This window comes from Isoptericola sp. GX10416 (genome assembly GCF_056590155.1).
Map to the genome: position 1 here is coordinate 214,108 of NZ_JBWPVO010000004.1, position 57,671 is coordinate 271,778.

The 57,671-nt window shown below is 70.0% G+C and carries 49 protein-coding genes and 2 pseudogenes (1 of these 51 running past the window's edge); 28 read left to right on the forward strand and 23 right to left on the reverse strand.

Features of this window, described 5'->3' with window-relative positions:
- Both ACWAT2_RS08750 and ACWAT2_RS08755 read left to right on the forward strand, forming a co-directional pair.
- Window positions 1–760 (forward strand): ParA family protein (locus ACWAT2_RS08750; protein ID WP_480048806.1); only part of this gene is annotated, 760 nt, incomplete at its 5' end.
- A 109-nt stretch (window positions 761–869) separates the two neighbouring features.
- Window positions 870–2,222 (forward strand): ParB/RepB/Spo0J family partition protein, encoded by a 1,353-nt coding sequence (locus ACWAT2_RS08755; RefSeq protein WP_402374907.1) that lies wholly within the window; start codon window positions 870–872, stop codon window positions 2,220–2,222.
- A gap of 295 nt (window positions 2,223–2,517) precedes the next feature.
- On the opposite strand, the gene trxA is transcribed toward ACWAT2_RS08755, so the two are convergent.
- From trxA to ACWAT2_RS08785, 6 genes are all read right to left on the reverse strand, one after another.
- Window positions 2,518–2,841, reverse strand: coding sequence for a thioredoxin (trxA, locus tag ACWAT2_RS08760; protein ID WP_402374909.1), 324 nt, complete (start codon window positions 2,839–2,841; stop codon window positions 2,518–2,520).
- Between the two features lie 29 nt (window positions 2,842–2,870).
- The gene (gene trxB, locus ACWAT2_RS08765; protein WP_402374911.1) at window positions 2,871–3,890 is read right to left on the reverse strand and encodes a thioredoxin-disulfide reductase; all 1,020 of its coding nucleotides are present in this window, start codon (window positions 3,888–3,890) and stop codon (window positions 2,871–2,873) included.
- 82 nt (window positions 3,891–3,972) lie between these two features.
- Window positions 3,973–5,886 (reverse strand): protein kinase family protein, encoded by a 1,914-nt coding sequence (locus ACWAT2_RS08770; RefSeq protein WP_402374913.1) that lies wholly within the window; start codon window positions 5,884–5,886, stop codon window positions 3,973–3,975.
- Window positions 5,887–5,992: 106 nt separating this feature from the next.
- Window positions 5,993–7,720 carry a murein biosynthesis integral membrane protein MurJ gene (gene murJ / locus ACWAT2_RS08775; protein ID WP_402374915.1) on the reverse strand — a complete coding sequence of 576 codons (1,728 nt, stop codon included), beginning with the start codon at window positions 7,718–7,720 and terminating at the stop codon, window positions 5,993–5,995.
- On the reverse strand, window positions 7,717–9,840 hold the full coding sequence (locus tag ACWAT2_RS08780) for a DUF6049 family protein (RefSeq protein WP_402374917.1): 2,124 nt from the start codon (window positions 9,838–9,840) through the stop codon (window positions 7,717–7,719). Before ACWAT2_RS08780 ends, murJ begins: the two co-directional genes overlap by 4 nt.
- A 10-nt stretch (window positions 9,841–9,850) precedes the next feature.
- Window positions 9,851–10,468, reverse strand: coding sequence for an NUDIX hydrolase (locus ACWAT2_RS08785; RefSeq protein ID WP_402374919.1), 618 nt, complete (start codon window positions 10,466–10,468; stop codon window positions 9,851–9,853).
- Between the two features lie 156 nt (window positions 10,469–10,624).
- Here ACWAT2_RS08785 and ACWAT2_RS08790 point away from each other — a divergent pair, with 156 nt between their 5' ends.
- On the forward strand, window positions 10,625–12,112 hold the full coding sequence (locus ACWAT2_RS08790) for a CCA tRNA nucleotidyltransferase (RefSeq protein WP_402374921.1): 1,488 nt from the start codon (window positions 10,625–10,627) through the stop codon (window positions 12,110–12,112).
- A gap of 69 nt (window positions 12,113–12,181) precedes the next feature.
- On the forward strand, window positions 12,182–13,387 hold the full coding sequence (locus ACWAT2_RS08795; protein WP_402374923.1) for an MFS transporter: 1,206 nt from the start codon (window positions 12,182–12,184) through the stop codon (window positions 13,385–13,387).
- A gap of 25 nt (window positions 13,388–13,412) precedes the next feature.
- Here the strand turns inward: ACWAT2_RS08795 and ACWAT2_RS08800 are convergent, their stop codons facing one another.
- The 5 genes from ACWAT2_RS08800 to ACWAT2_RS08820 all read right to left on the reverse strand — a co-directional run bounded on the left by ACWAT2_RS08800 (window position 13,413) and on the right by ACWAT2_RS08820 (window position 20,869).
- Window positions 13,413–14,897 carry a DHA2 family efflux MFS transporter permease subunit gene (locus ACWAT2_RS08800; protein WP_402374925.1) on the reverse strand — a complete coding sequence of 495 codons (1,485 nt, stop codon included), beginning with the start codon at window positions 14,895–14,897 and terminating at the stop codon, window positions 13,413–13,415.
- A gap of 163 nt (window positions 14,898–15,060) precedes the next feature.
- Window positions 15,061–17,184, reverse strand: a complete 2,124-nt coding sequence (locus tag ACWAT2_RS08805; protein ID WP_402374927.1) for a SpoIIE family protein phosphatase — start codon at window positions 17,182–17,184, stop codon at window positions 15,061–15,063.
- A gap of 119 nt (window positions 17,185–17,303) precedes the next feature.
- Window positions 17,304–18,638 (reverse strand): MFS transporter, encoded by a 1,335-nt coding sequence (locus tag ACWAT2_RS08810; RefSeq protein WP_402374929.1) that lies wholly within the window; start codon window positions 18,636–18,638, stop codon window positions 17,304–17,306.
- A gap of 465 nt (window positions 18,639–19,103) precedes the next feature.
- On the reverse strand, window positions 19,104–20,195 hold the full coding sequence (locus ACWAT2_RS08815; RefSeq protein ID WP_402374931.1) for an inositol-3-phosphate synthase: 1,092 nt from the start codon (window positions 20,193–20,195) through the stop codon (window positions 19,104–19,106).
- Window positions 20,192–20,869 (reverse strand): PadR family transcriptional regulator, encoded by a 678-nt coding sequence (locus ACWAT2_RS08820; RefSeq protein ID WP_402374933.1) that lies wholly within the window; start codon window positions 20,867–20,869, stop codon window positions 20,192–20,194. Before ACWAT2_RS08820 ends, ACWAT2_RS08815 begins: the two co-directional genes overlap by 4 nt.
- 315 nt (window positions 20,870–21,184) lie before the next feature.
- On the opposite strand from ACWAT2_RS08820, the gene ACWAT2_RS08825 reads away from it, so the two are divergent.
- The 6 genes from ACWAT2_RS08825 (at window position 21,185) to ACWAT2_RS08850 (ending at window position 26,787) form a co-directional block, all read left to right on the forward strand.
- The gene (locus ACWAT2_RS08825) at window positions 21,185–23,731 is read left to right on the forward strand and encodes a transglycosylase domain-containing protein (RefSeq protein ID WP_402374935.1); all 2,547 of its coding nucleotides are present in this window, start codon (window positions 21,185–21,187) and stop codon (window positions 23,729–23,731) included.
- 160 nt (window positions 23,732–23,891) lie between these two features.
- Window positions 23,892–24,182: a 30S ribosomal protein S6 gene (gene rpsF / locus ACWAT2_RS08830; protein ID WP_402374937.1), complete on the forward strand. Its 291-nt coding sequence runs from the start codon at window positions 23,892–23,894 to the stop codon at window positions 24,180–24,182.
- 116 nt (window positions 24,183–24,298) lie between these two features.
- Window positions 24,299–24,853, forward strand: a complete 555-nt coding sequence (locus ACWAT2_RS08835) for a single-stranded DNA-binding protein (protein WP_402374939.1) — start codon at window positions 24,299–24,301, stop codon at window positions 24,851–24,853.
- Between the two features lie 79 nt (window positions 24,854–24,932).
- A complete protein-coding gene (rpsR, locus tag ACWAT2_RS08840; protein WP_106265817.1) occupies window positions 24,933–25,169 on the forward strand; it encodes a 30S ribosomal protein S18 in 237 nt (78 codons plus the stop codon).
- 18 nt (window positions 25,170–25,187) lie between these two features.
- Window positions 25,188–25,637 (forward strand): 50S ribosomal protein L9, encoded by a 450-nt coding sequence (rplI, locus tag ACWAT2_RS08845; RefSeq protein ID WP_106265818.1) that lies wholly within the window; start codon window positions 25,188–25,190, stop codon window positions 25,635–25,637.
- A gap of 202 nt (window positions 25,638–25,839) precedes the next feature.
- Window positions 25,840–26,787: a hypothetical protein gene (locus ACWAT2_RS08850; protein ID WP_402374942.1), complete on the forward strand. Its 948-nt coding sequence runs from the start codon at window positions 25,840–25,842 to the stop codon at window positions 26,785–26,787.
- A 93-nt stretch (window positions 26,788–26,880) separates the two neighbouring features.
- Here ACWAT2_RS08850 and ACWAT2_RS08855 read toward each other — a convergent pair whose 3' ends face one another.
- Window positions 26,881–28,194, reverse strand: coding sequence for an MATE family efflux transporter (locus ACWAT2_RS08855; protein WP_402374944.1), 1,314 nt, complete (start codon window positions 28,192–28,194; stop codon window positions 26,881–26,883).
- A 306-nt stretch (window positions 28,195–28,500) separates the two neighbouring features.
- Between ACWAT2_RS08855 and dnaB the strand changes: the two genes are divergently transcribed.
- The 13 genes from dnaB (at window position 28,501) to ACWAT2_RS08920 (ending at window position 43,676) form a co-directional block, all read left to right on the forward strand.
- Complete coding sequence (gene dnaB / locus ACWAT2_RS08860; protein WP_402374946.1) at window positions 28,501–30,288, forward strand: replicative DNA helicase; 1,788 nt, start codon at window positions 28,501–28,503, stop codon at window positions 30,286–30,288.
- Window positions 30,289–30,764: 476 nt separating this feature from the next.
- Window positions 30,765–31,001 carry a sigma factor-like helix-turn-helix DNA-binding protein gene (locus ACWAT2_RS08865; RefSeq protein ID WP_402375116.1) on the forward strand — a complete coding sequence of 79 codons (237 nt, stop codon included), beginning with the start codon at window positions 30,765–30,767 and terminating at the stop codon, window positions 30,999–31,001.
- Window positions 30,998–31,975, forward strand: coding sequence for a CU044_5270 family protein (locus tag ACWAT2_RS08870; RefSeq protein WP_402374948.1), 978 nt, complete (start codon window positions 30,998–31,000; stop codon window positions 31,973–31,975). Before ACWAT2_RS08865 ends, ACWAT2_RS08870 begins: the two co-directional genes overlap by 4 nt.
- 732 nt (window positions 31,976–32,707) lie before the next feature.
- Window positions 32,708–33,448, forward strand: coding sequence for a TnsA-like heteromeric transposase endonuclease subunit (locus tag ACWAT2_RS08875; protein ID WP_402374950.1), 741 nt, complete (start codon window positions 32,708–32,710; stop codon window positions 33,446–33,448).
- Entirely contained in the window at window positions 33,441–35,666 is a 2,226-nt protein-coding gene (locus ACWAT2_RS08880) for a hypothetical protein (RefSeq protein ID WP_402374952.1), read from the forward strand. The genes ACWAT2_RS08875 and ACWAT2_RS08880 overlap by 8 nt, the downstream gene beginning before the upstream one ends.
- Window positions 35,663–36,757, forward strand: a complete 1,095-nt coding sequence (locus tag ACWAT2_RS08885) for a TniB family NTP-binding protein (RefSeq protein ID WP_402374954.1) — start codon at window positions 35,663–35,665, stop codon at window positions 36,755–36,757. Before ACWAT2_RS08880 ends, ACWAT2_RS08885 begins: the two co-directional genes overlap by 4 nt.
- Window positions 36,754–38,241, forward strand: coding sequence for a TniQ family protein (locus ACWAT2_RS08890; protein WP_402374956.1), 1,488 nt, complete (start codon window positions 36,754–36,756; stop codon window positions 38,239–38,241). The genes ACWAT2_RS08885 and ACWAT2_RS08890 overlap by 4 nt, the downstream gene beginning before the upstream one ends.
- Window positions 38,238–39,860, forward strand: coding sequence for a TniQ family protein (locus tag ACWAT2_RS08895; RefSeq protein WP_402374958.1), 1,623 nt, complete (start codon window positions 38,238–38,240; stop codon window positions 39,858–39,860). The genes ACWAT2_RS08890 and ACWAT2_RS08895 overlap by 4 nt, the downstream gene beginning before the upstream one ends.
- Window positions 39,857–40,234: a hypothetical protein gene (locus tag ACWAT2_RS08900; RefSeq protein ID WP_402374960.1), complete on the forward strand. Its 378-nt coding sequence runs from the start codon at window positions 39,857–39,859 to the stop codon at window positions 40,232–40,234. The genes ACWAT2_RS08895 and ACWAT2_RS08900 overlap by 4 nt, the downstream gene beginning before the upstream one ends.
- Window positions 40,231–40,740, forward strand: a complete 510-nt coding sequence (locus tag ACWAT2_RS08905) for an HAD domain-containing protein (RefSeq protein WP_402374962.1) — start codon at window positions 40,231–40,233, stop codon at window positions 40,738–40,740. Before ACWAT2_RS08900 ends, ACWAT2_RS08905 begins: the two co-directional genes overlap by 4 nt.
- Window positions 40,737–41,279, forward strand: coding sequence for a WhiB family transcriptional regulator (locus ACWAT2_RS08910; protein ID WP_402374964.1), 543 nt, complete (start codon window positions 40,737–40,739; stop codon window positions 41,277–41,279). The genes ACWAT2_RS08905 and ACWAT2_RS08910 overlap by 4 nt, the downstream gene beginning before the upstream one ends.
- A gap of 663 nt (window positions 41,280–41,942) precedes the next feature.
- On the forward strand, window positions 41,943–42,311 hold the full coding sequence (locus tag ACWAT2_RS08915) for a hypothetical protein (protein ID WP_402374966.1): 369 nt from the start codon (window positions 41,943–41,945) through the stop codon (window positions 42,309–42,311).
- 57 nt (window positions 42,312–42,368) lie between these two features.
- A complete protein-coding gene (locus ACWAT2_RS08920; protein WP_402374968.1) occupies window positions 42,369–43,676 on the forward strand; it encodes an ApeA N-terminal domain 1-containing protein in 1,308 nt (435 codons plus the stop codon).
- Between the two features lie 28 nt (window positions 43,677–43,704).
- On the opposite strand, the gene ACWAT2_RS08925 is transcribed toward ACWAT2_RS08920, so the two are convergent.
- Together ACWAT2_RS08925 and ACWAT2_RS08930 are read right to left on the reverse strand one after the other, a co-directional pair.
- A complete protein-coding gene (locus tag ACWAT2_RS08925) occupies window positions 43,705–44,220 on the reverse strand; it encodes an HNH endonuclease (protein WP_402374970.1) in 516 nt (171 codons plus the stop codon).
- 92 nt (window positions 44,221–44,312) lie between these two features.
- Complete coding sequence (locus tag ACWAT2_RS08930) at window positions 44,313–44,960, reverse strand: DUF6308 family protein (RefSeq protein WP_402374972.1); 648 nt, start codon at window positions 44,958–44,960, stop codon at window positions 44,313–44,315.
- A gap of 356 nt (window positions 44,961–45,316) precedes the next feature.
- On the opposite strand from ACWAT2_RS08930, the gene ACWAT2_RS08935 reads away from it, so the two are divergent.
- A complete protein-coding gene (locus ACWAT2_RS08935; RefSeq protein ID WP_402374974.1) occupies window positions 45,317–45,697 on the forward strand; it encodes a hypothetical protein in 381 nt (126 codons plus the stop codon).
- Between the two features lie 553 nt (window positions 45,698–46,250).
- Here the strand turns inward: ACWAT2_RS08935 and ACWAT2_RS08940 are convergent.
- Together ACWAT2_RS08940 and ACWAT2_RS08945 are read right to left on the reverse strand one after the other, a co-directional pair.
- Window positions 46,251–47,042: a hypothetical protein gene (locus ACWAT2_RS08940; RefSeq protein WP_402374976.1), complete on the reverse strand. Its 792-nt coding sequence runs from the start codon at window positions 47,040–47,042 to the stop codon at window positions 46,251–46,253.
- A 152-nt stretch (window positions 47,043–47,194) separates the two neighbouring features.
- Window positions 47,195–47,629 (reverse strand): hypothetical protein, encoded by a 435-nt coding sequence (locus ACWAT2_RS08945; protein ID WP_402374978.1) that lies wholly within the window; start codon window positions 47,627–47,629, stop codon window positions 47,195–47,197.
- 479 nt (window positions 47,630–48,108) lie between these two features.
- Between ACWAT2_RS08945 and ACWAT2_RS08950 the strand changes: the two are divergent.
- A pseudogene (locus tag ACWAT2_RS08950) lies at window positions 48,109–48,248 on the forward strand (IS3 family transposase); the annotation flags it as partial.
- Window positions 48,249–48,327: 79 nt separating this feature from the next.
- On the opposite strand, the gene ACWAT2_RS08955 reads toward ACWAT2_RS08950, so the two are convergent.
- Complete coding sequence (locus ACWAT2_RS08955) at window positions 48,328–49,263, reverse strand: hypothetical protein (RefSeq protein ID WP_402374980.1); 936 nt, start codon at window positions 49,261–49,263, stop codon at window positions 48,328–48,330.
- 2 nt (window positions 49,264–49,265) lie between these two features.
- Here ACWAT2_RS08955 and ACWAT2_RS08960 point away from each other — a divergent pair, with 2 nt between their 5' ends.
- A complete protein-coding gene (locus tag ACWAT2_RS08960) occupies window positions 49,266–49,550 on the forward strand; it encodes a hypothetical protein (protein ID WP_480048820.1) in 285 nt (94 codons plus the stop codon).
- Window positions 49,551–49,559: 9 nt separating this feature from the next.
- Window positions 49,560–50,024, forward strand: coding sequence for a cytidine deaminase family protein (locus tag ACWAT2_RS08965; protein WP_402374983.1), 465 nt, complete (start codon window positions 49,560–49,562; stop codon window positions 50,022–50,024).
- Between the two features lie 215 nt (window positions 50,025–50,239).
- On the opposite strand, the gene ACWAT2_RS08970 is transcribed toward ACWAT2_RS08965, so the two are convergent.
- The 3 genes and pseudogenes from ACWAT2_RS08970 to ACWAT2_RS08980 form a co-directional block, all read right to left on the reverse strand.
- Window positions 50,240–50,560: a cupin domain-containing protein gene (locus ACWAT2_RS08970; RefSeq protein WP_402374985.1), complete on the reverse strand. Its 321-nt coding sequence runs from the start codon at window positions 50,558–50,560 to the stop codon at window positions 50,240–50,242.
- Window positions 50,561–50,570: 10 nt separating this feature from the next.
- Window positions 50,571–51,008 (reverse strand): annotated as a pseudogene (locus ACWAT2_RS08975) (nuclear transport factor 2 family protein).
- A 292-nt stretch (window positions 51,009–51,300) separates the two neighbouring features.
- The gene (locus ACWAT2_RS08980; protein ID WP_402374987.1) at window positions 51,301–51,804 is read right to left on the reverse strand and encodes a GNAT family N-acetyltransferase; all 504 of its coding nucleotides are present in this window, start codon (window positions 51,802–51,804) and stop codon (window positions 51,301–51,303) included.
- A gap of 428 nt (window positions 51,805–52,232) precedes the next feature.
- Between ACWAT2_RS08980 and ACWAT2_RS08985 the strand changes: the two genes are divergently transcribed.
- Window positions 52,233–52,868: a hypothetical protein gene (locus tag ACWAT2_RS08985; RefSeq protein WP_402374989.1), complete on the forward strand. Its 636-nt coding sequence runs from the start codon at window positions 52,233–52,235 to the stop codon at window positions 52,866–52,868.
- Window positions 52,869–52,900: 32 nt separating this feature from the next.
- On the opposite strand, the gene ACWAT2_RS08990 is transcribed toward ACWAT2_RS08985, so the two are convergent.
- The 3 genes in view from ACWAT2_RS08990 to ACWAT2_RS09000 are tightly spaced (at most 15 nt apart) and all read right to left on the reverse strand, a layout consistent with a single transcriptional unit that may run on beyond the window.
- Window positions 52,901–54,301 carry an NADH-quinone oxidoreductase subunit N gene (locus ACWAT2_RS08990; protein ID WP_402374991.1) on the reverse strand — a complete coding sequence of 467 codons (1,401 nt, stop codon included), beginning with the start codon at window positions 54,299–54,301 and terminating at the stop codon, window positions 52,901–52,903.
- A 15-nt stretch (window positions 54,302–54,316) separates the two neighbouring features.
- Window positions 54,317–55,834, reverse strand: coding sequence for a complex I subunit 4 family protein (locus tag ACWAT2_RS08995; protein WP_402374993.1), 1,518 nt, complete (start codon window positions 55,832–55,834; stop codon window positions 54,317–54,319).
- Between the two features lie 4 nt (window positions 55,835–55,838).
- Window positions 55,839–57,671, reverse strand: the 3' portion of a protein-coding gene (locus ACWAT2_RS09000) for a proton-conducting transporter transmembrane domain-containing protein (RefSeq protein ID WP_402374995.1). Its footprint extends 114 nt past the window's final position; only the last 1,833 of its 1,947 coding nucleotides appear in the window; the start codon falls outside the window, past its right edge; its stop codon occupies window positions 55,839–55,841.

The window sequence follows — 57,671 nt, forward strand, 5'->3', positions numbered from 1 at the left end:
GACGACCACGGTGAACCTCGCCGCCGGCCTGGCTCGGGCTGGGCTGAAGGTCCTCGTGATCGACAACGATCCTCAGGGCAACGCCTCCACAGCGCTGGGCATCGAGCACCGTGCTGGGACGCCGTCCATCTACGAGGTCCTCGTCGAGGACGAGCCCATCGAGACGGCGGTCCAGGCATGCCCGGACGTCGAAGGGCTGTGGGGCGTGCCGGCCACCATCGACCTCTCAGGTGCCGAGATCGAGTTGGTGTCGCTGGTCTCCCGCGAGACGAGGCTGCGCAAGGCTCTCGACCGGTATCTCGACGAGCGCACGGCGCGCGGTGAGGAGCCGATCGACTACGTCTTCGTCGACTGCCCGCCGAGTCTGGGCCTGCTCACGGTGAACGCGTTCGTCACGGGCCGCGAGGTCCTCATCCCGATCCAGTGCGAGTACTACGCCCTGGAAGGCCTGAGCCAGCTCCTCAAGACGATCGAGCTCATCAAGGCGCACCTGAACCCCGAGCTCGTGGTGTCGACGATCCTCCTGACGATGTACGACGGACGCACCAACCTTGCGCAGCAGGTGGCCGCCGAGGTCCGGCAGCACTTCCCGGACCAGACCCTGCGGACTACGGTCCCACGCTCGGTGCGCATCTCCGAAGCGCCCTCCTACGGCCAGACGGTCATGACCTATGACCCGGGATCGACCGGCGCCCTGGCCTACCTGGAGGCGGCGCGCGAGATGTCAGAGCACTCAGTTCAACGCGCTGACCTGCGATGACGCGCGTAACATCGAAGCAGTACGGTGAGTCGCGATCGGTCACGGCCGCAGCACCGAGACTCGACGAAGACGGTCCGACACCCGGACGGAACCAGGAGGCTGGTGGATCATGAGCCAGAAGAAGCGAGGGCTCGGCCGTGGGCTGGGGGCTCTGATTCCTCAGGGGCCACCGCAGGACAAGCCGGTGGATGTCTTCTTCCCACAACGTGACGAGGCACAGGACGCACTCGGAACGGTCATGACCGCCTCGGACGACGACCATGGTGGTGACGAGCCCGAGCGTGCTGCCGAGACCTCAGCAGCGGCTGGCGAACGCACCGGACGGCGATCGGCGTCCTGGGACTCGGCGATCGCGGGCGGTCGGCTGAGCATCAACGGCAGTGGCCGGACGGACGACCCGATCGACCCGGTGTCGGCGCTGGCGGGCCTCGCCGACCGGCTGGAGTCGGAGTCCAGCGCGGCTGACGACGGCGGGTACGGATCGCTGGGGACGATCGAGATCACCGAGCACGACGCCCCGGAGGACCTTGCCTCGGCGACCGAGCCGGCAGACTCGGCGCCCGGCACCCCTGCCGGCAGTGCGGCGTCGGCGGCGGGCGATTCGGGAGAGGGCGAGGACGCCCTGGTCCCGGTACCCGGCGCTCGCTTCGCCGAGGTGCCGGTCGATCAGATCCGGCCGAACTCGCGTCAGCCGCGAACCGTCTTCGACGAGGGGGAGCTCGACGAGCTGATCGAGTCGATCAGCGAGATCGGTGTGCTGCAACCCATCGTCGTCCGGCCGGACCCTGACGCCTCGGCAGGATTCGAGCTGATCATGGGGGAGCGGCGGTGGCGTGCAGCGCAAGAAGCGCGGCTCGAGACCATCCCGGCGATCATCCGCTCCACGGACGACTCGGACATGCTCCGTGACGCACTGCTGGAGAACCTGCACCGCGCTGCGTTGAACCCGTTGGAGGAGGCGGCGGCGTACCGCCAGTTGCTCGACGACTTCGGGTGCACCCACGAGGAGCTGGCCACGCGGATCGCCCGCTCGCGGCCGCAGATCTCGAACACCCTCCGGCTGCTGAAGCTGCCTCCGTTGGTTCAGCGGCGGGTGGCGGCGGGCGTGCTCTCTGCAGGCCACGCCCGTGCCCTGCTCGGGCTCACGGACGGCGCGGAGATCGAGCGGCTCGCGCAGCGGATCGTCTCGGAAGGACTTTCGGTGCGGGCGACGGAAGAGGTGGTCACGCTGATCGCGGAGGGCAGCGAGGACAAGCCCGCTGCACGGGCTCCGCGAGCTGGTCAACGCAGCGAGGCGATGGACGAGCTCGCGACCCGGCTCTCCGACCGGTTCGAGACGCGCGTGAAGGTCAACCTGGGCAAGACCAAGGGAAAGGTCACCGTCGAGTTTGCGTCCGTCGAGGACTTGAACAGGATCCTGACGGTCATGGCTCCGGAGGACCCCGGCTTCGCACCGTCCTAACCCCGGGGGCACAGAACCGGGCCCGGTCATGTTTCACGTGAAACAGGACCGGGCCCGTTGCTGTGGGTCCGGGTTTCGTGCCTTGGGCCCCTTGGGTGATGCGCGACGCCGCGATGCGGGGCACGTGCTGTTTCACGTGAAACGAAGCGGCGGTTCGATGTTTCACGTGAAACAGCACCGGTTCACCGTGGTCGGTGCCGGCCCGCCGACCATGCGGGACCAGGCCGGTACGACGAAGAAGCGGCCGCCCCTGGTTCCGATGAACCAGAGGCGGCCGCCAGCGAACCATGAATCCTCAGACGAGAATGCCGTCGATCTCCTCGGCGAGCGCGCGCTTGGGGCGGGCACCGATGATCGACTTGACCACCTCACCGCCGGAGTAGACGTTCAGCGTCGGGATCGAGGTGATGCCGTAGGCCATCGTGGTGGCCTGGTTGGCGTCCGTGTCGAGCTTGACGATCTTGACCTTGCCCTCGTACTCCTCCGACAGTTCCTCGAGGATCGGGGCGACCATGCGGCACGGGCCGCACCAGGTAGCCCAGAAGTCCACCAGGACGGGGATGTCGGACTCGAGGACCTCGGACTGGAAGGTGTCGTCGGTGACTGCGACGGTAGGCATGCGGACTCCTTCGATGTGCGTGATGGGGGTCAGACGGCGTCGAGCGCGGCCGGGAGCTGCTCCGGGTCGGGCTCAGAGGCGAGGTCTGCCAGGTCGGAGAGGTAGGACTGTGCGTCCAGGGCGGCGGAGCAACCCGACCCTGCGGCGGTGATCGCCTGACGGTAGGTGTGGTCGACGAGGTCGCCGCAGGCGAACACCCCGGGGAGGTTCGTGCGGGTGGAGCGACCCTCCGCGATGACGTAGCCCTCGTCGTCCAGGTCGACCTGCCCGGCGAGCAGCTCGCTGCGAGGGTCGTGGCCGATGGCGACGAAGAGCCCGGTCACGTCGAGGTCGCGCTCAGTGCCCGTGACCGTGTCTCGCAGGCGCACCCCGGAGACCTTGTCCTCGCCATGGATGGCTGCCACCTCGCTGTTCCACGCGAAGTCGATCTTGGGATCGGCGAGGGCACGGTCGGCCATGATCTTGGAGGCGCGGAGAGCGTCGCGGCGGTGGATGATCGTGACCTTTGACGCAAAGCGGGTCAAGAAGGTCGCCTCTTCCATCGCGGAGTCACCCCCACCGACGACGGCGATGTGCTGGTCACGGAAGAAGAACCCGTCACACGTGGCACACCACGAGAGGCCGCGCCCCGACAGCTTCTTCTCCTCGGGAAGGCCGAGCTCGCGGTAGGCCGAGCCGGTGGCGAGGATGACCGTCCGCGATCGGAACGTCTCGCCGCCGCCCGTGACGACGGTCTTCACGTCGCCGGTCAGGTCGAGCGTCTCGGCGTCGTCCCAGAGCACCATCGCACCGAACTTCTCGGCCTGCTCGCGCATGGCGTCCATGAGGTCCGGTCCCTGGATCCCCGGGGGGAAGCCGGGGAAGTTCTCCACCTCGGTGGTGTTCATGAGAGCACCGCCGGCCGTGACGGACCCGGCCACGACGATCGGCGCCAGGCCTGCTCGTGCGGCGTAGATCGCGGCGGTGTACCCGGCAGGGCCGGAACCGACGATGACGATGTCGTGCAGCGCGGCGTCCGTGCTGGCCGGGGGGGTCGGCTGGTCGGTCACATCTACTCCTGCGGTTCGGTTCGGTACCGGCGCGGACCGGCACCAGGGGTCAACACACGGGGCATCGGCGATGTTCCGGGCGTCAGGACAGCGTGATCTCGTTGAGCTCGAGCCGGTAGCGGTCGGCCTCGTCCGTCCCCGGGAGCTCGGTGATCCACAGGACGAGGGAGTCGACGATGACGGCCTCGTCGAGCTCGATCGTCGTGTCTTCAGAGAACGATCCTTCCGCCAGCAGGTCGCCGCCCGTCGGGTCGTCGAGGCTGGTCGAACGGAGCTGCCACGCCCCGCCGCTGCCGTTGGTGTTGAGGTCGACCTGGGACACGGGGGCCGGCTCACGCAGCTCGACGCCGAAGCCGGCGCCCTCCTTGAAACCGCCCCAGGCAGGGTTGTTGTGGTAAGTCAGCGTGAACCAGAACGTCGAGGGGTCCGCGTCATAGGCGAGCTCCACGGCCTCCGGGTGCTCACCGTCGCCCGCCGGGTCGAGCTGCTCACCACTGTCGATGATCGGCCGGACCTCGGGCTCCTCGGTCTCGGTGGGCTCCTCCTCCGCAGCGTCGTCGGCTCCCTCGGTGGGCTCACCCTCGGTGGTGGCCTCCTGCGAGGTCTGCGCCTCGGGCGGTGGTTCGGAGCTGAACGGCGTGAAGGCCTGGGTCATCGCCCAGACGGCGGCGAGCACGACGCCGACGAGCAGGACGCCGAGCACGATCGGCGTCGGGTTGACACCACGCTTCTTCGGGGCGGCGGTCGAGGCGAAGCCGCCGGTCGTGGGGCCGGCCGCCGACGGAGGGGCGCCCTGGGCCGCTGCGGGCTGCCCGGGCGCTGCCTGGGCATAGCCGGCCGGTGCAGGTTGGCCCGGGGCCGCAGCGGGGGACCGCCCGGCAGCAGGCGCCTGGCCGTAGGCAGGTCCTTGCCCGTAGGCGGGAGCCTGGCCATAGGCCGCCGTCTGGCCGTAGGCCCCCTGGCCGGGAGGCGGAGGAACGGCGCCCTGCGCGGGAGGCTGCCCGTAGGGGGCACCGGCCGCGACGCCCGCCCCGGCGCCGACGACACCTGCCCGGGCGATCCTCCCGGTGGACGGACGGCGCACGGGGGGCGCGGGCGGGGGTGTGCCCGGGCGCGACGCGGAACCCGCCGGGCTGCCGGCTCCCAGCACGGACGAGCGCACGGGACGCTCGGGGGGCTGGACGAACCGGGGGAGGGCCGCCACGACGGACACCTGCCCCCACGGCTCGAGCGCGGCGACGATGTCGGCCGGCGTGGCCGGGGCACCGGCGTCGTCCCCGGTGAAGGTGCGGCGGACCAGGACGTCGATCTCGTCGTCGACGTGCGGCACCAGCTCGGAGACCGGGACGACGCCGTCGGGCCCGGTCTGAGCGGGCAGCGGCCGGACGGCGTCGGGAGCGATCCAGGGGACCTCGAGGCTGTCCGCGGCCCAGCGTGCGGTGAGCGCGTAGTAGCCCAGCGCGACCAGCCCGCGGGCGTCCATCGCGGCGGCCTCGGTGTCCGAAGGTTCGATCCCGGCGAGACCGGCATCGATGCCGAGGCCGGTGACGACCACGCGGTGTCCGTCGACGCGCACGGCCTCGGGGCGCAGGGCGCAGTGATGCACCCCGCGCCGGCGCGCGGCCTCGAGGGCGGTCGCGGCCTCGCCCATGAGCGCGCGGGCCTGCTGGGCGTCCACGAGACCACGCGAGACGATCTGCGTGAGCGACTCGCCGGCGAAGGGCTCGGTGATGACGTAGGAACGCTCGCCCGCGCCCAGGTCGGTGGTGCCGACGTCGAGCACCCTGCACAGGCGCGAGTCGGCGACCAGCGCCGCGCGGCGTGCGGCGTCGAGGGCTGCCGCGGACTGGGGGCCGTCCACGAACGTGACGCGCACCGGACGGTCGAGGATCTGATCGTGGGCCTCCCACGCCTCCGCCGTCGCCAGGTCCGTGCTCGCGGGCTGGGTCAGCCGATAACGATCGACCATGACGGTCCCGGGCTGGACGGTGCTCACCTGGACGCCTCCGTAGGGGTGTGGTGGGAGAGTGGGCTCCGGCCGGATGAGCCGGTGGTCCGTTCCATCGGACCATGGTAGAGCGAAGTGCTGGTCAGAGGTCTCGTCATCGCGGGCTCCGGCGTACGCGTCGCAGAATCGGTGCGAGGGCGTCGTCGAGCTCGCGGACGCGGAGCAGCTTGAGCATGCCGAGGTAGGCGCCGACCATCACGAGGCCGCCCACTGCCGTCACGAGCACGGCGTGCGGCCATGACGAGCCCGCGCCACCGTCCATCAGCTGGATGACGCCCCAGCCGAGGACTCCCGCGACGGCGGCTGCGACGGCGGCGCGGACATAGAGGCGCAGCACGCGCCCGCCGTCCATGCCGTGCAGCTTGCGGTTCATGCCACGCAGCCGCAGCAGCAGCGAGACCCAGGTGGACAGCGCGAAGGCGCCGCCCGCGGCGACCGCCCACCACGTCTCGGGCAGGGTGGCGACGGCGCCGGCCAGCGCGCCCACCAGGGTGACGGTGGCGGCGATCTGGATGAGGAACAGCCCGAGACCGTCCTCGAAGGCGAAGTACATGCGGCGGACGAGCACGGTGGCGCCGAGCGCGACGAGGCCGATCGACATGGCACGCAGGATGGGGGCGATCGCGTCGACCTCGGCGGCACCGAGCGACGGCAGGAGCGCCCCGGTGAGCGGCTTGGCGAGCACGAAGAGGACCGCGGCGGAGATGACGGAGAAGATGCCTGCCGACCGCAGGCCGAGGGACATGTCCGCACGGACCGCGGGGAGGTTCCCGGCCTGCACCGCCGCCGTCATGCGCGGGAAGAGGACGGTCACGATCGACACGATGACCAGGGAGTGGGGCAGCAGGTAGATGGTCATGGCCTGCGTGTAGGCCATGTTCCCGGCGGCGACCGCGCCGGTCGCCTCGACGGCTCGCGCCCCGCGACCCAGGACGTTCGTGAGGAACAGGACGCCGAGCTGTTCGAGGACGACGGCGCCGAGCGTCCAGCCGACGACGTTGCCCGCCGAGCGCAGCCCGATGCCGCGGAGCCCGAGGCGGAACCGCCAGGAGAAGCCGGAGCGGCGCAGCGCGACGACCAGCACCAGCGCCTGCGCGGCGATGCCGAGCGTCGCGGTACCGGCGAGCAGCGTCGTCATCGGCGTCGTCCACGCCGACAGGTCCGTGATGCCACGGTCCGGCGAGGTGCCCCACACCAGCAGGAAGGCACCGAACCCGAGCACCGAGACGACGTTGTTCGCGACCGGGGCCACGCCGTAGGCGCCGAACCGGCCGCGCGCGTTGAGCACCTGGCCGAGCAGCATGTACAGCCCGTAGAAGAAGACCTGGGGGATGCACCAGTAGGCGAAGACGGTCGCGAGGTGGCGCGCGTCGGTCGACCACGCGTCGCTGGTGGTGTAAGCCCACACGATGAGCGGGGCGGCGACGACGAGGACTGCGGTGAGCAGCAGGAGGCCGAGGCCGGAGAGGCTGAGGAGCTTGTCGAGCCTCTCCCGCGCGTTCTCCGCGTTCATCGCGCGCAGGATCTGCGGGATGAGGACGGCCTGCAGCACTCCCGCCGAGATCAGCGCGAACAGGACGTTGGGGAGCTTGTTGCCGATGTCGAACGCGTCCGCGACGGTACCGACCGCACCCACGCACGCGACGAGCAGCATGGACCGCACCAGGCCGGAGGCGCGTGACGCCGCCGTGCCGAGGGACATGGCGATCGATCCTCGGCCCAGGCTGGCCTTGCGCGCCCCGGAGTCCGACGGTTCGCCCGCGGGTCGGGCGTCGTCGGGGAGCGGGCCCGGCGCAGCCGGCTCGGGGTTGTCGGCGGTCATGCCTGGGTGTCCTCCGGTGAGTGCGTCGGCGGCTGGTGCGTCGGTGCGTCCTGAGGAACCACCGTCTCGGCGACGTCGGCGGTGGTACGGCGGTCCGACCGGCCGCGTCGCACGGTACGCCAGATTCCTGCGAGGAACAGCAGTCCCACTCCGGCGGCCATCACCGACGTGCCGACGGTCTCCCATCCGGCGCGGACCTGGACCGCGAACTCGGCCGGGGCGGTGACGGCGGCACCGCTCGGAGCGAGGACGTTCACCTCGAGGTTGGCGTCGCCGGAGGCGATGGCCCGCACGCGGACCTGGGCGTCGCGGGACTCGCCGGCGGGGATGACGACGGTGGGGGACGTCTCGACGATGAGCCGGGGGTCGTCCGGTTGCAACGTCACCGTGACGGTGGCGTCGACCGGCAGGTCGTTGCGGACCCGGACGGGCAGGTTGCCGGTGTCGCTGATCAGGAGCACGTCGGCCCGTCCGATGACCCGGATCCCGGACTGGACCTGTTCGGCGCGGATCCCGGCGAGCTGGACCGCGGCGTCCCGTGCGTCCTGGTCTCCGCGGTAGGCGATGGAGAGCGGTGCGACGAGATCGCGGTCCACGCTGGCCATGAGGGTGGCGGGGTCCGCGGCGACGGAGGCGAAGGACACGAGGCCGTCGAGCTCGTCGACGAGGGTGCGCACGGCCCGGGGCCCTAGCTCGGCGGCGTCGACGACGCGCTTCTCGAGGGCGGTGCGCGAGGCCCTGACGGGGGCCTCGGCGAGGACCTCGGTGAGCGGGACGACGTCCACCCAGGACCGGCCGACGAGTGCGGAGGTGACGGCGGTGTAGGCCTCGACGTCCGGTGACCAGCCCCGCGGCATCGCGGCGACGACGGAGACGGGGCGGCCGGAGTCGGCGGCGGCCATGGCGAGCACCGCGGTGTCGGCGAGCAGGCGCTGGGTGGCGGCCGGTGCCGAGCCCGCGGTGCTCGCGGTGCTCGCGGCGAGGGCGCCGCCGAGGGCACGGTCGGCGACGACGACGGGGACGTCGCCCGCGGCGGTGGGCACGGTGTCGGTGGCGGAGGCTGTGACGCCGACGGTCGGCTCGAGGCCGTCGGCGACGAGGACGTGCTGCATCCCGGCGGACCGGGCCGCGCCGAGGGTGTCGAGGTCGGCGGTCCCCTCCGGCCAGGCGACCCGGGTGCTCCAGGCGTCGGGGGTCGACCAGCCGCTCGGCAGGCGCCCGGCCGGCGCGGTGACGGTGCGCAGGTCGCTCGGCTGGACGTCCGCGTGCGCCAGGGCCGCGAGGTCGACGTCGTACGGCGGGAGGGTGACGACGTCGGCCGCGCCGGGACGCTGCAGCCGGCTGGCCCACGCGCTCAGCTCTTCCGTGGAGGAGGTGGCGGCCGTGGCGACGACGGCGGGGTCGACGGCGAGCGAGAGGGGCGCGTCGGCCACCCCGGCGGCCGCGAGCAGCGCGTCGTAGGCTCCGCCCGGCGATGTACGTTCGGTGATCGTCGAGATGTACGCCTCTGGTGCGGCCGGGTCCAGAGGGGGGCCGGTCAGCGGCGCCACCAGCGTGAGGTCGACCGGTGCGGGTGCGGTCCGGCCGGCACGTCCGGTCCCGCCGTCCGGGTCGTACAACATGAACGAGTGCAGCACGTCGATCAGGCCGGCGTCGTCCCGCACGTCGACGGAGAGCTGGCGTGGGCCCCACTCGGCGTCGGCGCCGAGCTGGAGCGTGGAGACGCGCAGCTCGAACGTCACCTCCGCCGACTCGCCCGCCGGCAGGTCGTCCATCGGCAGGCTGAGCTGGCGGGCAGCGGTCCGGGTCGAGTCGTCGTCGGCCCACGTCGCCACGGTGGACCGGGCGGACACCTCGCGCCAGCCGACGCCCAGGTTCGCCTCCAACCCGGTCAGGGCGGTCTCCGAGTCGTTGGTCACGCGGACGGTGACGTCCTGGGTCTGGTCCGGGCCCACCACCGTGGGCGACATGTCGACGATCTCGACGGTGACGCCGCCACCCGCGGCGGCCGACGGCGCGGGGGCGAGCGGAACGGCGACCATCGCACCGGCCAGCACGAGGGCGGCCACGACGACGGCGAGAGCGCGGGGGAGCACCACCGCGGCACGGGAGTCGATCACGCGGTGGGCCTCACTCGACGAGCTCCGGGCTGTCCGACAGCGCCTGCAGGGCCGTGGCGGCCAGACGCTGCTCGTTCGGGTACGCGAGGCGGTCGGGAAGCTCGTCGAGCGGCACCCAGCAGGCGTCCTCGGCCTCGCCGTCCGGGTCGCCGGCGGCGGTGATGGTCCCGCCCTCGGACCGCAGCAGGAAGTGGTGCACCACCTTGTGGACGCGCCGGTCCTCACCGCTGAACCAGTAGTCGATCACGCCCAGGGTGGTGCGGACGGTCCCGACGATGCCCGTCTCCTCGCGGATCTCCCGGACCGCGGCTTCCTCCGGCGTCTCCCGCCCCTCGAGGTGGCCCTTCGGCAGGCACATCTCCAGCCGGCCGGCGCGGTTGCGCCGCAGGATCACCGCGGCCCGGTGGCCGGAGACGTGGCGCTCGACGACGAGACCGCCGGCCGAGGTCTCGTCCACGACGGGCAGGTGCCCGGAGGGAAGGTTGGTGGCCGGCGCGGCCGCGGGGACGGGCGTGCCGCTCTGCCGACGGGCAGGATCGACCCGTAGGGGGTGTCCGCCGGGCGGGACGGGCACCGGCACGGGCGGGCGCCCGTCGGAAGCGCCTGGCGCCGGTGCCGCAGAAGACATGCGCACACCCTACCGAGTTCGTCGGGGCATCCGGACGACGCGCGGCCCAGAGATCGCCCAGCGCTCGCTCCGGCACAAACTGGGACAAAATCCGCAACGGTAACTCTGGTGCGACGCCGACGCGCGAGCGGCCGCGATCTGGGAGGATGGGACGTCGTGTCGACCCCAGCGAACCCTGCCCCCGCCCGGCTCCTCCACCAGGCCCTGAGCGTGCTGACCCAGATGGCCCCCGCCGCCGTCGAGCTCGGCGAGACCTTCGCCGCGGCCGGGCACGAGCTGGCCCTCGTGGGCGGTCCGGTCCGCGACGCGTTCCTCGGCCGCGCGAGCGCCGACCTCGACTTCGCGACCTCGGCCTCTCCTGATGAGACGCAGCGGCTGCTGGCACGCTGGGGCGACGCCCACTGGGACATCGGCAAGGAGTTCGGCACCATCGGCGCCCGGCGGTTCGGCCGGGGCGCCGCCGACACGGGCACCGCAGACGACATCGTCGTCGAGGTGACCACGTACCGCACCGACGAGTACGACGCCGCCTCCCGCAAGCCGGTCGTGGCGTTCGGCGACTCGCTCGACGGCGACCTCTCCCGGCGCGACCTCACTGTCAACGCCATGGCTGTGCGCCTGCCGGACCTGACGTTCGTCGACCCGTTCGGAGGGCTCGCCGACCTGGCGGCGAAGGTGCTGCGCACCCCGATCGCCCCGGAGCGCTCGTTCGACGACGACCCGCTGCGCATGCTCCGCGTGGCGCGGTTCGCCGCGCAGCTCGGGTTCGACGTCGAGCCGGCGACCCGCGCGGCGATCGTGGACATGGCTCCGCGGCTCGACATCGTCTCGGCGGAGCGGGTGCAGGCCGAGCTGACGAAGCTGGTGTGCGCGCCGTCGCCGCGGGCCGGGCTGCAGGTGCTCGTGGAGACCGGCCTCGCCGACCGGGTGCTGCCCGAGCTGCCCGCGCTGCGCCTGGAGATCGACGAGCACCACCGGCACAAGGACGTCTACGAGCACTCCCTCATCGTGCTCGACCAGGCCGTCGCGCAGGAGACGGGACCGGAGGGCCCCGTACCGGCGCCGGACCTGGTGCTGCGGCTCGCCGCGCTGCTGCACGACATCGGCAAGCCCCCGACGCGCCGGTTCGAGTCCGGCGGAGGTGTCAGCTTCCACCACCACGAGGTGGTCGGGGCGAAGATGGTGGCCAAGCGGCTGCGGGCCCTGAAGTTCGAGAAGCAGGTGGTCAAGGACGTCGCGCGGCTCGTCGAGCTGCACCTGAGGTTCCACGGCTACGGCGACGGCGCCTGGAGCGACTCCGCGGTGCGCCGGTACGTCACCGACGCCGGGCCGCTGCTCGAGCGGCTGCACCGGCTCACCCGGGCGGACTGCACCACCCGGAACCGGCGCAAGGCGAAGCGGCTCGCGGACGCCTACACGGACCTGGAGAACCGCATCGCGGCGCTGCGTGAGCAGGAGGAGATCGACTCGATCCGACCCGACCTGGACGGGACGCAGATCATGGAGCTCCTCGGCATCGGCCCGGGCCCGGCGGTGGGCGCGGCGTACAAGCACTTGCTCGCGCTGCGCATGGAGCACGGCCCGCTCGGTACGGAGCGCGCGACGGCGGAGCTGACGGCCTGGTGGGAATCTCGCCAGGAGTGAGGTCCCGCCCCTAGGGTGGGGCGCGCGAGGTCGCCGCGTCCTGCGGGACCTGTCGAGCGGAGGCGGACCATGGGGACCGATCGCAGGGCACGTGCGGGAGCGACCGCCTTCTACGCCGTCCAGGGACTGTGCTTCGCCGGGCTGCTGGCCCAGGTGCCCACCCTGCAGGACGGCCTGGGGATCTCGGACGCCGAGCTGACGCTGGTGCTGCTCGTGGTACCGGTGGTGGCGGGCCTCGGCAGCGTCCTCGCGGGACACCTGGCACCGCGCACGGGGAGCGCGGTGCTGCTGCGCGTCGCGGGCCCGCTCGTCGCGCTGGCCGTCCTCGCGACCGGCCTCGCGCCGTCGACGGCGGTCCTTTACCCCGTGGTGGCGCTGGTGGGGCTCCTGCTCGGCATGGTCGACGCCACGATGAACATGCAGGGCGTCGCGGTGGAGCGTCGGTACGGGCGCAGCCTGCTCAACTCGTTCCACGGCGCCTGGAGCGTCGGCGGAGTCCTCGGCTCGCTGGCGGCTGTGCTCGCCCACTCCCTCGACTGGGGGCTCGTGGCAGGGCTCGGACTGGTCGCGGCGGTGGCGGTCGTGGTGGACCTGGTGGCCGCGCCGCTGCTGCTGGACCATCGGGCAGACGTGCCGCCGTCGGCCACGGGCGCGAGCACCGATGCCGCTCCGGCCCGGGTGCCGTGGCGGCCGGTCCTGCTGGTCGGCACCGCCGTCGCCATCGTCTACCTGGCGGACTCCGCCGTCTCGAACTGGTCGACCAAGTACATCGCCGACGCGCTGGACAGTACGGCCGAGGTGGCGCCGCTGGGGCTGGCCGCGTACCTCGGTTGCCAGCTCGTCGGCCGGCTCGCGGCGGACGCCCAGGTGAACCGGTTCGGCCCGGTGCTGCCGGTGGCGGTCGGCGGGCTGATCGGCGCGACCGGCCTCGGCCTCGTGGCCCTCGCCCCGGTGCCGTGGGTCGCCGTCCTGGGCTTCGCCGCGACCGGCCTGGGGCTCAGCGTCGTCGTGCCGCTGTCGTTCTCCGTGGCCGGGGCGCTCGACACGACCGGTGTGGCGGTCGCGCGCGTGAACCTCTTCAACTACGTCGGTTTCGTGCTGGGTGCGGGTCTGATCGGCGGGGTAGCGGAGCTCGCGAGCCTGCGTTGGGCGTTCACCGTGCCGGCGGTGATCGCCCTGGGCGTCGTCGCACTCGCCCCGGCGTACCGGGTGGCGGCCCGCACCACGAAGCACGGGCCGCCACCCGCCGAGGTAGTGCGGGACGCCGCGCGGTAGTACCGCGCCGGGCGTCGTCCCACCCTCAGTGCGAGGACACGCCCTCGGGAGCCTCCGACTTGCGCAGGCGCGTGGCCAGCACGAGCGCACCGACGACGACGGCGGCCGCCACGGTGAAGGCGAGCTGTGCGCCCCCGGTCGTGGCCTGCGCCTCGGTGGCACCGCCGTCGACCAGCGACACCTTGCGCAGCGTGAGCAGCGCGACGAAGAGCGCCGTGCCGGCGGCACCCGCGAGCTGCTGGACCGTCGTGATCGCGGCGGAGCCGTGCGAGTAGAGCCCCGGACGGAGGCCCCCGAGCGCCGACGTGAAGGTCGGCGTGAAGATGAACGCCAGGCCCAGGCTCAGGACGAGGTGGCCCACCACCACCGCCCAGAGCGGCGACGTCGGCGACAGGGACGCGAACAGGAGCATCGCGACACCGACGGCGGCGACCCCCGGGATCGCGAGCGGCCGCGGCCCGACGCGGTCGTAGAGCCGGCCGACGACCGGACCGAGCAGACCCATGAGCAGACCACCGGGCAGCATGAGCAGGCCGGCCGTCAGCGCGTCCAGGCCCATCCCGCGCTGGAGGACGAGCGGGAGCCCGATGATCATGCCGAACATCGCAATCATGCTGACCGCCATCACGGACAGCCCCACGGTGAAGCCCTGCGCACGGAACACCCGCAGGTCCAGCAGGGCGGAGTCGGTGCGCTGCAGCACGAGCTGGCGCCACACGAACAGTCCGAGGAACGCCGCGCCCGCGACCAGCGGGACGGCCGGCGAGACCGGAAGGTCGTGCTGCGCCGCCTCGCCGAGGGCCGAGAGGCCGTACACCAGCCCGCCGAACGCCACCGCCGCCACGAGCAGGGAGAGCGGGTCCAGACGGGTGCGCGCGCGGTCGGCGACGTCCCGGACCAGCAGCGCGCCGAGCAGCAGCGAGACCGCCGCGATCGGCAGGACGACCCAGAAGACCTCGCGCCACCCCAGGCCGGTGACGACGGCCCCGGAGACGGTGGGACCGAGCGCCGGGGCGACGGCGATCACCAGCGACACGTTGCCCATCACGCGCCCGCGACGGTGCGGCAGCACCGTGCTCATCACCGTCGTCATGAGCAGCGGCATCATGATCGCCGTGCCCGACGCCTGGACCACACGGGCCGCGACGAGCAGCCCGAACACCGGTGCGATCGCGGCGAGGAACGTGCCCGTCGTGAACAGGGACATCGCGAGGATGAAGGCGCCGCGGGTGCCCAGCCGCTGCAGGAGCCAGCCGGTGGACGGGATGACCACCGCCATCGTCAGGAGGAACCCGGTGGTCAGCCACTGCCCGGACGACTCCGGGATGTCGAACTCCTCCATGACCGCCGGCAGGGCCACACCCATGGTGGTCTCGTTGAGGATCACGACGAACGCCGAGACGAGCAGCAGGGCGATGACCCGGAAGTGCTCGGGTGCCAGCCCGTCGCCCGACCGGCCCGCGCTCCGCTCGGTGGGACCGGGCGCAGCCTCGGTGGTACGTACAGACATGTGTCCCTCTCCCGGTTCGTCGCTCCTTGCCGACCGCGGGCGACGCTGCGCACGGACTGACCCGTCAACTCAAGTCGTCACCAGGGTGCGGTATTCCACTGCAGGGAGCGACCTGTTTTTCGCTCGGGACTCATCGGACGTCGTTCGGGCGCCGAAAGGGTGGTCAGTCGGTGGGCTCACCGCTCGGGATGTTGCGCACCACCAGCACGCAGGTGTCGTCCTCGCGCCTGCCGTCTGCGCACACCTCGACGATCGCGTCCCGGACGCCGGCCGCATCCATCCCCTGCTCGATCTCGCCGGCGCAGGTGGCGAGGTTCGCGAGCTGGGCGCGCAGCGGACGGTCCCGGCGCTCGACCAGCCCGTCCGTGAACAGGACGAGGACGTCCCCGGGATGCAGGAGGGCCTCGGCCTGCGGGACCTCCTCACCGATGATCGGTGCACCGATCGGGGTGGTGAGCGCGCCGTCCAGGAGCTCGACGCTCCCGTCGACGCGCAGCAGGAGCGGGGCCAGGTGGCCGGACCGCGTGTAGGTGATCCGGCGTGTGCCGTGGGCGTCGGGCGGGTCCACGAGGGCGAACACGCACGTCGCGATGTCCGCCATGCCCAGGCTGCGCACGAGGTCGTCCATCCCCGCGACGACCTCGGCCGGGCTCCGGCCGGACCAGGCCTCGGTGCGGATGACGGAACGCAGCTGGCCCATCGACGCAGCCGCCCGGACGTCGTGCCCGACGACGTCGCCCACCGTGACGGCGACGCGCCCGGTGGGCAGCGGCACCACGTCGTACCAGTCGCCGCCGACGTCCGTGCCGTCGGAGGCCGGGTCGTACAGGGCAGCGCAGTCCAGCCCTGGCGCGGCGACGATCTCCGGGAGCATGCTGCGCTGCAGCGTCAGGGCCGCCTGGTGCTCGCGGTGGTAGAGCCGGGCGTTGTCGAGCGCCAGCCCGGCCCGGGCTCCGAGCGCCACGATGTCGTGGAGGTCGTCGCGGGAGAACGCGTCCTCGTCCTCGCTGACGACCACCAGCACACCGGTGTGGCGGTCGCGGCCGCGCAGCGGGACGACGAGGGCGGTCCCGAGGCCCAGTCGCTCCAGCGCCGCCAGCTCCTCCGGCGTGGTGCGGTCCGCCAGCGAGGCGACCTCGACGGGGAAGGGCGCCGGCACCTGGCTGTGGTGCGTCGACAGCACGTGCAGCACGGAGGGGGACTCCAGCACCCAGCGGTGCGAGCGTTCGAGCACCGCGATGTCCGCCGCCCGCTCCGGGTCGCGGGCCGCGCCGTGCACGAGCCGCGGCTCGCCGGTGCCGTCGGTGACCACGACGGCGCACCAGGTCCCGAAGTGCGGGGCCACGAGCTCGGGCAGGAGGGCGGCGCCCGAGTCCTCGTCGAAGAGGTCGACGAGCGCCTGCGTGATCGAGGCGAGCAGGCTGAGGCGCTGGTTCTCCCGGTTGACCTCGTCGAGCTCGAGGACGTGTCGTCGCTCGGCATGGACGCGCTCGGTCACGTCGGCCTGGATGCCGACGTGATGGGTGACCCGCCCTTCCTCGTCGTGCACGGGCGAGACGACCACCTGGTTCCAGAACGGAGTCCCGTCCTTGCGGTGGTTGAGCAGGGTCTCGCCCACGGCCTCGCCGGCCTCGATCGCCGTCCGGATGCGCGCGACGGCCCCGGGGTCGGTGCCGGGGCCCTGCAGGAACCGGCAGTTGCGCCCGAGCACCTCGTCCGCGCTGTAGCCCGTCACCTCGCAGAACGCCGGGTTCACCCAGACCAGCGGGTCGTCGGGCAGCGACGGGTCGGAGATGGTGAAGCTCAGGTGGCTCGCGACGGCGGCCCGCATCTGCAGGCTGCCCGGCGATGAATCCGGCTCGGACGGCTCCCCGAGCCCGGCGAGCGGCAGCAGGACCAGGAGGGCCCGGTCGGCGAGTCGGTCCGGCGCACCGACGAGTGGTAGCCCGACCGCCCACGAGATCGCGTCGCCCCCACGCCGCGTCGACCGGACCGCGATCCCACGACCCTCGCGCAGCGCGGCCAGGATCGCCTCCGACGTGGACCGTGCGGTACCGAAGGCCGGCACGATGCCCGCGGCCGTGCACCAGGACCCGAACGACGAGGGGATGCCGAGGTCACCTGCCAGGCGGGCGGCGACCCGGTTGGCGTCGACCACCTCCTGCGTCGCCGTGTCCAGGAGCAGCACCGCGCCGCCCGTGGCGACCTGCGAGGGGTCGACGACGTCGGGGAGCACCGTCGTGCTCGGCGTCGTGCCGTCCGGCGACGACGTTTCGTTCAGCGTCATCGGTACCTCTCGTCCTGAAGCACCGGCGGCCGTTCTCTCGACCGTCCGGACGGCTATATCTTGCGATGCGCGCGGCGACCTGTCCACGTGCGTACGCTCACACCCCCGGCCCTGGAGGGTCAGCGCGCCGCCGGTGAGTGACGAACGTCGAGATCAGCGGGGTCGCGGGCACCACGGAGCCACATCAGTGCCGCGACGGCGAGATAGGCGAGCGCCAGGAGGATGAAGAGCCCGCGCGACCAGCCGTCGTCGGGCACCGCGAACGCGGCCAGGACGGCGGCACCGACGAACGCCGCGTTGTAGAGCACGTCGTAGAACGCGAAGGCGCGGCCGCGGTAGTCGTCGTGCGTGTCCCGCTGGACGATCGTGTCGACGGCGATCTTCGCGCTCTGGGCGGCGAGGCCCAGCAGGCCGGCACCGATCAGGATCACGGTGCGCGACGGCGTCGTGGCCAGCAGGAGCTGCGACGCGGCGGCGAGCAGCAGCATGCAGACGATCCACCCGTGCGGGCCGGTGCGACGCGACAGCACCGGCGTGATCAGCACCGCGCAGGCGCCACCCGCGCCGGTGAGGGCGATGACGAGGGCGAAGTTGGCCAGGCCCGCCGAGGTGTTCCCCGGCTCGGCCAGCAGGTTGCGGGAGATGAGGATCGCCGCGATGAACACGACGCCGTAGAGGAACCGGTGTGCCGCCATGACGAGGAGCCCTTGCCCGGGCGTCCGTCGGGCGACGAGGTAGCGGGCGCCGTCGACCAGGCCGCGGGCGACCGCCGCGATCTCCGCCCCGAGCCGTCCACGGACCGGGTGCTCGGGCCCGAGCTGGTCGCGTCCCAGGCGCAGGGCCAGCAGGCCGGCGACGCCGAAGACGACGGCTGCGCAGACGAGCGCGGCGGCGTCGTGCATCCGGCCCGGCGGCAGACCCAGTCCGAGGACGAAGCCGACCCCGCCGCCGAGGAAGACCGCTCCGGCGCCCAGGGTGGGCGTCAGCGAGTTCGCGGTCAGGAGCAGAGGACCGTCGACGACGCGAGGCAGGCCGGCGCTCAGCGCAGCCAGCAGGAAGCGGTTGACGCTCAGGGCGGCCAGCCCGAGGACGATGACGGCGGCCTCTCCCGCGCCCGCCAGGCCGCCGGTCAGCATGACGGCCGCCATCGCACCGGTCAGGACGAGGCGCACCGCGTTGCCGACCGCCAGCACCTGCCGGCGCCGCCACCTGTCCAGCAGCACCCCCGCGAACGGGCCGACGACCGTGAACGGGGCGAGCATGACCGCGAACGCGCCGGCGACGCCCGCCGCCGTGCCCGCCCGCTCCGGGGAGAAGAAGAGCAGGGAGGCCAGACCGACCTGGAACATGCCGTCGCCGGCCTGCGAGACGAGCCGGACGGCGAAGAGCCGCCGGAATCCCGGCAGGCGCAGCAGAGCGCGCAGATCCTGCCAGGTCTCGGTGATGGCTCCCACGCTGGCCAGCCTTTCACGGCGCTGCCGAGGTAGTACGGGGCCCGCCGAAGTAGTACTACCTCGGCGGGCCCCGTACTACCTCGACGTCTGAGCTACTACCTCGCGATCGTCCTGCACTCGCACGCTCGCTCCGGACTATCGCTCGACCTGGATGGTCGCGATCGTCCTGCACTCGCACGCTCGCTCCGGACTATCGCTCGACCTGGATGGTCGCGATCGTCCTGCACTCGCACGCTCGCTCCGGACTATCGCTCGACCTGGATGGTCGCGATCGTCCTGCACTCGCACGCTCGCTCCGGACTATCGCTCGACCTGGATGGTCGCGATCGTCCTGCACTCGCACGCTCGCTCCGGACTATCGCTCGACCTGGATGGTCGCGATCGTCCTGCACTCGCACGCTCACTCCGGACTATCGCTCCACCTGGATGGTCGCGATCGTCCTGCACTCGCACGCTCGCTCCGGACTATCGCTCCACGTCACCGCGGATGAAGGACTCCAGCTGGACGCGGCCCAGCGAGTCCTCCATCTGCACGGGCGGGGACTTCATGAAGTACGTCGAGGCCGACAGGATCGGTCCGCCGACGCCGCGGTCCTTCGCGATCTTCGCGGCACGGATGGCGTCGATGATGATGCCGGCCGAGTTGGGGGAGTCCCACACCTCGAGCTTGTACTCCAGGCTGATCGGGGCCTCGCCGAACGCGCGGCCCTCCAGGCGGACGTAGGCCCACTTGCGGTCGTCGAGCCAGGCCACGTAGTCCGACGGCCCGATGTGGACGTTGCGGTCCTCCGTCTTGCCACCGAGCGCGCCGGTGAGGTTGGAGGTCACGGCCTGGGTCTTGGAGACCTTCTTCGACTCGAGCCGGTCGCGCTGCAGCATGTTCTTGAAGTCCATGTTGCCGCCGACGTTGAGCTGGTAGGTGCGGTCCAGCACGACGCCGCGGTCCTCGAACAGCTTCGCGAGCACGCGGTGCGTGATCGTCGCGCCGACCTGCGACTTGATGTCGTCGCCGACGATGGGCACTCCGGCGTCCTCGAACTTCTTGGCCCACACGGGGTCGGAGGCGATGAACACCGGCAGGGCGTTGACGAAGCCGACACCCGCGTCGATGGCGCACTGCGCGTAGAACTTGTCCGCCTCCTCGGAGCCCACCGGCAGGTAGGAGACGAGGACGTCCACGCGGGCGTCCTTGAGCGCCTGCACGACGTCGACGGCCTCGCTGTCGGACTCGTCGATCGTGGCGGCGTAGTAGTCGCCGAGGCCGTCGAGCGTCGGGCCACGCTGGACGAGGACGCCCGTCGGTGGCACGTCGGCGATCTTGATGGTGTTGTTCTCCGAGGCGTGGATCGCCTCGGCCAGGTCGAAGCCGACCTTCTTCGCGTCGACGTCGAACGCCGCCGCGAACTCGAGGTCGCGCACGTGGTAGTCACCGAACTGCACGTGCATGAGACCCGGGACGGTGTCGGACGGGTCGGCGTCGCGGTAGTAGTGCACACCCTGGACCAGGGACGATGCACAGTTTCCGACGCCGACGATGGCAACGCGGACGGAAGTCATCCTCGCTCCTTGTTTCTCGGGGCCGGGACGTCGTGCGTCCCGGCAGTCTTGTCGCGGCTGCTCGCGCGGTCGCGCTCGGTGGTGATGAGCCCGTCGAGCCAGCGCACCTCGCGCTCGACCTGCTCCAGCCCGTGCCGTTGCAGCTCGAGCGTGTACTCGTCGAGCCGTTCGCGGGTGCGGGCTGCGGACTCCCGGACCGCCTCCAACCGTTCGGTCAGCCGGGTGCGCCGGCCTTCGAGGATGCGGAGGCGGGTCTCGGCGTCCGTCTGCGCGAACAGCGCGAACCGGACGTCGAAGCTCTCGTCCTCCCAGGCCGCAGGGCCGGAGGAGGCAAGAGTGGTCTGGAGGTGCTCCTTGCCGTCGGCAGTGAGCCGGTACACGATACGCCCGCGGCGTCCGGTCAACGGCTTGGTGCCCGACGACGGACGTCCGGCGGCGCTCGTCGCGCCGGCGCGGGCGGTGGCCCGGGGGAGGGCCTCGGGTTCCGGCTCGACCGTCTCGATGAGGCCCCGGGCCACCAGCGACTTCAGCGCGGGGTAGAGGGTGCCGTACGAGAACGCCCGGAAGGACCCCAGGAGCAGGTTGAGTCGCTTGCGCAGCTCGTAACCGTGCAGCGGCGCGGAGCTGAGCAGGCCGAGGATGGCCGTCTCCAGGACGTTCGAGCGACTGCGCACCCTGCTGCCCTCCTCTGCTCCGTGCTGCACGGACCGGTCATGAATGATGACTCGTTGTATCGAGTCGATACATCGTGAGGATAGGACGTACCGACCGGTGCGAGCAACGGGACGCGCCTGTCCGCCGTCGGGCACAAGGTTGTGAAGGCACGGTGGAGCGCCGTGTGAGGGTCTGGGGACGGTCGGCGTGGAACTGCGTCAGACGCGGGTCAGCCTGGACAGTCCCTCGGGTCGATCCCCTAGTGTTCCCTGTGGTTCTTCATGCCCGTAGGGGCGGGACTTCTCCGAGGACCTCCGCAATCGAAAGGCTGGGACGTGGCGAGCAAGCGCAGACGTCGCTTCTGGAACTACCCGCGCCGGGGCAAGAACCTGGTGCAGCGGTGGCTGCCGTCGTGGCGTGTGGTCGTCGGCTGCATGCTCGGCGGCATCGCCCTGGGCGCCGGCGTGTTCTTCGCCGCGTGGACCTCCACGCAGATCCCGGCCAACCTCGACGACGTCGATCACCAGGCCACCACCGTCTACTACGGCAACGGCAAGGAGGTCGGCTCCTACTCGACGATCAAGCGAGAGATCGTCGACTACGAGGCGCTGCCCGCCCACGTGGGCGACGCCGTCGTCGCCTCGGAGAACGAGTCGTTCTGGACCGACCCGGGCGTGGACATGAAGGGCATGGCCCGCGCGCTGTGGACCAACCTCACCAGCGACGGGGGCACGCAGGGCGGTTCGACGCTCACGCAGCAGTACGTGGAGCGCTACTACCTGGGCAGCACCACGGACATCCTGGGCAAGGCGCAGGAGGCGATCATCGCGCTGAAGATCACTCGCGAGCAGTCCAAGGAGCTCGTGCTGGACCGGTACCTCAACACGATCTACTTCGGCCGCGGCGCGTACGGCGTGCAGGCGGCCTCGCAGGCGTACTTCGGCAAGGACGCCGTGGACATGACCTACTCCGAGTCCGCGATGCTGGCCGGCATCATCCCCTCCCCGGTGAACTACGACCCGTCCGTGCAGCCCGAGGTGACCGAGAAGCGGTGGCAGCGCAGCATCAACCGCATGGCCGACCAGGGTTACATCACCGAGGAGGAGCGGCAGTCCGCCGAGTTCCCCGAGTTCCAGGAGAAGGAGGAGAACTCGAACAGCCTCGGCGGCCAGAAGGGCTACATCATGGCCGCGGTCAAGAAGGAGCTGCTGAACAACGGCATGACCGAGGAGGAGATCGAGACCAAGGGTCTGCAGATCTACACCACCATCAAGCCGAAGCTGCAGCGCGAGGCCCGCCAGATCGTCAAGGACATGCCCGACGACGCGAGCAAGAAGGTCCGCGCCTCGATCGTCTCGATCGACCCGACCACCGGCGCGATCGTCACGCTGTACGGCGGGAAGAACTACATCAAGCAGTCGCTCAACACGGCGACCGACGACACGGTGCAGGGCGGCTCGACGTTCAAGCCGTTCACGCTGATCGGCGCGCTCGAAAAGGGCCACGAGCTCAACGAGACGTTCGACGGCAACTCCCCGGGGCACCTGGACCCGCAAGACCCCTCGAAGGAGTGGCCGACGAACTTCGGCCTCCAGAGCTACGGCCAGATCGACCTGGTCAAGGCGACGGCGAACTCCGTCAACACCGCCTATGCGGCGCTGAACATCGAGGTTGGCCCGGAGAAGACGGCCGAGGTCGCCCACCGGCTGGGGATCCGGGACGAGACCGAGATCGAGGCCGTGCCGTCCAACGTGCTCGGCACGGCAGCCGTCTACCCGGTGGACCTCGCCTCGGCGTACGCGACCATCGCCGGCGGTGGCACCTACATCAAGCCGCACGTCGTCGAGCGGGTGGAGCACCGGGACGGGTCCCTGCGCTGGGAGCCCGACACGACGCCGGACAATCGCTTTGAGCGCGACGTGATCACCCAGGCGACGTACGCCATGACCAAGGTGGTGGAAGAGGGCTCCGGCCGTGCCGCCCTGGAGCTCACCGGTCCCGACGGGACCCGCCGGCCGGTGGCCGGCAAGACCGGTACGTCGAACGACAACAAGACGGCCTGGTTCGCCGGCTTCACCCCGCAGCTCGCAACCGTGGTGAACGTCCGCCAGTACAAGAACGTGGACGTCGAGGAGGGCATCCTCGGCGGGACGGAGCCGATCGACGCCTTCGGTGGCTACGACGAGATCACCGGTAGCACCTGGCCCGCCGCGGCGTGGACCGACTTCATGCAGGTGGCGCTCGACGGCAAGGACATCGAGGAGTTCCCGGCCTACACACCGCCCCGGCCGTCGTTCTCGCCCAGCCCGTCGCCGAGCGAGTCGACGCCCGAGTGGGTCGAGCTGCCGGGCAACCTCGTCGGGATGAACATCTCGCAGGCGACGAGCCTGCTGCAGGGGATGGGCCTGAAGGTGGCGACGCAGGCTGCCAACGACAACGCCTCCAAGGGCACCGTCATCAGCGTCAACGCCGGCGGCGGCAAGATCCCGGCGGGCTCGACCATCACCCTCGTGGTGTCGACGGGCCAGCCTGTCGAACCGCAGCAGGTCGCCGTGCCGAACGTGGCGGGCCAGCCGCGGACCGCCGCCGAGCAGCAGCTCCGCAGAGTGGGGCTGTCGGCGAACACCGCGGAGGAGTACAGCAACGACGTGCCGGTCGGCAACGTCATCCGCACGGACCCCGGCGCCGGGGCCGAGGTGGCACCCGACTCGACCGTGACGATCGTCGTCTCGCGCGGCCCGGAGGGCGGCGAGGACGACGGTGGCGACGGCGGTGACGGTGGCGGCGGCAACGACGGCGGCGGCGGCAACGACGGCGGCGGTCCCGGCGACGGCGGTGGCGACGGTGGTGACGACGGCGAACGTGGCGGCCTGTTCGGCTGACCGTGATGGACAGCACCGGCCCGTGAATTCCACCGCGGTCCCCGCAACGGGTACCCTGGTGGACTGGCCGTGCCGCCCGTTGGCGCGGCCGACGCACGCAAGAACCCTCCTGCCACGGACAGACCGTGGCCGTCGAGACCAGAGGAGGTGGGTTGAACACATGCGTCAGTACGAACTGATGGTGATCCTGGACCCGGAGGTCGAGGAGCGCACCGTAGCCCCGTCGCTCGAGAAGCTGCTCACGGTCGTCAAGACCGATGGCGGCACCGTCGACAACGTGGACATCTGGGGCCGTCGCCGTATGGCCTACGAGATCGACAAGCGGGCCGAGGGCATCTACGCCGTCGTCGACTTCACGTCGACGCCGGACACCGCGAAGGAGCTGGACCGCCAGCTCGGTCTGAACGAGGCCGTGCTGCGCACCAAGATCCTGCGTCCCAGCGCTCGCTGAATCCGCTGAACCGAAACACTCTGCGCCCGTCGCTGCCCCCTGTGGGAGGCTCGTGATGGGATCTTCCCTGGAAGTCGAGTACAGCCGAATCTCGCGGACGAACGAAGGAGCTTGGCATGGCTGGTGAGACCGTCATCACGGTCGTCGGAAACCTGACTGCGGACCCGGAGCTGCGCTTCACCCCGTCGGGTGCTGCTGTTGCCAACTTCACGATCGCGTCCACGCCCCGCACGTTCGACAGGCAGTCGAACGAGTGGAAGGACGGGGAGGCGCTGTTCCTGCGCTGCTCCATCTGGCGTGAGGCCGCGGAGAACGTCGCCGAGTCGCTGACGAAGGGCATGCGCGTCATCGCGCAGGGCCGTCTGACGCAGCGGTCGTACGAGACCCGCGAGGGCGAGAAGCGCACCGTCGTCGAGCTGCAGGTGGACGAGATCGGCCCGGCCCTGAGGTTCGCCTCGGCCAAGGTCACCCGTGCGCAGCGCTCGGGTGGCGGCGGCTTCGGTGGCGGCGGGGGCTACGGCGGCAACGCCGGTGGCCCCGGTGGCCAGTCCGGCGGTGGCCAGGGCGGCGGTTTCGGTTCTTCCGGCGGCGGTCAGCAGCAGAACGACCCCTGGGCCACGGCAGGCCCGGCGTCGTCCGGCGGCGGGTTCTCCGACGAGCCCCCGTTCTGATCGTCGCTCAACCCCCCAGATCATCCCTGTCCCGGCGGCACGTACCGGCCGGGACGATCCTGAGTAAGGAGCACTCACCATGGCCAAGCCTGTGGTGCGCAAGCCCAAGAAGAAGGCCAACCCGCTGAAGGCGGCGAAGGTCGAGACGGTGGACTACAAGGACACCGCTCTGCTGCGCAAGTTCATCTCCGACCGCGGCAAGATCCGCGCGCGTCGTGTCACCGGCGTCTCCGTGCAGGAGCAGCGCCAGATCGCCAAGGCCGTCAAGAACGCCCGCGAGATGGCACTCCTGCCGTACTCGTCGTCGGCCCGCTGACCGGAAAGGATCCAGATCATGGCAAAGCTGATCCTGACCCACGAGGTCACCGGTCTCGGTGAGCCCGGGGACGTCGTCGAGGTGAAGGACGGGTACGCCCGTAACTTCCTCATCCCCCGTTCGCTGGCCACGCCGTGGACCAAGGGCGCCGAGTCCCAGGTCTCCGCGATCCGCAAGGCCCGCAAGGCCCGCGAGATCTCGACGCGTGAGGACGCCGAGGCCGCTGCAGCCTCGATCCAGTCGAAGACCTACACGATCGAGGCGCACTCCGGTGAGTCCGGCCGTCTCTTCGGTGCGGTCACGACGGCCGACATCGCCGCCGCGGTGAAGTCTGCCGGTGGCCCGTCGGTCGACAAGCGCAAGATCGAGATCGGCCAGCCGATCAAGTCGACCGGTGTCCACACCGCGTCGATCCGCCTCCACCCCGAGGTGTCGGCCAAGATCGAGCTCGAGGTCGTCGCCGGCTGACGCCGGTTCCGGCCACCGAGGGCCCCGGTCCGCTCGTTCAGCGAGTGGACCGGGGCCTTCTGCGTGAGGCGGGGGAGCGGGTTCGGCACTTCGTGCTCTGTTCGGTAGTTCCAACTGCCGAACGCGGCACGAAGTGCCGAATGAGGGGACGAGCCTGTGGACAGTCGGCACGGGCACCGTGCCTCGAGGCCAGGCTGGGAGCATGCCGTCCGAGATACTCGTCGCCCGTGAGCACCTGCCCACCGCGCTGCGCACCGCGCGCCGGGCGGGCGAGATCGAGCGGATCCGCCGTGGCGCGTACCGCGTGGTCCCCGACGACGGCAGCCGCGGACCGGACAGGTGGTCGGCCGCGCGCTGGCTCCAGGTCGACCGAGCGCGTGCCCTGGGGCGCCAGCTCCGGTCGGCGCACTGGTTCAGCCACCAGACGGCGGCGATGCTGCACGGCCTGCCCCTGTGGCGCCTGCCCTCGCAGACGCACGTGCTGCAGACCTATCGAGCGTCGTCGCGGGCGGCCCGGGACGTGCGCCGGCACTTCGTCGAGGGGCGCCCGGCCGACGGCTGCGAGGTGCTCGGCCTGCCGGTCACCACCCTGGAACGGACGGTGGCCGACTGTGCAACGACGCTGCCACCGCTCGACGCCCTGGTGGTCGCCGACGCCGCCGTGGCGCGGGGTCTCGACCGCGACCGGACGGCGGAGCTCGTCGCGTCGCGTGCTCGAGGCGGCCGGCGTGCGCTCCTCGTCCTCGAGCTGGCGGACCCCGGAGCCGAGAGCCCCTGGGAGTCGTGGTTGCGCTACGTGGCCCACTGGGCAGGGCTACCTCGCCCGCGGACGCAGGTGCCGGTGCGCACCGCGATCGGTCGGTTCCGGGTGGACCTGGGCTGGGAGGACCACCGGGTGCTCGCCGAGTTCGACGGCCTCGTGAAGTACCGGACCGGCGCGCTCGGCAAGGACCACGACCCGGACCGGGCGCGGATCGACGAGAAGCGCCGGTCCGATGCCATCACGGAGTCCACCGGCATCCAGCCGCTCCACGTGACATCCAAGGATGCACCGGACCCGCAAGGGGTGGCCGATCGTCTGCTGGCGCGCTTTCCCGCTGACGTCCGGCGCGCGGCACGGAAGAACCCGCTGCTGCCCAGACCGAGATGACTCCACCGTCGGGCCGTCCCGTTCGGCACCTTGTGCCTCCTTCGGCAGTTCCAACTGCCGAACGAGGCAGCAAGTGCCGAACGAGCGGGGCGCTCAGGCGCCCGTGACCATCCACCGGTCGCCACGTGCCCGCAGGCCCGTGGTCAGTGCGCGGGCGAGCATGAAGACCCCCGCGAAGGCCGCCCACAGCCACGCGAGGCCGACCGCGCCGTCGGGGGCCCAGGCCCGGATCGCCAGCGCGCACGGCACGTACAGCGCGAGAGTGAGCAGGCCGGCCCAGGCGAGGTATCGGCCGTCGCCCGCGCCGATGAGGACACCGTCGAGCACGAACACCCAGCCGGCCATCGGCATGAGGACGCCGCACACGACCAGCCCGGCCGTCACCGCGAGACGGACGCCCGGGTCGGGGGAGAACAGCGGCGCGATCCACCAGCCGGACGCCGCGAAGAGCACACCGATCACGGCTCCGGCGCCGACGCCCCACTGCAGGCAGCGTCGCAGCACCGCCCGGACCCGGTCGACGTCGCCCGACCCCAGACCGTGCCCGACCAGCGCCTGAGCGGCGATCGCCAGTGCGTCGAGGGCGAACGCCGCCAGTCCCCACAGTGAGTTGACGACCTGATGCCCCGCGAGGGCCACCGCACCGAGCGAGGTCGCCGTCCACACCGTCAGCAGGATCGCGAGCCGCAGCGACACGGTGCGGACGAACAGCGGCGCACCGGCGACGGCGTTGGCCCAGATCCCCGCATGGTGCGGACGCAGGGACGCACCGCGCCGGCGGGCTCCGGCGACCACGACGGCGGTGAGCACGAGCGCCATCAGCAGCTGCGCCGTCGTCGTCGCCAGCGCGGAGCCCGCGATCCCCATCCCGGCGCCGTACACCAGCGTGACCGACCCGACCGCGTTGAAGACCGCACCGCCCGAGGCCACCCACAGGGGGGTGCGGGTGTCCTGCAGGCCGCGCAGCACGCCGGTGGTGGCGAGCACGAGCAGCATCCCCGGCAGACCGGGGGCGGACCACCGCAGGTAGGTGACGGCGTGGGTGGCGACGTCGTCGGACGCGCCCATGGCGCTGACCGCCCACGGGGCGGCGAGGAGGAGGGCGGCGGCGAGGACCGCGCCGAGGAGCAGAGCGAGCCACATGCCGTCGATGCCGGACTGGAGCGCCTCGCGCTCTGCCCCGGCGCCGAGGCGGCGCGCCACCGCGGCGGTAGTGGCGTAGGCGAGGAACACGCAGAGGCCGACGAGGGTGAGGAGCAGCGTCGAGGCGAGGGACAGCCCGGCGAGCTGCGCGGTGCCGAGGTGGCCGACGACGGCGCTGTCGACGAGCACGAACAGCGGCTCCGCGACGAGCGCCCCGAGGGCCGGCCATGCGAGCGCGAGGATCTCGCGGTCGATGCGGCGCAACTCACCCCCACCTTTCTTTCCTCCACAGGCTGGTAACAACATCGCTGCAGGTCACAGCGATATCTGGAGTTGTACACAGGAGATGTCCCCAGTTGTGCACAGGGTTGTCCACCGCTGGTGCACAGGTCTCGGCAGTGTTCCACACCCTTGTCCACAGGTGTGTCCACAGCGTCTTTTGCGCACGGTTCCAGGCGCGCCTAGCGTCGTCCCGGGTGTCAGAGGTGGACTGTAGAACAAGGTCGTGAGGACCGGTCGATCAGCCCGGGTCGGGTCGTGGTGCCGGTGGGAGCCGGGGGAGGTGGGGACATGTCGATCGAGGAGCTGGAAGCGAACTACTCGCCGTCGCGGGCGGGGTTCGACCGCACCCCTCCGCAGGACGTCGACGCCGAGATGAGCGTGCTCGGCGGCATGCTGCTCTCCAAGGACGCGATCGCCGACGTGGTCGAGCAGATCCGCGGCATCGACTTCTACCGCCCGGCGCACGAGGCCATCTACGACGCCATCATCGACCTCTACGGGCGCGGGGAACCTGCCGACGCGATCACCGTCGTCGCCGAGCTCACGAAGCGCGGCGAGATCGGGCGGATCGGCGGGGCGTCCTACATCCACGACCTCATGGCCGGGGTGCCGACCGCGGCCAACGCCGGCTACTACGCGCGCATCGTGCGCGAGCGGGCCGTGCTGCGCCGGCTCGTCGAGGCCGGCACCAAGATCGTCCAGCTCGGGTACGCCACCGACGGCGGCGACGTCGAGACGGTCGTCAACAACGCCCAGGCCGAGATCTACGCCGTCACCGAGCGCAAGACGTCCGAGGACTACGCACCGCTCGCCGACATCATCGGCGGCACCATGGACGAGATCGAGGCCGCGGGGAACCGCGGCGAAGGCATGACCGGGGTGCCGACCGGGTTCGCCGACCTCGACCGGCTGACCAACGGGCTGCACCCCGGGCAGATGGTGGTCGTCGCGGCGCGGCCAGCCATGGGTAAGGCGCTCGCCCTCGACACCCCGCTGCCGACGCCGACCGGCTGGACCACGATGGGCGACGTCGCCGTCGGGGACGAGCTGATCGCCGCGGACGGGACGCCCACGCGCGTAGTGCGCGCCACCGAGGTCATGACCGGCCGGCCCTGCTACGAGGTGGTGTTCGACGACGGCACGACGATCGTCGCGGACGCCTGGCACGAGTGGGTGACGAGTACGTCGGGGAAGCCTGCTGACGCCGCGGTGCGGACGACGGAGGACATCGTCGCGTCGATGCGTGCGGGTGCTGCACACTCGGTGGCGCGGCCCGGCGCCGCCTGGAAGATCGTCGACGTCGTGGCGGTCGGTTCGGTGCCTGTGCGCTGCGTGGAGATCGACCACCCGGAGCACCTCTACCTCGCGTCAGCGGCGAAGATCCCGACGCACAACTCGACGCTCGCCATCGACATCGCACGGTCGGCGTCCATCAAGCACCAGAAGACGTCCGTCGTCTTCTCGCTCGAGATGAGCCGCAACGAGATCACGATGCGTCTGCTCTCCGCCGAGGCGCGCGTGCACCTGCAGAAGCTCCGCAACGGCTCCCTGGGCGACGACGACTGGCAGAAGCTCGCCAAGGTCATGGGCAAGGTGTCCGAGGCGCCGCTGTTCATCGACGACTCGCCCAACATGTCGCTGACCGAGATCCGCGCCAAGTGCCGGCGGCTCAAGCAGAAGCACGACCTCGAGCTGGTGGTCATCGACTACCTGCAGCTGATGACGTCCGGCAAGAAGGTCGAGTCGCGCCAGCAGGAGGTCTCCGAATTCTCGCGTGCGCTGAAGCTCTTGGCGAAGGAGATCGAGGTTCCTGTCATTGCGTTGTCGCAGCTGAACCGTGGTCCGGAACAGCGGCAGGACAAGAAGCCGGCGATGTCGGACCTTCGTGAAAGTGGCTCGATTGAACAAGATGCTGACATGGTGATTCTTCTTCACCGTGAAGATGCGTATGAAAAGGAATCGCCTCGCGCTGGCGAGGCGGACCTGATCGTAGCAAAGCATCGTAATGGTCCGACCGACACGATTACCGTGGCGTTCCAGGGGCACTACTCGCGGTTCGTCGACATGCAGGTTTAGCTCCCATTTGTTGTCGACGTGCAGCCTAGATTGGTCGATCCTCCGCCTACTTAAAGTGGACGATACTTGACCAAGTCCAAGCGCCTTCTTGACTATGTTGCCGCGGGCTTGGGCGAGCGTCGGTCGCACTCACGTTGCCCCGAGCATGACGATGGCGTACCGCGCGGCGTGAAGTGCGGGGTGCGAGTTGGTCGGCAGGTGGCACATCGGGTGGCCGACAGGCCGGTGACGGTGGCGTGGACGGTTGCCGCTGATGTCGACGTCGACGCGTGCAGTTGACGGGCTGCGGACCTCATGCGTCCTTGTGGGGACCAGGTCACAAAGGGATCAGGGGATCGAGAGGGGGATACGCTGGCTCCGCTGCGACTCCGTCGGTCGATCGCCAGCGTATCCCCCTCTGAACTCGATCGGGGCTTCCACCCGGGATTGTTGGGGGTGACGAGTACGCGTTGTCGACGACCGCGCTGGACCTGCGTGTGGGCTGGGCTCGTCTGAGCGACGCCGATCGGGCGACGTTGGCTCTGGTGGCTTGGGACGGCTTGACAGGTCGGGAGGCCGCGAGGGTCGTGGGTTGCACCCGAGCAGCGTTCTCCGTGCGGCTGAGCAGGGCCCGGCGCCGCCTGAAGCGGCTGCTCGGAGAGGTCGACGTCCTTCCTGAGCCATCGCCCGCGCAGAGCCGGTCCGGATTCGTCATCGAAGGGACACAGCCGTGAAGAATCTCCTGGACGACCCCGCCCTGCGGCGGCTGGCCGACGCCGACCCCGCCCCCTACACCGCCTTGACCACGGACGAAGCCGCCCGCGCCGACGCCTTGCTGGAGCGCATCTCTGCTCGACCCGCACGGGCTGTGGTGGAGACGTCGTGGCACCGGCGGTTGTGGACCCGTCTGTCGGCCGCTGTCGCCGCGGTCGCAGCCACCGTGACCGTCGGTGTTCTGGCGACTGCTCCGGCGTCCGCCGAACATGTCCTGCTCGAGGCAGCGAACAGCGCGGCGGCACAGCCTGTCGAGACGGGGGAGTACTGGTATGTCCACTCCCAGATCGAGGACCCGGTGGCCGGCACGTATGAGCGCGAGGTGTGGAGATCCCCGGACCAGTTCCTGATCCGCAGCGAGGTCTCGGCTGCGCTGCGCGCACGGGACCTGGGCGTCGATTCCCTCGACCCCGATCTGGTGCGCGTGCGCGACGTGACAGACGACAGCGCCGCCACCGGGTTCGGCGACGGGGCACAGCTCAGCTGGGACGAGCTCCAGGCCCTGCCCACCGAGCCGGAAGCACTCCGCAGGCGACTCACCGACCTGCTGCCGGCATCGAGCCACGGCGAGGACTGGAGCCTGTGGAACCAGACGACCGCCTTGCTCCACGAGAGTCCCGCGAGCCCGGAGCTGCGCCGCGGGCTGTGGCAGGTCCTCGCCACCGTCCCGGGGGTCGAGCTCCTCGGGCGGGACCACGACTCAACCGGGCGTCCGGCAACCGCGATCCAGGCGGACTTCACCGACCAGGACTTGCCGCGCTACGTCCTGCTCCTCGATCCCCAAGACGGCACGCTGCTCGAGACGCAAACGTTCGACCTCGACGACGACCTGCTATTCCGCTCCACGATGCTGGATCAAGGAAGACACTCCGACGCGCCCAGCCCCGAGGCGCCACTGTGCGGACCGGGCTCTGCACCGGAGATTTCCTGCTAGGGCGGCCGAAGCAGCGCCCGATCACCTCCACTTGGCACCAGGAGACCGCGCGGACGAGTCCGACGACAGCTACCCGACGGCCGTCGGGATCTCCGGGTATCGGAAGAGCTGGAAGCGCAGGGCCTTGCGACGGTGCATGAGCGCGGCTCGTTCACTCTTGCTGGCGGTGGCGAGTGCGGCCTCGAGTGAAGCCAGTGCTTCGAGTAGTTCGATCCGTCGGCGGTGGTGCCGATTCCGGCAGGCCGAACTGCAGAACGCGGCTGGTCTGCCGACCCGTGGCAGCTTGCATCTCTTGGTGCAGTGCGGCTCCATGCATCGCAAGGGCCGGTAGAGCTCCGCATCGTTCATGGGCTCGTTCCCAGGTCGGTTCGGGGTCGTCGGTGCTGGTCATGTCGTTCGGAGAACCCAAAGTGGTTCCCTGAACGGACGAAACATTCCCGAGAAACCGTGGATGTTAGATGTGAAATGTTAGCAAGTTGCTACCAGGTGACCTCCGTGACGAGGAGGTCGCGGACGATTCCAGTCTTCCACTGGCTAGCTGATGGGTCTACGCTCGGTAGAACCACCACGGTGGTGGTAGAGCCTGCGTGAGAGCGCAAAGAGGGGTGCCGCTGCTGTCACAGCGACACCCCGGTGACGGCTCTGATGTGTCCAAGGAAGACGAAGGGCCGTCGATGGCCAGTCTAGAGGGCGTGGTCCCCGCCGTACATGGAGTGCGCGCGGCTTCTTGCCATGCTGCTCGCGCTGCCCGATGGCCGGCGGGAGGGTCGCGCGATGGCGGCGACGTGGAAGTTCCGGACGGATGGCGAGACGACGTGGGACTGGGCGGTGGGCCCACCTCCGGTGCGTATTCTGCGACATGTGCGCCGGCCGACGGCCGATGCGATGTCGCGGCACACCCCGGTGCGGATGGCGTGCCAGACGACCGGCAGCACGCTTCTGATCGAGTCGTCCCTGGAGTACGAGGCCGCTCGTCGCCTGGACCGGGACCCGGACGTGGAGTGGATCGTCGCCCAACCGGTGAAGATCGAGTTCGACGACGACTCGAAGCACGTGGTGGACCTGCTCGCCGAGCATCATGACGGCACCGTCGTGCTGTGGGATGTGCGCCCGGATGACCGCCAGGACGAGGAGTTCCATCGGATCGCTGCGCTGACGAGGTCGGCGTGCGCGGCCGTCGGTTGGAGCTACGACGTGTTCGGTACCCAGCCGACGGCTCGGCGCTTGAACATGCTGTGGCTCGCCTCGCACCGCAGGCTGCCTCGATGGCCGCATTCGCAGGCCACCCGCCACGTCACGGATGCGGTGCGCGCTGGGGTCAAGGTCGGGGACGTCCTGGCCCTCGACGACGGTGACGGGCACACGATCGCGATGCTGTGGCACCTGGTCTGGACGGGTTACCTGGTTGTCGATCTGGACGTGCCGATCACGGCGGACTCACCGATCGCGCTGGGGGACTGCTCCGATGCGTGAGAACCGCGTCGAGTTCTCGGCGGGTTCCATGGTCTTGACCGACGACGGCACCGCCGTCGTCATCCACGTCGATCGCGCCGGCGTCGAGCTGAAGGACGTCCGTGGCGCAGTGTCCTTCGTCGAGTGGCCGGATCTGCGCACCGCGCAGCCCATCGACGGCGGTGAGCCGACGGCGAGCGACCCTCCCGCGCTGCGCAGCCTCGCCGAGGTGTGGTACCGGCTCGACGACGAAGCCCGTACGGAGACATTGCAGCGTCTCGGTGTCGTGCAGGAGGTCGTGACGGGATACCGGTTCGGCTTCCCAGAACTCGCGCTGCCTGGAGAGCCGTCGACTCTCTTCGACCCAGCGTTGGGAACGTCGCTGACTGAGCGGGCCAAGCGTATGGCCGATCGCTTGACCCACGAGTCGACATCGAGCCGCTCACCTAGCCCGTCCGCCCGAGTCTCTGCGAGCACGGTGCAGTACTGGATTCGGAAGTGGGAAGCAGGCGGCCTGCTGGGTCTCGTGGACGGGCGCCGGAGCAAGCAGGTGGAGGTGTTCGCGACGATCCCGTTGGAGTGGCGGCTAGCGGCATCGGATGTGGTGGCCGAGCTCGACGGTGACCTTTCGACGGTCGACCTGGGTGAGATCCATCGCCGGGTCAAGGTCCGGCTGAGGGAGTCGGGGCTTGATATTCGTCCGCCCGAGCGGGCCGCAGGACGGTACGTCAGTCACCTGAAGCGCATCCGCGGCAAGACGACCAGGGCGCAGCGGTCCAACAAGCTGCGTGGTGTCGCCGGTGTGGAGTCGTACCCGGCGATCTTGCCGGGCCAGATGGTCGCGATCGATGTCACGCGCTCGGATGTGATGGTGTGGTGCCCGACGCGGGGCGGCTCGTGCAGCGTGGAGATCATCTCGGCGATGGACGTGGCGACGCGGATGATCCTGGCCCTGCGGGTGGTGCCGATGAGTGCTGACTCCCATGACGCGGCGATGCTGCTGTACGACGTGATGCGGCCGTTCTCCCAGGTGGTCGAGGGCACGAGCGTGTCGGACTGGGCGTGGGCCGGGATTCCGGAGCAGATCGAGTTCTATGCCGACGAGCCGGCAGCCGACGACGACTGCTCGGGAGTGGAGGTGTCCTGCCCGCGCACGTGCCGGCGCCTGCACACGGCCCGCAGCTTGCAGGGCACGCACGTGATCCCGGGGGTCCAGCCTTCGGCTGTTCGTGCCGATCACGGATCGATCTTCGTCTCGCAGGTCTTCCGTGATCTGCTGAATCGCTTCGGCATTGACTTGCCGCTGTCGCGCACGCGCCGGCCGGTCGACAACGGCATCTTGGAGCGGTACCACGAGACGTTGCAGCGCGGCCTGCAGCAGCTGCCGGGCTACAAGGGCCGCAACGTCGCCGAGCGGGGCCGCATCGTTGGCACACCTCAGGCGCATCGGGACGAGCCGTTGCTGACGGCGCAGGAGCTGGAGAAGTTCTTGCGACGCTGGATCGTGCTGGACTACCACCGCACTCCGCACAGCGGGCTGCGTATGCCGGGCATGGAGGCGATCGACCTGTGCCCGGTGGAGATGTTCGACGCGATGCTCAAGCTCACCGGCCGCCTGCATGTGCCGCAGCGGCCGGACATGATCTACGACTTCCTGCCGGTGCGGTGGGGGAGTGTGAAGAGCACAGGCGTGGAGTTCGAGGACCTGACCTACGACTGCCGCGGGCTCGACGGTCTGCGCAACGTCCCGATCGGGATGTTCCGCGCCAAGGATGCCGCGATGCCGTTCCACTACGACCCGCACGACATGAGCCGGGTCTGGTTCCGGCACCCGGACACCGGGCGCATCGTGGAGGTGCCATGGCGCAAGAGCCACCTTATCGACGCACCCCTGACGCAGACACTGGTGCGTGAACTGCGAGGCAAGATCGCACGTCGATCGACTCCGCGGCTGCGCCGCAAGGCGGCCGAGGACGAGATCATCGCTGAGCTCGGCAGCCTGCTCGACGGAGTGGTGCCCAAGGACTGGCGCAAACGCATCGGCGCTGCGCGCCTGCGGCACGACGCCGCGACCCGCGACCACACCGAGGCCGCGGTGGCGATGACGGTGGCCGATGCCGTGGAGGCCGCCGAGGGCCGCCAGCAGCCCGGAGCGTCGCTCCCCGGGCAGGGCGACGAGGGCGAGTACTCGATCTGGGCGGACTCCTGGCCGTTCGAACCACCACTGGACGACGCATGAAGGCCGAGCTGTGGCACAGCCATGCCCGCGAGGAGCCGTACCCGCAGCCGGAGATCCACACGCTGGAGGAGCTGCGGGCGATGAGCCCCGCGGCACGAAGGGGCGTGCTCCGTGCGCAGCGGCTGTGGATGACGAGCCTGCAGTTCGACTGGCCCCAGCAGCACCGGCTGCACCAGATGCTCACCGAGTGCGTCGAGGACAACGAGGTCCTCGGCCACGGCGCCAAGGAGATCTTCGCCGTCGATGCCGAGTACGGCGTGGGCAAGTCGACCTTGGTGCGCCAGTGGGCCATCCGCCTGTATCGGGAAGCCATCGGTGAGGCGATCGACTCGCCTCAGATCCCGGTGTGGGAGCCGAGACCCGGGGTCCATGCGCATCACGTGCCCCTGGTGTGGGTGAACCTGGCCTCTGCGGCCAACATCAAGGAGTTCAACACCGCGATCCTCGAGTACCTCGGCTACCCCGTCAGCGGCACCATCCGGTCGATGAACCTGCGCGTTGCGGATGCCCTGGACCGGCACCGCATCCGCCTGCTGATCATCGACGACGCCCACCTGCTCAACACCCGACCCATGCAGGGCCACGACGTGCTGGACCACATCAAGCACATAAACACCGAGCTCGGTGAACGCGACGGCACGATGATCCTGGTCGGCGCCCAGCTCGACGGCCACCCCATCCTCGAGGACCCGCAGATCGGCGCCCGCCTGCGCTACGTGCCCATCGGACCCATGGGAATCGACACCGCTACTGAGCGAAGTCAGTGGCAGCACTTCCTCTACGGCATCGAGCAGCGCATCCTGCCCTACCTGCCACGCGCTCAGCCCGGTCTCCTCGCCGGCCAGCACGCACCGAGGATCTGGCGACGCACCCAGGGCTACGTCGGCGACGTCGCCGAGCTCGTGCGCCGTGCAGCACGAGCCGCCGCCGAGGACGATCGGTGGACCATCACTGTCGATCATCTCGAGAACGCCGACCTCAAGGAGCGCGCGAAGCGGCACGCGATGTCCGAACAGCGGCACAAGGAACAGGTCGCCCAGGCCATGGCGAAGAACGCCAAGAAGTCCGCGGCGAAGCAGGCGGCGCGATGAACCTGCTGCCGATGCGACCCCAACACGCCCCCGGAGAGCACCTCACCTCGCTGCTGGAACGCACCGCCGTCGCGAACAACATCTCACCGCGCGCATTCGGACTACGCGCGGCGACCATCGCCCGCGAGCACGTCGATGCCGCCGTCGTCGACAGGCTCAGCCGCGCCGTCGCGGTCCCCGCACGCGACCTGGCCACGATGACCTTGGACGCCTACCCCACGGGCGCCATCGGACGGCGCCACCGGCCCGCGGCCACGCACCGCACTTGGCGGCTGCCCGCCGTGCGCTGGTCCTGCCCACGCTGCACCCCAGCGACGGGCATCTACGACCGGGACTGGCAGCTCGCCCTGCACCCGTTGTGCACCCGCTGTCCCGCACTGCTGCGGGTCCACGACGACGTCGACCGGCCACTGGTTGCGCCACCGGACGAGCGCGCCGTCGCAACACAGCGCCGCATCACCGCCCACCTCGACAAGCTACGAAGATCACGCCGCTCGGACGGCACCCTGCGCCGCCTGTACGAACTGACCAGCCTGATCGCGGTCACCAGCGACGAACACTGGCCCCGCCTCGCGGGGTGGGAGCACGAGCTGCGCCGAGAGACCCTCGCCCATCGCACCTGGACCTGCCGGCCCCCCACACAGCCGGCGCAGGCAGCGATCGTGGTGCTCGAGGCCTGGCGCGCCATCGAGTCCCCCGCCCGCGCAGAACGCCTCGTCCACGACGGCTGGGACCGTATCCGCACCCACCCCGACACCGAGGTGCGCAGCCTCGAGGACCGCTGGTATCGCCTGCTCCCCAAGCCGCCGATCACCGAACGGCTCACCGCCGAGCGACCCGAGCGACCCTCCCGCCAGACGCTCACGAGGCTGCAGTCCGAACTGCGGCAACTCGCGATGGCGCACGGCCTGCAGCCACGACACGTCCCCGACTGGATCCTGCTGCCTGACGAGCGCTTCGCCCCATCCCCGGGGCAGTGGCCGCTGCGTACCGAGCTCGCCCGCGTCACCCGCCACCTGCTCGACGGCGACCGCAACGGTGTCCTGAAGATGCCGGGTGGCCGGTACCGGATGCCGTTCTCCCGGTGGGTCGCCGAGGACCGAGGGATCCGTCCCGGCCTCGCGCAGGCCATCAGCGACCAGGTGCGCGCCCTCGTCGACGACGGCCTGATCGACTACGCCGAGCGCCGCCAGTACGTCGCCGCGTCCCACCATCTGCTCGGACGTCTGCGGACCGCAGCCCCCGGTCTTGACCTGGGCGACCACGCGTTGCGCGCCTGGGTCTGGGTGATGCTCACCCACGGTCCCGCCAGCACGCGTGCCGAGACGGATCTGGCCGTCGAGACCGATGCCCGGCTCGACCCGGAACAACGGCTTGCCCTGCGCGATGCGGCACTCGACCACCTGACGCAGATCACCGAGACCGGCGCGACCGAGAGCTGCCCGCTACCCCTGAGCCCGACGGTGCTCCGGGAGGGCACGTGACACCCCTGCCCGTGCGCTACGGACCCGGTCCGCACCAACCGATCGACGACTGGCTCGAACACCTGGCCAGCGACAACAGCCTGACCAGCTCCGCACTGTGCACGCTGCTGCGAGACGGCGGTGGCACCACCCGCTTCCTGCCCGTCCTGCTCGATGCCGCGACCACGACAGCCATCACCGACCTCACCACCAGTCGACCGGAGCGAACGCGACGGGCGACGCTGCAGCGCTTCGACGGCACCGGCGCCCTCGACCTGCACGGCCTCGACACTCACCGGTGGTCCACCTGGCGTCGCGTCGCGGCCCGCGGCTGGATCAGCGCCACCGGCACCACCGCGTGCCCCCGATGCCTGGTCACCGACGGCACCTGGAACCTCGCCTGGCGCCTGGCCACCACCACCGTCTGCGCCCAACACGGCACCTACCTGATCGACACCTGCCCGAGCTGCCGACGCCGCTTCCTCGACCACCCGCACACGACCCTGCGCGCCGCACCAGGTGTGCACTGCCTCAACCCCATCGGCCACCGCGACACGTGCGAGCAAGACGTCACCGCCCTCGCCGCGCAGGCCGCTCCCGACGACGCCATCGAACGCCAGCACCGCCACGACCGAGCGTTGGCCGGAGAGCCGGTCGCCATGCTCGGCAGCCCGACACCCGGCCGGCAGTACCTGACCGACACCCGCGCCCTGGCAGTCCTGCTGCTCCACCTCGCCAGGCAGCCCGGCGCCGAGACCCTCGCCGACTGGGCCGGCGAAGTCCGCCCCGCGACCGAACCGGCGACGCGATGGCACCTGCACCCACCGGCCGCCGCCGCACTCCGGTCCACGGTCCTGACGTGCGCGGACCACATCCTCACCACCGGCGACCTCGACGCTGCCTGCGACCGCCTCGACCCCTGGCTCGGACTCGCACCACCGGGGCCAGAGTCACGTCTCGGCTGGCTCGCCGACCACACCCGGATGACCCCCGGCCTGACCCGCCTGGTCATGGCCGCCCTCGCCCCACACCGCCGCACCAGCCACGCCCTGGCCGCCCGGCCATGCCACCTCGACGCCCGCTGGATACCCCAGGTACTGCCGAACGGCCTGTACCGCGACCACGCCGCGACCCTCTTCACCACCCGCGAGTACACCCCACGCCTGTTCCTGTCGCTGTGTCTGGCCCGCCGCGCCGGGGCCACCACCTGGGCCGACGCCGCCACCGTGCTCGGCCTCGACTCCGAGATCGGCACCCGGACGGCCCGCGCCATCAGCGCCCGCACCCACCTCGACAACGCCCAGCTCATCGAGGCGCTGGACGCGATCACGAACCGCCTGGACATCGACTACACCGCGCGAGCAGCCACCGTCGACCGGCTCACCACTCGACGGGCTTGGTTCGACGACTGGTGCACCGAGTATCGCCCCGGCACCCGCCCCACATCCCACCGATACGCCGTCACCTGGCTCTGGGAGCACTGGGCCCACGCTCTGCCCGCCGCCAGCCCGGGATGGACCACCGCGCCCGACCGCTACCAGCGCGCCCTGTACCGCCAGTTCGCAACGTCCCTGCGGCGCCCAGCCACCACAGCGCTCGTCGACGTCGCCCATCGCACCCACCGTGAGGAGAACCCATGAGCGAACCCGCCAACTCCGACCCGAACCCGCCAGACCAGCCCGAGACGCCGGGGGAGAAGCTCGTCCTCAACGACGACGGCCACATCCACGAAGAGGTCGCCCGCCGGGCCGTGAAGTTCGTCGCCACCTACCGGCGCAGCTACCGCCGCGGACCCACCTGGCGCGAGCTGGGCGACCACATGGGCTGGACCCGCAAGCAGCTCGAGCCCGCGATCATCATCCTGCGCCGCGCCGAGATCCTCTACACCACCGGGCGGTACCGCTCGCTACAGCTCCACCCACGGCTTCGGCCACCCCGACGCCCTCGAGGATCCCGTCCAGAAAGCCAGAGCGCCCCGGATTCGGAAGCGACTGGCCCAGGGGCCGCACGGTGAGGCAGGGCGACAGTGCCCGTGCAGACGACGACAGGCCACTGCTCATCCTGGACCTTGACGGCGTCATCAGCCCCTACGGCACCCAACCCCGCGGCGGGCTTCAGCTCGCCCGCGTCGGTGGCTACCGCATGCTCTACCGCCCCGCCGTCGTCGAGGTCCTCAACGACATCCACCTCGACGGCGTCATCGACCTGCGATGGCTGACCAGCTGGGGCAACGACGCCCGCACCCACGTCGCACCTACCCTCGGCCTGGGAGACTTCCCGCTCCTCGACACGATCGATCAGGACCGGCCCCCAGCGGCGTCGCCGAAGCTCGACAGCATCCGCCGCTGTGTGCCCTTAGGGCGACGCTTCGCGTGGATCGACGACGACATCACCGCTACCCACCGACGTGAGCTCACGAACTCCTACGGCCCGGCATGCCTCCTCCTACAGCCTCCAGCGACGACCGGAATCACCGCCGATGACCTCGACATCGCCCGAAACTTCCTGGCCGCGCCATGATCACCGCACCCAGCCCGCACCCGCCCCGGCCGACCCAGAGCTTGACCGCGGCCCTGTGGGCCGAACTCGTCCTCGGCCCACCGGCACCCATCCAACGCGGATGGCACCACCACGCCGCGTGCGCCGACGACCCGCGATTCCTCGCCCAAGACGAAGCTGCGGACCGCGACAGCCAACGGGAAGTCTGCACCGACTGCCCAGTCATCGCCGACTGCCTGCGTGAGGCACTGCAGACCGAGGACTCCCGCTACGTCACCGCCACCGAGATGCGCGGCGGCCTGACGGCACGACAACGAAACCTCCTCCGCCAGGCACGACGCCGTCCCCACCACCGCCCGCCGGTGGCACCGAGACAGCACGCCATGTCGAAAAGCACCTTCATGATGGCCGTCACCCAGGCCGTCGACGACGGCGCGACCTACACCGACACTCTCCATGCCCTCGGCTACACCGGCCGCAAAGGCCAGTTCTACCGCCGACTCTGGCGAGCCCGACGCCTCGACCTCTACCGCCAACTGCGTGACCGGGAAGCCTCGTAGGAGACGAAGGCTGCGCGGGGGCCTTCGTGGCTCGAGCACCCTTGGCCCGCCCGGCGACGTAGAGCAACGCCCAGAAGTCGTATCACCGCCCGAAGGCGCCACTCCCATCTGGGTGGAGGCAGCAGTCTTCCCCAGGAGGTTCCTCATGCCACAGCCAGAGCGATACGTCCGCGCCAAGGTCGAGTGCTCCGCAGGGCATCTCCACGACATCTGCATCGAGATTCCCCGGCAGGTCCCGCCGGACCTGCGCTGCGCCGAGGAGGAACCGAGAGGATTCGGGCAGGGACCGGGTGGAGGGTGCAGCATCCCGTCGCAGGATCAACTGAAAGTGCGCGCTGCCCAGGAGCTCCAGGACGGACTCGAGGAGTCCCGCAGACGGGGGTACGTCCTCATCCGCGCCTGACCAGCGTCCGCTACAGCGCGCCCCTGCCAGCGTGCCCGTGCGCACGGTTGCAGAGCGAGTTCCGCACAACGCGACCAGGCGTCGTCGTGCAGTGATCGCCGATCCGCTACGGTCGTCAGTGATCCCGGACGGGGAGGTCTCTGGTGCCGACCATGCCGACGAAGAAGTGGACATGCACTGTCGTTCGCCGAGCCGCCACGATGGCGACGGCGCTGCTCATCGGGACCAGTGCGGCGAGTTGCGCGTCAGGCGTCGCGTCCGTGACGACCAACATCAAGAGTGACAGCAACGGTGACCTCACGGCGCTGGTGCAGATCGCTGACCTGGGAGGGATGGATGCCGGCTTCGAGGGCATCCTCGCTGTGAACCCCGAGGGATGTCTCGGCCTGCTGCCGCCAGATGGGCAGGGCGAGGTCGAGGTTGTCGTCTGGCCGGCCGGAACGCGACTGACTGACGAAGGCGAGCTGCGGTCGCCCACCGGTGAGACGTTTGCAGTGGGTGATGAATTCAGTGCCGGAGGTGGAATTCTGGAGGACCTGCGCGCGGACAAGGGCGACGTGGTCGCGGACTGCGTAGCGGACGGCGAGCCTGGCGCGGTGATGCACTCCGTCGGCCCGGTCGGGCCCTGAGCCCCTGTCGGTCAGCGACGTCCAGCTTGAGGGATCGACCTTCACTAGGCTGCACAGATGTCGAAGATGACCGACCTGATGACTGGCGCAGTCGGCTACTTCTGGACCGACGTCGACGAAGTCATGGCGCTGGACCGGGCGATGCCCGGCCACGTACACCTGTCCGCCGACGGCGATCTCCAGATCGACCTCCTGGTTCCTAACGCGGACCCCTTCGGCGATGTGCCCCTTCCGAGCTCAGTGGCGGCAACCACGTCGGTGGGCGGTGCCCTGTTTCTCGATGTAGGCCATGGCCGCCTGGCCACGACACACGGCGGGTACAGGGTCGCTACACGCACGTACCGAGCCCACGGAGTGGTCACCGGTGCACCGCTGAGGGACCTACGGTCCGACGGGTTCCGCGACGTGTCGGCGTTCTTCCCTGGGATCGCAAGGTGGGCCGGGGTCGCCGGCTCCAGCACTGCGCCCGCCAAAGGCGAAGATGGTCGGCTGACGTCCCTGGCGATCACGGTGCAGGCGGCCGAAGCCCGCGCGCAGGACCTCGGCAAGGGGCGACAGCTTGAGCTCTCGACGCATTGGCAGGTCGACGGACCCGAGGACCGGCGCACCATCTACGCTCCGGTCGAGTTCAAGGTCAGCGCATCGCGTCCTGCCAGCTGGAGCGACCTGATCCCGCCGCTGCAGTCGATCCAGGGACTCCTGAGCTTGGCCTACGACGGTCTCGTCGTCGCCGACGGCGGCCGAGTGACCATGGACACCGACCGGCCACCGATGGAGAGCCCAAAGTGGTGGACCGCCCGAATCATGCGCCGTCCCGACGGAGCCCGCGCACCGCGATCGATGACCGAGATTCCGAACTTTCACCTCAGCACCATCGGCGGCATCGCCGGACTGCGGCGATGGATCGACCTGACAGACAAGCACCCGCGCGCCACAGGTCCGCTCCTAGCAGGACACCGGTACGGGCTCCAGAACGTCGAGACCCGCCTGATGGAGATCGCAGCGGCCATCGAGTACTGGGTATCGGCACATCGCCGATCGGCTCAGTGGGCACGCAAATCGCAAGGTCAGGGAAGGTTCGCCGCCAACCTCGCGGCACGAGTCGGCGCCCCCTTCGGTGATCTCGTCGGTGATCCGATGGCATGGGCGCGCCGATTCTGGAAGACCTACACCTTGCTCAAGCATGAGCCCAACAGCGAGTACGACGCCTACGAGGTCTCCCTCCTCGCCGCCACCGGCGCAGTGCTCCTACAGAGCGCTCTGCTGAACCGCGTCGCTGGCACGAGTGCGCCCGCAAGAGCGATCTGTGACAGCCACCGCTACTACCACCTCGGCGCCCAGACCCGCGGTCTCCTTGGCGCCTGAGCGGCGTATCACCCGCCGTGCACCACGACTATCTTGTTGCGCGCATCCATGTCATCTCGGTCTCGCTCAGCGTGGGTCGTCCGGCCGCGATCCATGCCGGTTCGTAGAGTTCCGCAAGTCCGCGCCAGCGCGCATCTGCAGGGTCGCGTAGTTCCCAACCGAGCTCGTCGAGCCGCAGGTCTCCCTTGCGACGATTGCAGCCCCAGCAGGCGGTGACGAGGTTGTCTTCCGCCACGGGGTCGCCACCGCCGGCGATGGGCTGGACGTGATCGAGTGTCGCGGAGCGGGTGACGAAGGCGGGGTGTGTTCTTTCGGACTTCCAGTTCGGGTGCATGGGGAACTCGTCCGGGAAGAGCCTCGACAGCAGCCGCATGACCGGGGTGAGTACGGTCTTCTCTCCGCAGTAGCGGCACTGGTAGCAGTCGCGTGCATAGATCCGCGCGATCACCGACGTCGAGGGCCATCGTTCTGCGCGCCGCGGCACGGGCTCGAACTGGATCTCCTGCAGGACCGACCGCGCGCCCTCGAGGTCGCGATCAGCCACGTGGTGCAGCGCTCGTTCGAGCGCCTCGGGGTAGGGATCGACGAGCTGGCGAGGGCGAGGCGGACGCCGTTCGTTCGCTGATCCCTGGTCCATCAGATGGCTCTCCAAGTCACGGCGTCGAGCAGACGCAGGTCCGTCAGCCGAGCCATCACCCGGACTGCAGTGTCCTCATCGGCAGCCAGCCGGTCGCGGACTTCGGCGAGTGCCCTGGCGTTGCTTTCGTCGATGAGGTCCTCGCGGATGGCTGCCCAGTTCAGGCGTCGAGCACCGAGGTTCGGGTGGCGGCGAGCGGCCTCGGCTGCTGCTGGCCCGTAAGCGGCGAGCACCCTGCTGTCGAGGATCGGGATCAGTGCTGGGCGTTTGAGGTGGAGCACCTTGTGGATCTTGGCGATCGCTACGCCCTTGGGAGCGGCGTCGCGGAAGTGTTCGTAGAGGGCGATGGCCGCTGCGTAGAGTCCGTCGGGCTCGGCCGGGTCCGCATCAGCCAGGCTGGCGTCGGCGGGCACCGTCTTCCAAGGGGCACTGCTGGCCCGATCTACGAACCAGGCGCTCTCCGCGGCCGAGATCCGGCTCGCGATGATGCGCGTCCGCGTCACCTCATCGGTAGCCAGGACGTCGGGTTGGCCGGAACCGCCCAGGTCGTACTTCGCGACGGTGCCGCCGTGGCGACGCGCGTACTCCGACAATTCCGTGAAGGGGTCAGAGACCGTGGCTCCAGCGATTATCATCTGCGATGGCATGCCACCAGAGTGCCAGAAGGGCAGGCGTACCGTCCGAATCCTTCGACACGAAGTGCGTAGGCTTCGCCGCCGCTGAGGCGCGCCGGGTCGTCCTCCAGCCTGGTAGGCGGCGCGAAACCGGATCCGCATCTCGCCGCGAAAGACTCGGCTCATCCTGTGCCGACCGGCCCCGAGCGAGTTAGCGGATGGGGCGCGTCGGTCTGCTTGGAACCGGCGAGTGCGAAATCTGAGGAGGCGCGCGCAATCACGACGTCGGCGAGACCTGACCCCGGCTCTCGGCACTACGGTGACGAAGAGGTCGGCCAACTCGTAGTAGCCGAGATCCAACCATCAGCCACAAGGAGCCAAAGCACACGATGGAAGAGTTTATTTCAGCGGTCGTCGGCGCGGTCGTCGGCGCCGCTATTGCGGGTGTCATCAGCTTCAAGCAGCAGCGGTATTCGGCGGATCGCCAGGCGGCGGACCAGGATAAGGCAGACCGCATGAGTCTAGTTCGCGAGGTTATGCGCTATCGCCTGGACCAAGAGAAGCTCATCGGCCCTTTGAACGAGATCCCACTTGTCTTCGGCTACGACGAGGATGCCATCCGGCTGTACCGGGAAACGCTTGACGCGCAGACCAGCAAGCTCCGGACGGATAAGTTGAGTGATCTGATCAACCACCTCGCCACGCTGGTGGATCTGCCCGCCACAGTGCGCCCGTCTGACATATCTCGAGGATTCGTCTCTATCCAATAACACCCGTCGTTCCGGTAACCGTAGTCATTGCCCGGCCAGTCTCATGACCGCGATGTGGTAGGTGCTCGACCCGGCGTTGCCTGGGCGCAGCTATCGACATCCATCACTGCAGCCGAATCCAGAGTTACGGCGGGCGACTTGGGGGCCAGTACTCGCACAGGTCTAATCCCCGGCCTGAGACGCGTTGAGCCGAGGACACCGCTGATGGCTTGCAGAGTGCAGCGGCGGACTCCGGCCCACCGTGGGGCTTGCCGGGGATTAGGAACCCGCAGTTCGGTCGCGGTGCAGCAATAAGCCCGCGACGGCCGGGTCGGAGATCGTGTGGCCTGGGGGTCACAGCGTGATCCAACGGGGGCGGTCCTGAACAGTCGCGGACTGAACCGCCCTGGCTTCAAAGGAGGTGGTGGTGTGCCCCGCCTTCCGTGGAGTCGGGTGCTGAAATCTAGGCCACGGTGATCGTTGCTGGGACCCATACACATCAACGTCACCTATCCGTGCAGCAGTCCCGTCCGATCAGCAGACCCGCCTGCCACCACCCCCGATTCTCCGCCGATCAGTATTGCGGCCGCGAACGCTGCTGATGCATTTGGAGTAAGTCCTGGGTGAGGTTCATCGCGGCCCTTACCAAGTACAGAGCGCGCGTCAGATCTGTCGAGAATCGCACGACCATGACGTTGGGGTCTGAGGTTGGGTGCTCCTCACGCTCAGAGAACGACAGGTTTGCCCACGGTCGGCCGTGGGCGAAACCCGAGCAGAGCTGCCAGGGCGTCAGCACGCCGAGCCTCGAGTCGACATGCTTGTCGGCGTACGTCACCACCGCCGTGCTGGAGTATCCACGCTCCACGGACTTCACGTCGATGCCTCGGTGGCGCTCGGCGACCGCGACGATCTTTGCGATCCGCTCGTCCTGGGGCTTGTAGTCCGGTAGGGCGAGCCGGTGGATCGCCTTGTGCTGGTCCTTGGCGTTCTGCATGTGCCAACGCAGGCACCGGGTGACGCGCTCGGCCCTCGAGGCAGGGTGCAGGATCCAGTAAGCAGCCGAGATGTTCTCAAGGCATCCCCGGACGAGCGAGGCTGGCGCCGCGACATGGACCGTCTGCGCGTCGACGATCAACACCTTGACCGCGTGTAGGTGGTCGACGCCGGCCACAATGCACGCCTTCACTGCGTGGGAGACGTGATACGGGTCCGCCCACTCGTCATCCCGCGCCAGCGAGGAGCGCGGATGTACGTCAAAGTCGTCCTTGTCGTCGGTCCGGTCGTTGAGCTTGTCGATCAGCGGGGCGATCGCAGCCCATTTGGCCGACACCTGCTCCGCTGTCAACGCGGCTGGCACGTCTGTCACGCCGGAGAGTCAACACCCTGCCGCCGACAGAGGTCCGGGGCACAGTCGACGACCGCCGCCTACATCATGACTCTGCCTTAGGCGCTCCTGGCGGCGGAGAGTTCGCCCAGGGGCAGCCATGCCGTCGATCGAGGGAAAGCGGTAGCTACGCGTCAGGTGCACGGGCTGCTGGTCATGGCCGCCGCGAGGATGCCGGAGTTCACGAAGTTCACGAACTCGTCGGAAGCCTCCGCCGCCCCTTCCGGACCAAAGAAGTCTTCCACGGGGCTCGCACCCATCGCGTCGAAGGCCGCTTCAGTGTCGTTGGCCCACCCTTCCGCGCAGAAACGTTCACCCCAATGGAGCAGTACATCTACTTCGTGGTCAGTGATGTCGTAGGGCTCGCCGCCTTCCCCCTCCATGAGCCCGACCCACGTGCTCAGGTATTCATTCTCTGCAGCGGTACAGGACTCGCAGGGGCCGTCGGCAGGCGTGCTGCAGGCAGCCAGCGCACAGATAGCCGTGGCCGCGAGTGATGCGACGAGGATGCGTCCCATACGTGTGGAGAGCGCCTGGTCTCCGATTCGTGACGCGGTGAGGCTGAGCACTCCGCCAGCACCCACCTGGCGGACCGTGCAACCTACTTTGAGCGACCGGCGCGACCGTGGTCTCGGGGTCACCGACTTCTTAGGACCTCCGCAGCCAGGTGATGATTGCCGCGATGGCGGCCCGTGCTCGGTAGACGACGGCGTGCTTCTCGTGGCGAGTGGCCAGGCCGCGCCGCTGCTTGAGCGGGTTGAAGGACCGTTCGACGACGTTGCGCCGCTTGTAGGGCTCGTGGTCGGGTTCGGCGGGCGTCCTCCCTCGGAGCCTCGCCGCTTGCGGTTGGACTACTGGTCGGACGGCTCAGGGATCACAACCTTGATCCCGCGCCGACGTAGCAGGGCCCGGTTCCCGCGTGAGGAGTACGCCCTGTCCCCGAGCACCGCGTCCGGCGTCGTCCTCGGGCGACTTGCGCCGAGGCGCGGCACCCAGATGCCGGCGAGCAAGACTTCCAACGTTCGCCCGTCGTGCGACTGGCCCGGCCACCGGGGCCAAGCTGCGGATCGCGATCATCACCTGGATCGAACGCACCTGCCACCGACGCCGCCGCCAACAGCGCCTCGGACGATTGACCCCATCGAGTACGAAGCCATCCTGACCGCTCAGGTCGCACTCGCCGCCTGACAACCGCTGTGCAGCCCCCTCCGATACCTTGCGCTTGTCTACAGTGGGCCGATCCGAGCAGACTGCAACAGGATAGCGACTAGAACAGCTGCCTGGGCTCGCCGAACTGCTGAACGACAACCGTGGAAGGTATAGGCAGATCGCCACGAAGATCCTCGTAGGAAGCCATCCATCGGCTGAGTGCCTCGGTGGGAGATGAAGCCCATATCGGTGGTTCTGGGCTATAGGCGCCTACCGCAAGATCGAGGGTAATCCGCTGATGGAAGTCGAGCTCGTAGGATTCCAGGGTCTCGAGGGTTTCCAGTGTCTGTCGCGTTAGCTGTCGCAGTAGCACGCTCGCGATATCATCACGGTGTGCAGCGAAAGGCAGAGCATCGAGGATGAACTCGTCCCACGGGCCGCCGATGCCAGCGCTCGGGTTGCCCCAGTACTGCGGGTCGTGCGGGCAGCCAGCAAGGCAGGACCAAGGGTGAGCATGGTCCTGCATCGCGTCCAGACTCACCAGAGGCGAGCTTGTAGCCCGCAAGAGTTCGCGAGCCGCGACAGATGGAACAACCGTGAACGCATCAGCGCCTCGCTCGAAATAGTGAACGCACCCTCGCGTACTGTACTGCACCCCGGATCGCAATGGGTTGAACAGGACATGCACGGGAAGCACCTGAGCCTGCCTCGCGGTATTGATCAGGTTGTCAATCTGACGTCCTCGCGATCCTGCGTAGCCTATGTCGTAAGAACCCTTCTTGAGCTTCTTCGCCTGCACGTAGAACGAGAACCAACCGTCGGCTCCTCCCGCGCACCAGATCCAGTCCGCACCGCGGTTGGCCTCGTCCATCTGTGTGAGCATCTTGATCCGCAGAGTGTCACCCAGATCTTCGTGCAGATTAAGCAGTACCGTCTCGGAAATCGTCGTCTCCTGCTGGACGACGCCTGCATCTTCGCCTTGCGCGATCCGTCTTCCGAGCACCAGCGCCTCGCGCACGAGGGCGGCCCGGAACCGGTCACGCTCGCCGGGCAAGGGTGGACGACGCCCGCTTCTCACAAGCAGGACACTACCGAGGGTCGCGTGTACGTGTCTCTGGCAGCTCGGTGGACCCTGCGGTCTATGACCCCGAGCCGAATCCCGGCGCACGGGCGTGGTTCCGTGCGTCGGCGACCGGCCTGATCGGCAAGGCCTGGGAGTACGTGACACTGCTCGATAGGTACTACGTGGCATGCGTGCAGAGGCGCACCCGGGCGCCGGGACGCATCGTCTACGCGGACGAGGTGCAGGTCGTCGCCGTGCCTTTCACCGAGGCCTCCTAGGATGACGACGTGACCTCCCACGAAGGCCTGGACGATGACGGCATGGGCCGGCGCTGCCGACTCGCCGACCTTGAGTTGATCGGCGCGGCGGAACAGGTGGCCGCCACGCGCTGTCGGGGCGACAACCACTCGGTGGCGGCCGCCGCCCGCGCCCGAGACGGCCGGATCGTCACCGCCGTGAACGCCTATCACTTCACCGGAGGTCCCTGCGCGGAGCTGGTCGTCATCGGCGCCGCTGCCGCACAGGGTGTCTATGACCTGGAGGCGATCGTCGCCGTCGGCGATCGCGACCGCGGTGTCCTGCCCCCGTGCGGTCGCTGCCGGCAGGTGCTCCTCGACTACTTCCCGACCCTCGACGTCATCATCGGGACACGCGACGGACTCCGTGCGGTGCCTGTGTCCGACCTGATGCCCGCCGGCTACGTCTGGGCAGATCAGCAGCTTGATGTCGACGAGGCGACGGTGTCCAGGTAGTGCCCCACCGTGAGGCACCGGTCTGGTGCAGTACACCGGGCGTGGCAGGGTCACGGAGGGATGACCTGCGACGATACGCGGATGAATGACGCGGAGTGGTGGGATGTCGTCGACGAGAAGGGTGAGCACTCGGGTCGCGCGTGAAGGCCGCTGTCGCCGTCGCAGGGCCCTGAGGTAGGGCGGCCGGGTCGAGCATCGCGCGCGGAGCGCGCGGGTCAGGAGGCCCTGCGTTGCACGATGACGGCCGTGAGGGTGGTCGTGGCCCAGGTCGTGTGCTGTTCCCCGGCTTCCCAGGTCACGAGGTCTCCCGGTCCGACGTCGGCGGGGACGTCGTCGTCGCCGGCGACCTGTCCTGTGCCTGCCACGACGTAGAACGCCTGGTCGCGTCCTGCCGGATGCTTCGGTAGCGAGGATCCTGGCTCGAGGACGGCGATGTCGACGCGGACCTGCTCGCTGTCGAGGCCCGGGGCGAGCATTGTCATCGCCACGCCGGCGGCGCCGTCGAGTGGGCTGAGGGTGAGCTGCTCGATGAGCATGGTGGTTAACCTATGGCGTGAGGTCCACGCTGGAGTGCACGACGGCGCGGCGTGCCGCGATCGCCCAGGTGCCGTAACGTCGCTCGAAGGAGTCGAGGTAGCTTCCCGCGGAGAGGACCCATCGCCCGTCGGCGACCTGTGTCAGGGCGGCGACGTCCGACACTCCGTCGGCTGTGTCCCGTCCGGTCAGGGTGATGGACGTGTTGGTCGTCCAGTGGTGCATCTGCGGCTGAGCGTCCCACTAGTGCTCGATGGCGGCGCGGATCTGGTCGTGGCCGACGAAGCGCGCCACGCCGACGTCCCACACGCCGTCAGCGTGGAAGGTCGCCAGGAACCGTCCGAGGTCTCGCTTGTCCGCTCCGTGGGCGTACTCCGCGACAACGCGGTGTAGAGCTTGGGTCGACTCGATCTGGTCGAGGCGTAACTCGAGGTCAGCGTCGCGGCTCATCTCGCCATGCTGGAGGACGCTGCGCGTGCTGGCCACCACAGCGGGCGACGTACTTTGCACGACCCACGCGCCACGCCCGAGATCGCGCAAGGTAGGCAGGCGTGTTCGTGCGATCTGCGCTGCACGTCGACATTTTGTCGACGTGCAGCCTAGATTTCACGAACCCGCGTCTATGTAACATGGCGCGTTCTTGACCACCGGGTCCGAAGGGCTGGCGTGGTCGGGGGCGGCTCGAGAGTGCCGGTGCAGCGCCTGCGGGGTGGGGCGAAGAAGCGGCGGGCGGCGTCGGGTGCTAGCGCACGTGGCGAACCTCGGCGAGGTCGAGACGCTCGTCGACGAAGCGGGCACCGTCGGCCACGAACCCGTTGCGCTCGTAGAAGCGTCGCGCCCGCAGGTTGTCCTCGACCACCCAGAGCTGGGCGGGCGAGTGCGGGGGCAGGGCTGCGTCGAGTAGCGCCTGGCCCGTGCCCGTCCCGTGGTGCGCCGCCAGCACATACAGGAGCCAAAGCTCGCGGTCACGCACGGGCTCGTAGGCCCCGATCTTGCGACCCGTGCTGCTGAATGCGACCCCCACGACCAGCCCGCCTGATTCCGCGACGATGGCGGTGAGGTCGCCTTGGAGCCAACGCTGCCAGGTCGCGGTGCGCTGCTCGAGGGTGTCCTTCTCCCAGTGCGCCGCCGGGAGGAGTCCGGAGTAGGTCTCGACCCATGAGGTGTGGTGGACGAGCGCGCAACCGGCTGCGTCGCCGGGCGTCGCGGGGCGAACGATGGCGGGGTCTTTGGGGGCCAGTGGCATGGCGGCCATCCTTCCGCGCCCCTCAGCCCGCCGTCGAGCTGCCTGGTCGTTCTCGACAGTGTGCTCGAGACCCTCGGGGCTCCTGGGCGCCGTCCGGAGAGACGCAACCTACTTTGCGCGCCGCGCGTGGCGCGCCCGGGTTCATGCGAACTGCAGCGGCGTGTCCGCGCAATCTGCGCTGCACGTCGACATTTGTTGTGTCGACGTGCAGCCTAGATTTCACAAACCCTCACCTATGTAACATGGTTCGGGCTTGAATCTTGCTTGACCTTCGCCTGACGATGGCCGAGGTTCGCTGGCGGCTCGAACCGGGCAATCCTGTTGGTACGTCTGGCCTGGCGACGGCCCTCAGCGGTGAGTGTCGAGTCTTCCGATGGCGGGATCTGCCCGCTGTACTAGTGCAGACCTAAGTGTGGAGCGATGTCGTCGTGACGTACCGAGTTGCGGATCTTCGCGCCTTCGACCGGCAGTTCCTTCAGAACGGGCGAGCGCGACGCCCCCGATACCTCGAGCTGGAGCCGGACTGCTGGATGTGCCCGGCGCGCGGCAGGCCCAAGACCCGTGAGCACGTGTTCGGGCGCTGGATCATGAAGCGGCTTCCGGGCGACCTCCTGACCTTCGAGCCGCATCGGGCAGGACCGTTCGGCCGGGACCACAGCGACGTACGCGGTCCGATGGGGCTCGACGCACTGAAGGTGGGCCGGGTCTGCGCGACATGCAACGGGGGGTGGATGTCGGCGCTGGAAGTGGACGCGGCCAGGCTCATCTTCCAGGGAGACCGGGACCTTGACGTTGACGACGCCCGTCGGTTAGCGCATTGGGCGCTCAAGACCGCCGTGGTGCTCAACGTGTCACAGCCATCACCACTCGTCTGGACCGAGGCCGACCGACACAAGGTCCAGTCAGGGCCCTTCGCCCGTACCGCCGTGTCGGTCCTGCGGGTCGACGGCGCTGACGTCAACTGGGCTCAGGGCGAGCAGAAGGCAGGGGTGGTCGGGCACGACCCGCTTGAAGTGGCCGCATTGATGAGTTTGGCGACTCTTCGCCGATCCGGTGGGGAGTAGCCCGTGGAGGTAGGGGGCGAGGTCCTCGATGATCAGAAGCGCACGTCGGCAGTTGCCAGCCCTACCGCGATACCGAGCAGCAGGCTCGTCGCGGCAGCGACGTGCAGTACGGCGGCTGCTGGCGCAGAGGCCGTCCCTCGTGCGGGGCGGGCTGAAGTCATGGCGCGGAAGGCGGGTGCGATCCAGCGCAGGTAGTAGAACAAGCTGGCGATGGAGTTGGCGGCTGCCAGCACGACGAGCCAGGCGAGCCCTTGGTCTGCCGCCGTGGTGAAGGCCGCGACCTTTCCCAGGAACACAGCGGTCGGGGGCGTACCTACCAGGCCAAGGAGGCACACGACCAGGCTGACGAGGAGCCACGGCCGGCCGGCGGCGCCTGCGGCCCAGCCGACCAGGGTGGTGCGTCGTGGCAGGGCGGCCGCTGCCGCGAACGCCCCGATGTTCGTGACGGCGTAGGCGGCCAGGTAGAGCTGCAGCGCCGGGGCGGCGAGCTGCGCACCGGCGGCGGCCACGATCATGAGGAGGTACCCGACCTGGCTGATGGTGGAGTAGGCGAGCAGGCGTAGTAGCGACTGCTGCCAGAACGCTGCCAGATTTCCCAGCGTCATGCTCGCGGCTGCTACGACGGCGATCACGACCGGAAGGCCTACGGGGGTGTCCGCGAACGGTTCGTCGACGAGACGAAGGGCCGCGGCAAGGGCCCCGAGTTTGGGGATGGTGGAGATGCAGGCCGCGACGGCCGGGCTCGTGCCGTCCAGGACGTCCGGTACCCAGAAGTGCACCGGGACCGCCCCGGCCTTGAATAGCACGGCGGTGAGCAGTCCGAGTGCGGCCAGGGCGACGAGCGCGGGCGCGGTGCGCGGCATCGTGTCGGCAAGCAGTGCGTAGGTCGTCCGACCGCCACCCAGGACGAGCGCGGAGACTCCGATCAGGAGCACGACCCCGACGAGGGCGCTGAGCAGGTAGTACTTGAGCGCGGCCTCGGTGGCGCGACCGTCCTTGCGGAAGCCGGCCAGGGCGTACAGCGGCACGCTCGCCAGCAGGAACGCGGCGACGAGCATTAGGGCGTCGCTCGCGGCGGCGAGGGCGTCGGCGCCGAGGACTGCCAGCAGAACCAGGACGTACGCCTCGGTCTCGCGCGGGTGTCCGGAAATCTCGGTGCGCAGCAGCACGACGACGGCGAGCGCGGCCGAGGCGGCAGCGAGGCGCACCACGGCCGTCGTCGCGTCCACGGTCCACGTCCCTGCGAACACCGTGCGCGCCGGCTCGCCGAGCGTCGCCAGCGTGGCCACGACGCTGCCCAGGCAACCCGTCGCGGCGACGACGGCGACGCGTCGCTGGTCCTGTTGGCGTGTCCACAGGCCCAGGAGCAGACCGCCGATCGCGGCGACCAGCAGGACAATCTCGGGCAGTAGGGCGAGGGGGTCCTCGTGCATCGGCACCACGGCGGTCTACCTCGCGACCAGGGCGACCAGGGCGTCTGCCGCCGGGCCGACGACGTCGAGCAGCAGCCAGGGCAGCAGGCCGACGGCCACGCTCAGTGCGAGCAGCGGGACGATGGCGAGCCGCTCGGTGGCGGTCATGTCCCTCAGGCCGCGAGCGTCGACGCCGTCGGGCACGGCGAGGTTCCCCGTCAGGAGGCGGCCGAGCGTCCGCAGGAACAGGCCGGCAGTGAGCAGGATGCCCAGGACCGCGACGGCCACCGCGACGGGTGCTCCGGCGATCGATCCGGCGAAGATCTGGAACTCGGCCACGAATCCGGACAGTCCGGGCAACCCCAGGGACCCGAACGCCGCAACGGCCAGCACGGTACTGAAGCCCGGCATGACGTGCGCGAGCCCGCCCCACTGCGAGAAGGAGTACGAACGGCCGCGCGACCACAGGACGCCGGCCACCAGGAACAGCGCACCGGTGAGCAGACCGTGGCTGACCATCTGCACCACGGCGCCGGTCGCTGCGACGCCTGCGGACCTGGTCGCGTCAGCGGCGTCGCCGCCGTCGCGCGCCAGCACACCGACCGCACCGAGGCCGATCAGCACGTACCCCATGTGATTGACCGACGTGTAGGCGATCATCCGCTTGACGTCGGTCTGGGCGAGCGCGACGAGCGCACCCCACAGCACACTGACGACGCCGACGACGACGATCCAGGTGCCCCACCGCTGCCAGGCGTCGGGCAGGGTCGCCATGGCGATCCGCACGAACCCGAAGGTGCCGAGCTTCAGCAGCACACCGGCCAGGACCGCCGATCCTTCCGCGGGTGCGTCGGTGTGGGCGGGTGGCAGCCAGGTGTGGAACGGAAACACGGGGGTCTTGACGGCCAGCCCGACGAAGAGGGCCAGCAGCACGAGCGAGGCGGTGCCGGGCGCGTCCTGCCAGGGCGGGTCCTCGGTGAGCCGCACGATGTCGAAGGTTCGTGGCGTGGATCCGAGGAACAGGCCGATGAAGCCGAGCAGCAGCGCCAGCGATCCGACGAACGTGTACAGGAAGAACTTCAGGGCGCTGCGCTGGCGGTCGCCGTGTCCCCATCCCGCGATGACGAAGTACATCGCGACGATCGACAGGTCGAAGAACAGGAAGAACAGGATGAGGTCGAGAGCGGCGAACGTCCCCAGGCAGGTGGTCTCGAGCAGCAGGAAGAGCGCCGCGTGGCTGCGGGCCCGCTCAGGTCTGCGCAGCGACCAGATCGCACAGCACCAGAACAGCACGGCGGTCAGCGCCAGGAGCGGCAGGGAGAGCCCGTCGACGCCCACGTGGTACGAGGCGTCGACGGTGGGGATCCACCGCACCTTGACGTCGTACTGGATCCCGCCAGCGGGATCCAGACCCCACCAGGTCCAGGCGACCAGGGCGACGACGGCCGACGACGTCGCCAGCCATGCCCATGCCGCCGCGCGTCCCGGGACGCGGGCAGCCACCAGGACCAGCCCGGCGGCAGCGGGCAGCAGGACGAGGACGGTCAGCAGCACGGCGTCACCTCACGGTCAACAGGATGATGAACAGCACACCGAGTCCGGCGGCGGCCTGGGCGTAGTACTGGTGCAGCATGCCCGTCTGGGGCAGGCGGGCGAGCTCGCCGAGGCGGCCGGCCGCGGCCGCGGTCCGTCGTACCGCGCCGTCGAGCACCCGGTCGTCGAGGACGGCGGTCCGTCGGGCCGCTCCGAGTGCCCCGACGGCAGAGCCCTCGACGGCCCCGTCCACGTGCCGCACGTCCGCGGTGCCTGTGGCGCGAGCAGCGGCAAGGACGCCGGCAGGCAGGGCCATGGCGCCCCGATCGAGGAGCCGGTCGGCACGGTCGGCGGCCCGAGCGATCCCGAGTGCTCCGCGCCCGACAGCGGTCAGCAGCGCGCGAGTGCCGAGCCACGGTGCCAGCGTGGTGCGCTCGAAAGCCTCAGCCACTGCCGGTCGAACAAGGACGACGGCTCCGACCACCACGGCCAGCACTCCCGACAGCGCCAGCGCTCCCGCCCCGGGTCCCTGGCCCGGCGGCACACCCAGGAGGCCCGCGACGGCGTCGCGCACCGCCGGCAGCGCCAGGACTCCCGACGCGACAGCTGACGCCGCGAGCACGAGGATTGCGACCGCCGTCGCGGCCGGCACCCGCTGCGCCGAAGTGCCACGCCCCGGGGCCAGGACGAGCGCCACGACCTTTGCGGCATAGGCCGCCGAAAGCGCCCCGGCAGTCAGGGCGACGACATGGAGCGCGGCACCGCCGGGCAGGCCGGCCGCCTCGACCCCCGCGAGCACCTCGTCCTTCGTCATCCACAGCGACAGCGGCGGGACGCCCGCCAGCACCGCGGCGCACACGACCGCCGCCACGCCCACCGCGGGCGTGCGCCGTGCCGCTCCGCGCAGCCCGGAGAGCTGCTTGGTGCCGAACACACCGAGCCAGGCACCGGCCGCCACGAAGAGACCTGCCTTGACCGCGGCATGGGCGGTCAGGTGCTCGACACCACCGAGCAGGCCAGCACCGGAGCCGACGGCGGCGGCTCCCGCGCCGAGGACCACGAACCCCATCTGAGCGGCGGTGCTCGCCGCGAGGAGCAGCTTGAGATCGGTCTGCGCCACGGCGACGGCGCCCAGCACGAGGGCGGTGACCGCACCGACCCAGGCGATGGCGGCCGCCGCCGGACCGGTGAGCCCGTCATGCAGTCGCAACAGCAGATAGCCTCCCGCGGCGACCATCGTGGCGGAGTGCAGCAGGGCACTGACGGGGCTCGGCCCCTGCATCGCCGCGGACAACCAGCCCGAGAACGGCAGCTGGGCGGACTTTCCGAGCGCAGCCACCACGACGCCGGCCGACGCCAACGCCGCCCACGGCGATCCGAGGCCGACCAGATCGAGGGACAGGCTTCCGCTACCGGCGAGAACGGCTCCGGCCGCGACGTACAGGCCGAGGTCGGCCGCCCGGGTCGTGAGCAGCGCCGTCGTGGCCGCCGTCGTCGTGCCCGCGGCACGCCAACGGAAGCCGATGAGGGCGTACGACGTGGCTCCCATGACCTCCCAGCCGACGAGCAGACCGGGGAACGTCGTGGCAGTGACCGTGAGCTGCATCGCCGCGACGAACAGCAACCAGTAGCCGAAGAACCGTGCTCGCGAGACCTGTGCCTCGCGATCGGCCGCGGCGAAGACCGTCACGGCGAGGGCGACGGCCGCCACCGTCACCGTCAGCACGGCCGAGAGCCCGTCGACGGCTAGACCGACGTCCGCCCCGTCGACGACCGCTCGGCCAGCGGCGGCCAGGAACGGCACCGAGACGGCGGGTCGCGCGATGGCTGCGATGACCGCGAGGAACGCACCCGCGAC

Excerpts from the sequence above, each read along its gene's own strand:
- ACWAT2_RS08900 (WP_402374960.1), top strand. The coding sequence starts at position 39,857 with ATGAGCGAACCCGCCAACTCCGACCCGAACCCGCCAGACCAGCCCGAG.
- ACWAT2_RS08970 (WP_402374985.1), bottom strand. The coding sequence starts at position 50,560 with ATGCTCATCGAGCAGCTCACCCTCAGCCCACTCGACGGCGCCGCCGGC.
- rpsF (WP_402374937.1), top strand. The coding sequence starts at position 23,892 with ATGCGTCAGTACGAACTGATGGTGATCCTGGACCCGGAGGTCGAGGAG.
- ACWAT2_RS08850 (WP_402374942.1), top strand. The coding sequence starts at position 25,840 with ATGCCGTCCGAGATACTCGTCGCCCGTGAGCACCTGCCCACCGCGCTG.
- ACWAT2_RS08880 (WP_402374952.1), top strand. The coding sequence starts at position 33,441 with ATGCGTGAGAACCGCGTCGAGTTCTCGGCGGGTTCCATGGTCTTGACC.
- ACWAT2_RS08885 (WP_402374954.1), top strand. The coding sequence starts at position 35,663 with ATGAAGGCCGAGCTGTGGCACAGCCATGCCCGCGAGGAGCCGTACCCG.
- ACWAT2_RS08805 (WP_402374927.1), bottom strand. The coding sequence starts at position 17,184 with ATGACGCTGAACGAAACGTCGTCGCCGGACGGCACGACGCCGAGCACG.
- ACWAT2_RS08755 (WP_402374907.1), top strand. The coding sequence starts at position 870 with ATGAGCCAGAAGAAGCGAGGGCTCGGCCGTGGGCTGGGGGCTCTGATT.
- ACWAT2_RS08785 (WP_402374919.1), bottom strand. The coding sequence starts at position 10,468 with ATGTCTTCTGCGGCACCGGCGCCAGGCGCTTCCGACGGGCGCCCGCCC.
- murJ (WP_402374915.1), bottom strand. The coding sequence starts at position 7,720 with ATGACCGCCGACAACCCCGAGCCGGCTGCGCCGGGCCCGCTCCCCGAC.
- rplI (WP_106265818.1), top strand. The coding sequence starts at position 25,188 with ATGGCAAAGCTGATCCTGACCCACGAGGTCACCGGTCTCGGTGAGCCC.
- ACWAT2_RS08835 (WP_402374939.1), top strand. The coding sequence starts at position 24,299 with ATGGCTGGTGAGACCGTCATCACGGTCGTCGGAAACCTGACTGCGGAC.
- ACWAT2_RS08875 (WP_402374950.1), top strand. The coding sequence starts at position 32,708 with ATGCTGCTCGCGCTGCCCGATGGCCGGCGGGAGGGTCGCGCGATGGCG.
- dnaB (WP_402374946.1), top strand. The coding sequence starts at position 28,501 with ATGTCGATCGAGGAGCTGGAAGCGAACTACTCGCCGTCGCGGGCGGGG.
- ACWAT2_RS08990 (WP_402374991.1), bottom strand. The coding sequence starts at position 54,301 with ATGCACGAGGACCCCCTCGCCCTACTGCCCGAGATTGTCCTGCTGGTC.
- ACWAT2_RS08815 (WP_402374931.1), bottom strand. The coding sequence starts at position 20,195 with ATGACTTCCGTCCGCGTTGCCATCGTCGGCGTCGGAAACTGTGCATCG.
- ACWAT2_RS08980 (WP_402374987.1), bottom strand. The coding sequence starts at position 51,804 with ATGCCACTGGCCCCCAAAGACCCCGCCATCGTTCGCCCCGCGACGCCC.
- ACWAT2_RS08935 (WP_402374974.1), top strand. The coding sequence starts at position 45,317 with ATGGAAGAGTTTATTTCAGCGGTCGTCGGCGCGGTCGTCGGCGCCGCT.
- ACWAT2_RS08920 (WP_402374968.1), top strand. The coding sequence starts at position 42,369 with ATGTCGAAGATGACCGACCTGATGACTGGCGCAGTCGGCTACTTCTGG.
- ACWAT2_RS08890 (WP_402374956.1), top strand. The coding sequence starts at position 36,754 with ATGAACCTGCTGCCGATGCGACCCCAACACGCCCCCGGAGAGCACCTC.
- trxA (WP_402374909.1), bottom strand. The coding sequence starts at position 2,841 with ATGCCTACCGTCGCAGTCACCGACGACACCTTCCAGTCCGAGGTCCTC.
- ACWAT2_RS08795 (WP_402374923.1), top strand. The coding sequence starts at position 12,182 with ATGGGGACCGATCGCAGGGCACGTGCGGGAGCGACCGCCTTCTACGCC.
- ACWAT2_RS08930 (WP_402374972.1), bottom strand. The coding sequence starts at position 44,960 with ATGCCATCGCAGATGATAATCGCTGGAGCCACGGTCTCTGACCCCTTC.
- rpsR (WP_106265817.1), top strand. The coding sequence starts at position 24,933 with ATGGCCAAGCCTGTGGTGCGCAAGCCCAAGAAGAAGGCCAACCCGCTG.
- ACWAT2_RS08800 (WP_402374925.1), bottom strand. The coding sequence starts at position 14,897 with ATGTCTGTACGTACCACCGAGGCTGCGCCCGGTCCCACCGAGCGGAGC.
- ACWAT2_RS08910 (WP_402374964.1), top strand. The coding sequence starts at position 40,737 with ATGATCACCGCACCCAGCCCGCACCCGCCCCGGCCGACCCAGAGCTTG.